Here is a 57671-nt window from a genome sequence, read left to right as displayed (position 1 = left end):
ATTGCGTTCAGGGTCGGCGGTGCCCAGATGCCATCCATCGAGGAACAGTTTTTGCTTGAGCATGGTCTCAAGAGACGTGTTGAGATCGTCGTACAGGCCTTTAGCATGATCCCGCCGATGGTCTCAGGCACAGCTCGGATAGCGACCATGCCCTTCCGGCTGGTTCAGCATTTCAAAAAAACCTTCCCCTTGCGGATCATCGAACTTCCGCGGCCACTACCCACGTTCACCGAGGCCGTCCAATGGCCCACCCTCCACAACAGTGATCCGGCAAGCATCTGGATGCGGCAGATAATGTTGCAGGAGGCATCCCGCATGTGAAGTCGCGGGCACTCCTGGTCTCAGTCTAGATTTACTCAGCGCCTCATACGGGTGCGAACCGGCGTGCAAAATTGGGTCTGACGCACATTCGATGATTTTGCATGACGGCGTGCCACGTGTTTCCCCACGCTGGCAGCCGGCAACACCAAAAACATGAAGTGGAAGAAGTACTTTTACCGCAAGCTATGCGAGGCTGAAGGTTTTCGCCATGCGCCGCACCGAATTGCGGGGATACTGAGCGTGAGATAACTCGTCTCGTCCTCCTGCCGAATTCCGGTAAGCCGCCTTACCAAGGGCAGGCGGCGCTTGAGATTCCGCCGCTGGAAATCCGTCCCGCGGGGCTGTCGACGTTCAATCGCGGCTGGATCACAGTTGGTGAATACAACTACGATATCGCCGAACGATCCTCTATTTCGGGCCGAATCAGAAGCTGCGGGGCATGTTCGGCCCCGAGCTTCATGTAAGAGATCAGGCGCGCGATCCGCCCGATGCTCGCCGCAAGACAGAGCCGCATAGACCGCGTCGCCATGCCAGAGCGGTCGACGGACGAGGCGGTCCGGTTCGGTCCCGCACTCTTAGGTTCTCTCGTCGGCACCATCATTCGAAACGCCCCCGCCGGTCGAAATCGACCGGACAACAGCGTCCGATCACCCGGAGACGAGGCCTGCAACCGCCAAAAATCGTGCGTAGGATCGCACCGCGCGGCTGATGATTGCATCTTTCCCGCGCTGCACTGATGGCCTCTCTGTCAGGTGGTCTGAGGTTCGCGCTTCGGGCCGAGCAAGAACACTGTCAGGGCGCCGAGGAACGAGGCAACGGCGCTGTAGGCAAGGGAACTGGCGACGCCGGCATTGTCCATCAGCAGTCCGCCGAAAATCGCGCCCGCTGCGATGGCCACCTGGAACGTTGCGGCCATCAGCCCACCGGCGCTTTCGGCCTGCTCGGGAGCGGCGTGCAGCACCATCCATGTCTGCAGTCCCACCGGCACCGCGCCGAAGGCAAAGCCCCATACGGTAACCGCAATCGCCGTGGCCCAAGCCGATGCTCCCAGCGTCAGCAGCGAGACAGTGGCCATCGCTATGAGCAGGGGCGGCAGGGCCGCGGCTGCCTTGAGGCTGTGCTCGGCCAGGAATCCGCCGGCCAAATTGCCGAAGAAGCCGCCGATGCCAAAGACGAGCAACACGAGCGAGATCGTCTCGATATCAAGCGCGGGAAACTTCTCAAGGAAGGCGCGGATATAGGTGAAGCCGGCGAAGTGCCCGGAAGCGACCAGCAGGACGACCAACATCGCGACTTTGATCATCGGATTCTTGGCCACATCCAGCAGACTGCGGAAGCTGGCCACTCCAATCGGAGGCAGCCTCGGAATGGTTATGAGTTGCACTACCAGCGTAACGGCGCCGACGACCGCAGCGATCATGAAGGCGGTTCGCCATCCCCAGATATCGCCGACATAGGCGCCGATTGGAGCCGCGCAAACGGTAGCGCAGGTAACGCCGGTGAGGATGATCGACATGGCGCGCCGCAGGAGGTGACTTGGAACGAGCCGCATCGCCAGCGCTGCCGAAATCGACCAGAACCCTCCGAGTGCTATGCCGAGCACGACGCGGGCGGCCAGGAGAACCGGCAGCGACCCCGCGACGGCCGATAGAACGTTCGACAGGATCAGCAGCAGCGTCATCGCCCATATGACGATCCTGCGGTCCAGGGGCCTTGTGATGACGGCCATCGTCGGCGCCGAGATCGCCCCCACGATGGCGGTCGTTGTCAGCGCCTGTCCAACTGCACCCTCGGTGATAGAGAGATCATGCGCGAGCGGCGTCAGCACGCTGGCAGGCAGAAACTCTGCCGTCACAAGCCCAAAGGTCCCTAAGGCAAGCGAAATGACTGCACCCCATGCGGGACCAGACCGTTGATCTGGCTGTTTTGGGTCATGCAGAACTCCGTCCATGAAGCCCGTAGCGGATTCGGTCATCAACAGGGTCTCCAGTTTGGATGTGCTGCAAACTCGGGTTGCTGCGTTGACCCGCATTAACGCCAGAAGCGCCATTCCCTGCGGCATTGCACGGACGAGGGGATGTTCATCGCTTCGCGATATTTTGTGACGGTGCGGCGCGCAAATCGATGGCCCTTTCCTTGGGCCGGACGACGATGTCGTCGTCGGAAAGCACGTCATCTTGCGATTCGTCGGCGATTGTCGCCTTGATCCGATGGCGGACAGCTTCGGGGGGGACCGCGCGTCGCCACCTTGGGAGGACGCGCTCGCGACGGTGAAAAAATACCTCAGTTCGAACACTTCGCGCGGGGTCAGCATGTATTTGTTCGACGTCACCTGGCTTACCGTCGCCTGATGCACGTTGATCGCGTCGGCGACAGTCCTGAGACCGAGAGGCCGCAATTGGTCGAGCCGTGTTCCAAAAGGCATCCTCCTGGCGGCGGAGGCGGGTAAGCGACAATTGGGGCGAGCGCCACGGCTCCGTCAGTCTCGAACCAGCCATTGCAAATCAGATACCGGAGCAGGGACGTCTGGAGGGGACGTTCGGCGCAAATGTGCACGGTCTCCTTGGGCGCTTGTATGGAACTTCGCGTTTTTGCCATGGTTCTGTTCATAGCTTTCTACGTGCTTTGATGGGCTCTAACGGATAACAGCAAGCGCTATGCCATTTCATTTGGGGGCACCGAATCGGACTATCTTTTGCCGAAGCCCTGTCGGCTTGAGCAGGGCGCCGTGCCTTGACCGAGACCGCGCGCGCCGCACAATCGCTTGGTCACCCGGACCGAGCAAAGGTGCTGTACTGTGGAGTAGTCAGAACTTCCGCACCGGCTAGGGAAGACGAAAACCGTTCCCGACGGGCCGAGCCGATGCATTGCCGCACGCTGGCGGGCACTGCATCGACCGCGTAGGGCTTTGTCTCTAGCGTGTAATTGCGTGCGCAGGCTGGGAACTTTCGAAGACGCGGCCGTCGCGCCTCTACCATCGCGCTGTTGCTGCTCCCTCTGTCTAGGAAGGCCTTTGACACCTTCGAGCTCTTCAGCACGGCGCGCGCCGGTCTCCACGGGGTGAGGATCGAGTTCGGCTGGGCGTCACGGTGTTTGCATGATTGAGATACCTTGATTTGCTCCCTCGTGCGCGCCTATCCGAAAACATTGTTGTGTTCCGAAGGCGGACAAGAATGTCGCAAGCGCGACCACAACATCGCGACGGCCGGTCTGCCGGTACGGGGGCAATTGCAACCCGTGGCCTTCTTCGGAAATCGGGGGAGCAACACCCTTTCCTCGTCACTTCGGACGCGGGCTCAGCTGTGCCCGCCGCGCCGCTAGGAACGACCTAACCTTAGCGGATGGCGGCTGGCCGATCACCCGGGCATGTCCGCGTCGATCAAAGGAAAGCGTCTGGTCTCAGCCAGGCGGACCTCGCGAAGGCAATCGGTATCAATGTGGTCGAATTCCTCGATCACGCCTAGACGATCGGTTTCGCTCCACGGGAACCTGCTGATGCGGATTTCGACCAAGGCCCAGTCGCTGTTTACCCTCGAATGAGTCCGCCATGCCGAGGCGGCTCGTCGATAGCCGAGGGTTGGCGCCTCTCCGGGGCGCGTTGGCTGCACGTTCCGTCCCTTGGACCCCGCCTCCGGCAACAACATCCGGCCGCCAAAGCTCGCCCTTGTCAGTGCTCGATTACCACGCCGAGATGCCTGCTGGAGCTTCCGGTGCACGGGCACATTTATCGATCCGGCACGGTGTTGAGCGTGCGGAACCCGCCGCACGCGTTCCGATCGTTTGTTGTGCTCACCCGATCACGCGACCTGTCCCCACACGTCTTGAGGGCCATTCCCCTGCGGCTGGCTCATTGACCTATGGGCGGTTCCAGCCCGCCCGAAACCCTCGCCACCAGCTTTTTTCCCCGCCGCATGACGCGGCTTCCTCGCGCCGCTTCGCTTCAAAAAAGCTGCCCGCTCGGGTCCTTCGCTGCCGCTGCGGCCCTGCCGGGTTCGGGCGGTCCGGACGCGCCCATCACGGTCCGCCATCGCAGGGGAATGGTCCCCGGCGACAGCAGAAGGAGACAGGAAAATGACCGCGATCGGTTACGTCAACAAGCAGGAAAACGGCAGCTACAAAGGCCAGCTCAGGACACTCAGCGTCCGCGCCGACATCGACATCGTGCCCAATCGGAGCAAGTCCGCCGACAACCATCCCGACTTCCGGGTGCTGACGCAGGGCGTGGAGGTCGGCGCCGGCTGGATCCGAACCGGGGAGACTTCCGGCAACGACTATGTGAGCTTGTCCATCGCCGCACCGGAGTTCGGTCCGCGTAAGCTCTACGCCAATCTCGGCCGCGCCGCCGGCCAAGACGATCAAGACACCTACGCCGTCATCTGGAACCCGGCCGACTGACCGGCCGGCTCAAGCCCTCGCGCCGCAACTCGGCGCGGGGGTTTCCCGCCGACGCTCGCCCGAAGGGGCGGCGAAAACTCCCACCCGACTCTTCGCCCGTCCCCACGACGACCTCGTTCGCCGATCCTCGCGGTCGCTTGTCCGAAGCGAAACGAGGGACCATCATGGACGACGAAAACGACCGCGCGGCCCGCGCCAAGAAGGGCAGTCCGTTTCTGAACACCGCGCAGGCTGCCTTCTATATCGGCCTGTCCCAGCGCACCCTGGAAAAGATGCGGCTGACCGGCGGCGGCCCGAAATACCGCAAGCACGGCCGCTATGTCCGCTACCACATCGACGAACTCGACGACTGGTCGAAAGGCCGCCCGCCAGAACCCGGCTCCGACGATGACAAGGGCGGGTCCGTCTCAGCCGACCAGGGAGCCCGCTCATGAGCCAGCGGCCTTCCATCCATCTGATCGGCAGCCGTTTGCGGCGCGTTCGGGCGCGCAAGGCAATCGCCATCGCCGCGATTGGCCTGAGCCTGACAGGCTTCACGGCGCTCCCAAAGCCGTCTCCCTTGCTGGTCTGGAACGCCTCGGCTAGCGCGCCGGTCGGTCTCTATCGCGTTGGGTCTGGCACGCCTGCGCGCGGCGATCTTGTGCTCGCCCGCCCGCCTGGCTTCGTTGCCTATCTCGCCGACCAACGCGGTTATCTGCCTCGCAATATACCGCTGGTGAAGCGTCTCGCCGCGCTGCCGGACGAGCATGTCTGCGCCTTTAGTAATGCCATCATCATAGGCGGCGAGATCGTCGCCCGTCGGCTCAAAATCGACACGCAAGGCCGTCCGCTGCCCTGGTGGAACGGCTGCCGAGCGCTCGCCCATGACGAGGTTTTCCTGCTCGGCAACGAAAAAAATCACTCCTTCGACAGTCGCTATTTCGGGCCGGTGCCGGCCGAAAACATCATCGGGAGGCTGGTGCCGCTATGGACCGAGTGACCCTCCTGATGCTCGGCATGATCGCCGTCGCGCCATGCGCCTGTTCCGCCTCGACCGGCGCTGAGCCAGCCGTCATCTCCCAAAGTCCGCAGCTGCAACGATGGCAGCACTTCGTATCGGAAGCAAGCGCACGCTTCCATATTCCCCAGGCCTGGATTTGCGCCGTCATCGATGCCGAAAGCCGCGGCAAGACCGTCCTCGATGGCCGTCCCATCACCTCCCGCGCCGGCGCCATGGGCCTTATGCAGGTGATGCCCGGCACCTATCAGGAGATGCGCGTCGAGCACGGTCTGGGAGCCGACCCGCACGATCCGCGCGACAACATCTTGGCCGGAACCGCCTATCTCAGCGCCATGTATAAGCGTTTCGGATTCCCCGGCCTGTTTGCCGCCTACAACGCTGGACCCGAGCGCTATGAAGGCCATTTGAAGCTTCGAAGGCCGCTGCCGAAAGAGACCGTTGCCTATCTGAAACAGCTTGAGGCGACGGGGATTTCGGCGGCCGACATGAACGAATTCAAAGGCCAATCCACAACTTCAAAGGGGCGGAACGCTCCCTCCGGACGCTCTTTGTTCTTCCTTCGCGGCGGTGTTCGCGCCGGTGAAACGAATGGCGGCCTTTTCGTGCCGCTCGGCAGGGATCGCCCGCGGCCAAAGAAGCACAATGGCTAGCGATGTTGAGGGCATCCGGGAGGGGCCAGGGACGCTTAAGGCGAGGGGCGCGTAAGGCAAGATAAAGGCACCGCCTCCATGAGGCGGCGAAGTCTTTGTCTGCACATCGTTTCTCCCGGAGGCTACTTGCGGCACCAGGAGGCTAGGGCGCGGAGTCTCATATTTTGCCTGAAGTTGCCAGGAGGCTGCCATGCGGGATGATGAATTCCGGCCGAAGCTCGGCAAAATCGGTTCGCGAGGTTCGAAGGCGGGCAAGCGCTATGCCGGCCAGATCCGGGCGGCGATCAACCGTGCCGGCGGCCGGTCGCAGCGCCGTGCTCGGTTCACCGGAAGCCGGGCGGGGCGTGGCGGGGCTGCGGCTGCGCTGCTCAAGTCACGCGATCGATATGCCGCTTTCCGGCAGCGACGGGTGATCGTTAAGGCAAGAATCGTCAAGCTCGCCGGCAAGGGCGCTGACGGAGCGCGTGCGCATCTTCGCTACATCCAACGCGACGGGGTCACCCGGGAGGGAGCGCCTGGCGAACTTTACGATGCCGACCAGAACCATGTCGACGGCAAGGACTTCCTTGATCGCGCCAATGGCGACCGGCATCAGTTCCGCTTCATCGTCGCACCCGAAGACGGCATCGAATATGATGACCTCAAGCCGCTGGCCCGGCGCCTCATGGCGCAGATGCAAGAGGACCTCGGCACCAGGCTCGACTGGGTCGCCGTCGATCATTTCAACACCGGCCATCCGCACAGTCACATTATTGTCCGCGGCAAGGATGATCGCGGCGAAAACCTCGTCATCGCGCGGGAGTATATTTCGAGCGGCATCCGCGAGCGGGCGGCCGAACTGGTAAGCCTCGACCTCGGTCCGCGCACCGACCGCGAGATCGAACAGCGCCTGCGCCAGGAAATGGAGCAGGAACGCTTCACCAGCATCGATCGGCAACTGCTGCGCATGCGCGATGATGAGGGACTTGTTTCGGCGGAGGGCCGCGACGCGTTTCGCCAGACGTTGCACCACGGACGCTTGCGCAAGCTCGAGCGCATGGGGCTCGCCGGAGAGACCGGCTCGGGCCGCTGGCGCCTGGATGATGAGCTTGAAGCGACGCTGCGCCGCATCGGCGAGCGCGGCGACATCATCAAGACAATGCATCGTGAGCTGACAGGCAAGCGGCTCGCCCGCAGTGCTGCTGACTGTGTGATTCACGATCGATCCGGGGAGCCGACCCAGCCTGTTGTTGGCCGCGTTGTCGCGCGCGGGTTGGGCGACGAAATCAACGACCGGCACTACCTCATCGTTGATGGCCTGGACGGCAGAAGCCACTACATCGACATCGGCAAAGGAGAGGTTATCGAGCCGACGCCCGACGGCTGCATGGTGCGTGTCACGCCGAGGAACACCGAGCCCAGGCACGTTGACCGCACGATCGCCGAGATCGCCGCTGCCCATAATGGTCGCTACAGCATCGATATTCATCTGAAGCACGACCCATCCGCCACCGAACGCTTTGCCGAAACGCATGCGCGGCGGCTGGAGGCGATCCGGCGTGCTACTGCAGGCGTGGAGCGCGAGCCGGACGGCACCTGGATCATCGCGCCGGATTATCTCGATCGCGTCTCCGGCTACGAGCACCAGCGAGCCAGGGCGAAGCCCGTGACAGTCGAGAAGCTCTCATCAATTGCTCTGGAACGCCAAGTCAGCTTCCAAGGCGCCACCTGGCTCGACCGGGAGCTGGGTGCGGAGAGACCGGAGGCGTTGCGCGACTCTGGGTTCGGGCGTGAGGTTCGCGAGGCGCAAGCCCATCGGCGGCAGTGGCTGATCGCCCAAGGCCTCGCGCATGAAAAGCAGGATCGGATCGTTTACCGAGCCAACGTGCTTTCGATCCTGCGCCAGCGTGAGCTGAACCGTGTTGCCGGTCAGCTGTCGGAGGAACTTGGGCTCGCGTATGCCGAAGCGCAGCCGGGAGAGCGAATAGAAGGCACGCTGCGGCGGTCCGTCGAGCTCGCCAGCGGCAAGTACGCCATCATCGAGAGGTCGCGCGAGTTCACATTGGTGCCATGGCGGCCGGTGCTCGAGCGGCATGTCGGCAAAGAGGTCTCCGGTGTCGTGCACGGAGAGGAGATTTCATGGACCATCGGCCGGCAGAAGAGTGGGCCGAGTGTTTCGTGACATGACTGCTCGAAATCTTCGTCCGGGCTGCGTGAAGGTGCCCTGTCGAGAACTTATTAGTTAGCCGACTATCTTATGAGGAGCGGAAGTCGATAAGAGTTAAACGACTGATAATGCAAGATTATCGTTCGTTTTGTCGCTCCGACAGGCTGTGCGTTTTGGCGCAAAAGTGTGGCGCAAAGCGCACGGGCGCTTTACGCTCCAAACCATGATTCGCCTCGATCCCGCGACCGCCAGCCCCGCCGCGCCGCCGACCGTGCCGGTCTGGGCGCTCGCCACCGGCGCCTCCAGCGACGCCGATCGGGCCGGCGCCGCCGTGAGCACGCTCGACACGCTCGCACGCGCGCAAGCCAGCTGGTCCGGCGCCTGGCGGCAGCGGCTGGCGCTTCGCTGTGCCGCCGCCAGCATGCGGCTCGCCGGCCGCTCAGAAGACGAGGCCGCCCTGCGCGACGCCTGGTACCTGCGCCCGGCCGGCGCCGATCACGGCCCCGCCGGCACCGTCTATAGCGCCTGGCGGCAGCTGGCCGTGCAGCCGCCCGCCACCGGCGCCGATCGGCTCGAAAGGATCGTCGAGCAGCTCGGGCTCCATTGCGACGGCGCGGCGCTCGCCGACCTTTGCACGGAGATCGAAAAACTGGCGGGGTTGCAGCGGCCGGCGCCCTTCGCCGCCGCGGCGATCGCCACTCACGTCGTCGCCATGCGACCGGATTGCGAGCTTTTCGCCTGGTGGCTGGCCGACCTGGTACTGGCGCAAAGCCTGCGCTGGCCGCGGCCGCTGCCGCTCCTGATGGCGCAAGCTTTTGGTCCAGCTTTTCGCCGCGAGCCCGGCGGCGAGCGCATCCGGCCCGGCGAAAAAAATTTTGAGCGCGCGGTCTGCGTCGCGCTGGTTCCAGTGGCAGCGGCGGCCTGCCGGCTGGCCGCCGATTTGTCGCGCCGCGCCGAAAGGCTCATCGCCATCGCACCAAAATTGCGCGCCAAGGGCGCCGGCGACGCGATCTTTTCGCTCCTCAATGAAGACGCCGTTTCGGGCTCGCTGACGACCAAAAACCTGTCGCGCTTTGCGGCGCGACGCCTGTTCGAGCGGCTGCAACAACTCGATGCCGTGCGCGAGCTTTCCGGCCGCACCACTTTTCGGCTGTTTGGGTTGTAGCGATGAGCGAAGCGTCTGCCCGCCGCAAGCCGACCGAACAGCCTGTGCTGCTCGACACAGAACTGGACCACCTGCCGCCGGAGCTGCGCTGGCGCGAATGGATGGTCCGCGTCGAAGCGGTAATCTTTGCCGCCAGCGAACCGGTGACACGTAGTGTCCTGGCGCAGGTGGTGGGAAGAAACTGCAATCTCGAGCTGATCATCGACGACCTCCGCGCCGAGCTTGCCGGCCGCCCCTATGAGCTGGTCGCGGTCGCCGGCGGCTGGCAACACCGGACCAAAAAAGCCTTTGCCGACGTCATCCGTTCCGCATTCGGCACGCCCGTGGGACTGGGGTCGAAAGAATTGTCACAATCCGAAGCGCTCGTCTTGACGTGCATTGCTTATTTCCAGCCGATCACGCGCGCGGAACTGTCGAGCTTTTTCGGCAAGGAGGTGTCGCGCGATCTGATCGGCGTGCTGCGCGCGCAGGACCTCATCGCGTCGGGGCCGCGCAGCCCGCAGCCGGGCGCGCCGTACACCTATGTGACGACCAAAAATTTCCTGTCGCAGTTCGGGCTCGACACGCTGCGCGAGCTGCCGGATTTCGAGGCGCTCGAGGACGCAGGGCTGCTGTCGAAGGAGAAACTGCTGGCCGGGGATATACCGACCGGTCTTGTCCGGGGGGAGGGCGACGGCGAAGAAGGCGAGCCAACGACTGGCGTCGTTGAGGATGAGGCGCTCTGAACTGATCGGAAATCGGGTTGCTTACGACGGCTAGCAACTCAGGGCCACGATGACTGATCGTTCGGCAGCCGGTGATCGGGATCATGGACCGCGACCTTGTCGCCTTCGACAAGGTTGGCTGAAAAGATCACCAGGTTGGTGCCGCCGGCGTGGCGCAGCGACGGAAACAGGGTACCGCGAAGCCCGGTCGTAATGACGAGGTCCGCAAGCTTCCACGATGAAGGTATCTTGCTGTCGATGCGAGCGATCTGGCGCCAGGCACAATCCCATTCCTTCCAGGCACTATCCCAAACATTCGGGTCGAACCCCCGAGAAAGATCGGCGATCTCGGAAAGCGTGATCTTGTAGGCGGCAAGGGTGGCGGGCGGGTGATGCTGGCACCCTGCTTGTATTCCTCCAACGCTGTCTGAGGCGCGCGGGACAGGTAAAGGGCTTCGACGCCGGGCCGATTGAAGCGCCCGCCATCGATCGCCGCGCCCCCACCACTGGTGGGCAGGAAAGCCCATTTGGGCGTCAGATAGCGATGGAAGATCTCGTCTGGACCGACTCGGGTGATCCTCACCCACGCGCCCCATTTTCGAGATCCCGGATAAAGGCCAGAACGGCCTCGACCTGGCCGTCCGCGACGAGTTCGGCAGCCGTGCGATAGCCATAGTCGGCAATCGGTTCATTGCGGTACCAAAAGATCGCCTTCTTGACGTCGCCGGTGAGTTCCGTTGCGGCCGAAATCACTTTCACCATCTCGCGCATGCGACCCTGCAGTCGCTCCGATGACGGGTTACGGAGCGTGTTGCGGTGGACGCCGGTCAACTGCGCCAGGTTGGCCACCTTCACGCCCAGCGCCTGCGACAGGCGCTTCGGCGAGATATAAGGCGTGCGCGGCTCCTGCAGGCTGTCGACAAAACCTGAGACCACTTTCGATTGGGCGAGCTGTGCGTGGGTCATGACAAATCTCCGACCTCTCTCTTACGCACAATATATGCACATTCTTAGGCATAGCAAGTGAACAGAGCCTGACGCCATTTCCAGCGCACTGCTTGTGCTTCCCATCCTCGTAGCGGATGCTAGCTAGCGGCAGCAATGCGCGTCATCTCGGCCATCGAAGTTAGCTCGGCCACCGCCGTAAGCGGACACAACCGGCGACCGCGCCGGAGACTGCGCCTCACGGCCATTCGGGTTTCCGCCACTGCCTACCAGAAGCGGCGCTGGAGCAGGTCGGATGCCGGGGCTGCTCTTTGTGGCATGCGATGTGATAGGCTGCTGCCTGAGGCTGATAGCAAGAGGTAGCCCGCGAACCGGACCTAGAGAGCAATTTCGCTTAGTGCTAATGTGGGCAGTTCAAATTCTTAGGTCAGATATAGGTAGCCGGGGGACTAATAATGTTCGGGATGTTCAAGAAGAAATTGCCGATTGACCGAAGCCTTTTGTTTGCCGCTGTCCTAGACGCGACCGCCGACAGGGTGGAGGGGTACTATCGCGATGGTGTCGCAGGGACGGCACCCGTCCAAAACTATCGAAAAACAGAAATTGTCATCTTCTCTATTATCCTCGTTAAGGCAGCGATAAGTTGTTTCTCGGGCGTGCAAAAAACCGCAGATGAAGATGCCGAGAATTTCATGATCACAGGAACGAAGTATATAGCTCCAAACGTCAGAGCCGATGAGCTCACCATCATGCGCATGATCTTGGGGCGCGAAGATGAATATTACCCCGTTATCGAAGCTGAAATGGTAAACAGACAATCTGGATCTTATAGCGTCCCACAGATAGGTGCCATGCTCGATAAGCACGCACTCAACATCGAAGCAGACGAAGACGTAGATTTCGTTGACGCATCAGTTCGATCAACCGCGCTTTACGCATCGTTCCTGGGTGCAATCGAGACTGTAAAGTCCATCTATGCCGGAACGATTCAATAAGGCCCAAATGCGTAACGAATTGGAGCTGGTGTTGGGTACAATCTCAACCAGAGGCTCACCGCAGAGTCGCCCGGGGTCCCATCCCCCTCCCACTGACGATGCTCCAGAAGGCCGGGCAGACCGGAAGCAATAAAGTCGACGTCGCGAAGATTCCTCGGCGTAGCACCTGGATCGGGGAAGCATTTCATACGGATCGTGGCCTTCAATGCCCGATAGAATGTGGGGAAAAGCAAATTCTCCGCAGTCGCTCGCAAGCTTCGGCTTCGGCGAGTTCCTCGTCCGTGGAGCACGTTCAACGAATGCTGCACCCACTTGCGACACCAAGAACGCGAAGGATTCCATGTGGCCATGTACTTCTTGGTCAAGGCGGGATCAGAGATTTACCTCGACGCCGGTGGCTGCCAGTTTTGACCATTTTTGGCAGCTCGACCGCTTCTGGTGTTCGACCCGCCACACGCTGAGAAATATCCCAACCAAAACGGCGCTGGAGCATAGCCAAGGCTTTACCCAGTCCGGCACTCCTGGCTCTCCCGGAGCCTCATCGCTTTGCTCGACGCCAACCTGCAGCCCGAGCTTCGGCCTCAGAGCAAAACCAGCGCTCGCCCTTTCCAGTCGATATGACTGTCTCGGCATAATGTTCTTGGCCAGGCAGGTGGTAGATGTGGTCACCAGAGTTCACGCTGATGTTGCCCTTGATGTTGCAGCCTGAGCCGAGAAGCCCGAAGCCAGGCGATTGCTCGCTGACAGTCTCGACCTTGTCGGCATTGACCGCACGCCAATCCCAAGGTTGATCGAACCTTCCCTGCCAAAGGCCGCGGTGAGCCGCTTTGGCAGTGCCTTGCTCGGCGGCGAATGTCCCATTCGAATAGCGCGGCCAGTCGAGGGCCAGACCCTGTTCGACAAGCCAGCGCTGAACGCTGCGACCGTCTGCGCGATCGCAATTCCCTACAAGCCGGCCATACCGATCGCGGCCAACAAAGCTGCAACGCAGCGGTCGCGAAGCTGCCAGGAACTCATCCAAGGCTTGGGCAGCGCGACGCCCGCAGGCGTATTCGAAGCCCTTGGCGTCGTCGCAATACTGCCGGCTCTCCGGTGCATCGATGCCGTTGAAGCGGATGCGCTGACCAGCAATCTCGACCGTATCGCCGTCGATCACCGACGCGCGGCCTTCCATTGAGCCAGGCAATGTTTTTGTCCAATTTGTTATGGTGCTCTGAAAGTCAGCGATGAGGCCAGAGGTGCTCTGTTGCCCGGCGGTGCTCTGGATAGCGAATTGGGTGACTACTGCGGCAAGCGTACCAACGCCCAGAAAGAGGAGGCCCACGAGCGTTCGCGGCAATCGACGTGACAGCATTCTCCTCCCGGCGTGCTTTCGCCACCGGTCAGCTTGATTGGCACCTCGATCGCGCTGGACTTTGCCCAAACCCTTCTCCCGCAGAAGAGAATGCGTCCGTTGCAGACGAGAGTCTAGCGCGGGAACATTAGCGCTTTCTAACGGTTCTATCTTGGTGGAATTTCTGAATCCATCATGGGTAGAGCGATGGCCGTCTTGGCGTTTGATTTCGTCTATTTTTCCGGACTGACCGGGGACGATCTGTTAGGCGGGGTCGTGTCGCTGGCGGCGTGCTTCCTGCTTTTCAACGTTATGGCGAAGGATCGGTCAAACCCTTAGGTGCGCGAATAGACCTTCTTCATACCGCTGGTTTGGTCTGCGCACCTGTTACCAAACTGCAGCTACATCTCATTGGATCCAATTACGCCGGCCTCACCTTCCGAGAGATTGGTTAGCGACGGCGCTCCAGAGGTAAAGACCACACCGGCTGCTTCCAATGCTTGTCGGATGCGCGTGAGGCTGCCCGGCCCCGGCATTCTGTGGCCGTTCTCAATCTCGCGGATCGTGTCTTCGCTCAGGTTGGACTTGGCGCCTAGCCGCACGCACGACCAGTTTACAAAGGCGCGCATGACAATGACAAAGTCGCTTTCTGCCATAGACGTTCAAAGCCGAAGATTCTCATCGCTCGACATCAACCTTAGCCTACGACGACAAGTCGCTATGACAGCTGCCTCGTCCGTGGTCCTTGCCTTCAAGACGCTCGCGATGACCTTTTTGGGTAGGCACAGGCCAAATTTCAGGGACGCTTCGAGATCGTCAGGCAGCTTTGGACTAACTGACGCCGGATAATTTTTCGGAATGCTTTCGCAACCTGTTCCAAGTCGCCAGTCCGAAGGGAAATCGAGAGATCGTTGAAGCCGATGACGACAGACCTTGTTCGGCAAGGCCAGCGGCGATTGAGGCTGTCGCGGCGCCCCCGGCAAACGCCCAGATGGTTGTACGACCTTCGCCATCGGACACCACCGGTAGCGAATATCCGCTCGAGCATTTCCGGGTCCTTGCGCGCTTCTTCGGACAGGCGGCAACCTTTTCCGGGACCAGTGGGTCTGGATGCTTGTCGTTGGCGAATATCAGGATGTCGTTCCCTGCCCGAACGGCTCGCAGCACCGAGTCCTCGAAGCTGATGTTGTCGGTGATGGCCTGCATCTGCATGTCGTCGCTGATGACCACGCCCTTGAAGGGCATGTTGTCCCGCAGCAGCCCCGTCAACGTCGCGCGGGAAAGCGAGGAGGGGATTTCGGTCGAAAACGAGAGCTTGTCATTTATCACGTGCGCGGACATGACCATGTCGACATCCCCCGACGCGATCAGGTTCTTGTAGGGGAGAAGTTCCTTATCGCTCCATGTCTTGGAAACGTCAGCCATGCCCTTGTGGCTGTCCTTGGTGCTGGAACCGTGTCCTGGGAAGTGTTTCAGGGCCGTTAGCACTCCCTTCGCCCGATGCGCTTCGACGAAAACTTTCGCGTATGCCTCGACCGTCTGCGGATCGGCGGAAAAGCTCCTGCCAAGCTTGCCGATGATGGGGTTCGCCGGGTTGACGTTGACATCGACGACCGGAGCCAGGTTGAGGTTGAACCCCACATCGGACAGGCCTGCGGCCAAGCGTGCTGACGAAACGGTTGATGTGGCTGGTCGCGAGAAAGCCTGCCTTCTCGAGCAGGATGTCGGACCTTTCGCATTTGGGGCTGGAAAGCAAATTCTAGAGGATTACGGTCGCGCCGGGCCGAATTTGCCGAGCGCAACAGGGGCATTGCCAACGGCAAAAGAAAAATGGGGCAATGGGAAAGATCGCGATCTGTCATGAGGTTTCTGGCTAGCCGTCTAACTCGCCTTCCTCCTCGCCAGTCATGACGTCAAGTCAGCGAACTTCGCTGACTTGTATCGGTCAAGTGCCGCTTGAAACAGAATAGCAGCGACACGGGAAACATGTTTGCGCATCTTTTTCACTGCGGATACCGAGAGCTCCTACTTAGAGCCGCCGGCTCGTCTCTGGCAGCTCTCGTCGTTCTGGTTGGCATTCAACCGATCGGCGCGCAGACCACAGCAGTGTTCTTCGACTATCCCGGGACCTCACTGAACGGGATTGTCAGCGCACAGGTCATTGCACCCTTGCAGGCATGTCGATCCCTTTGCACCTCGCGTTCGGGCTGCGTCGGTTTTGATCACTCGTCCGCCGACAACAGTTGTCGGCTTTTGGCAGGGCTCAGCTCCGCCGGCGAAAGCCGGGCGTCGACGGCAGCTACGCGGAATCTGATCATTGGGTATCGTCCTCCCTCAAACCCGCCCGCAACGCCTTCCGCCGCCCAGCCGAAACCCCCAGTTTCACGCGCGGCGCCGCCGAACATCAGCGGCCGCAAGGTGAGTTATCGATCGATTCCCGGCGACCCCAGGCCGATAGGCTGGGTGTATATCAATGTCTGCAGCGGAGCCCCGGTGGATGCGGACTCACTTCGCAATTCCATCAACGGATTTGTTTTTGAGTCATTGCGGCTCATTCCGGGCAGGATTGAACAGTTTGACAGGAGTACCACACCGCAATGTGCGCTCGTACCCAAGGTCGTCGGGTATGCCTCGCCGGGCGCCGAGGAGTGGAGAATCGGAGCGGCGCTAGAGGAGATGCGTCCGCTCCTTCGTCCTGCCGGAGTGGGAACACGGGCGGACGGTCTATTGCCCGTGCAAGGTTCCGACCGATACCGCATCGACATATGGCTTAGCCACGAGTGAATTTCCCGGCTACTCTATCGGATCGGGCGGAGCAGCTAGGCGTTGATATGCGAGCGTAGGTCTCCACACCTAGAAGCCAGATCAAAGGCTGCTATTTTTTGCGAGGGGCTTGTCAGGAATCACCATGCTTGGGGGATGTCACATCCAGGCTTGGGTTCGACGCCGTTCGCAATGACTAGCGTGGGAGATGAACGCACCGTCATTAAGGCGCTCTCTTGCCTGACTATTTGAAAGCTGCGTTCGACTCTGAACGTAAGTTCGTTTGCGCTCGACCGAATTCACGCCCATGATCCTTCCCGGACGTTGGGAAGGTCCTCCTTCAGACATGTCGAAGGCCGACCTCAAGATGACTTCGATAGGGTGGAGTGCATCGTCCCAACTTGGCGAGTCTGTTAGTTTCAAACTCACGCTAGAATCCTTGGAGGCATCTGCTCCTCGACCGACACGATAGTGCCGTGGTACGAATTGCGTCGCCACGCCTCAGCTAAAATCGCCATATGAAAGTTGGAGCAAAACGTGCCTAACGCATTCCCTGACCTCGTCGTTGTCGTGCCAGGACTTATAGGATCCGTTTTATCCAAGGATGGTAAGCCGATCTGGGGCGTTTCGGCCGGCGCGTTGTGGCGGGTCATCGCAGGAACTGCATTGGAGCAATTGGAGCTCAAGGGCGCGGACGACGAACGCGACGATCTCGATGACGGGGTCACGGCAACGGGGCTTTTGGAGAACATTCAGATCGTGCCGGGGCTCTGGAAGCAAGGCGGCTACTCCATTTTGGCGGAGAAACTCGTCAGCGGGCTACGTCTTACCCAAAACGAAAATTACCGAGAATTCCCGTACGATTGGCGGCGTAGCAACAGGGTGTCCGCGAGGAAGCTCGCGCGCGTCGTCCCGGAATGGTTGAAGGTATGGCGGGAGAAGAGCGGCAATCCTGACGCGAAGGTGGTCTTCATCGCCCACTCGATGGGCGGCTTGGTAGCGCGCTATTACATCGAGTGTTTAGAGGGATGGAAAACCACGCGGACACTGCTGAGTTTCGGGACGCCGTATCGCGGTTCCGGCAACGCGGTCGGATTCCTTTGCAACGGCTTCGCATGGGACGTTGGCCCCCTCAAGGCATTTGACGGTACGAAGGCCATCCGATCGTTCGACTCCGTGTACCAGCTGCTCCCGGTCTACCCGTTTGTGGACAACGGAGGCCAAAGCCTCGGCAGGTTGTCAGAAGTGACTTTGCCGAACCTCGACCGAGGACGCGCTTCCGCCGCCGCCGCGTTCCACGAGGAAATTCGTTTGGCGCAGCAGCAGAATGCCGAGACTGACGCCTACTCGTCATCGGGGCCGAAAGTCCGTCCGGTCGTCGGCATCGAGCAGCCGACGTTCCAATCGGCGAAGTTCGACGGGACCGTGGTTACGCTGTTGCAATCTCACGAGGGCAAGGACTTGAAAGGCGATGCGACGGTCCCGCGAGCATCGGCAATTCCATTGGAGGTCCCCCAGCAAAATGCCTCCTATGTCGCGACCACACATTCGGCATTGCAGAGTGACGAGGGCGCGATCGGTAACTTGCGGGGCATCCTCACCGAAGTGGATGTCGACTTGGACAAATATCGAGAAGTTGGCGTCGGCACGATCGGCCTCTCAGTCCAAGACGCGTATGTGTCCAACTCATCCGTTGAAATCAACGCAATCCCATCGGACTTTGTTCAGTCGATCTCGGCGACGATCTCGCGCGTTGACGCGCAAGCACCCGATGCAACGGCGGTTCTTCGGCCACATGGCGCGCGCTACGTGGCCCACGCGCGTCTCGCGGCTGGCCTCTACTGCGTTAAGATGGCACTCGATGGGTTCCACCCCGTGAGTGACGTATTTCTGGTGGCGGACGAATGATCAAGAGGCGGAATTGATTCCCGGTCGAATTAGATGGTCGTGGTCGTTTGAACGAGGCCATGACCCTGTCTTTGTTTGGCTTGCGGCGCCTGATTCGAGCGGGAGATGGCCCGAATGGGTAGAGGCCGAGCGAAAATTGCTTCAGCTTTCGAATCTAATCTTCAGTATCGAAATCCGTGTATCGACATCCGGATTGTCCGTTACTGGAACTGTTGTCAGTGAAAGCGGCAAGCGGGCGATTGAGCAGATCTTGCAAGACTTTCGGCCCGGTCGCCCCATCGACTCCCACCTTATAGTGACGGCCCCTTTCCGCTCCGCGGAGGATCCGGACATCGGTGATCCCCGCTTCGGCTCTCACCGGCTCGACGCGAAATTAGATAAGACTGACGGCCCGGCGAAGGCCTCGCTGGTCACTGTAAACCGCTTTCCGGTGATCAGATCGGCAGAAAAACTGTTGGAAGGAAAGAGGTTCAAATTCGAGGTGGACCTGTCGCTACAACCGGACGCCGGCACCTCCGGGGATGAGGTGAGCCTTTCGGATGTCGCCTCTGATTGGACAACGCTCACGATCGATGTTGAGGTTTTCTCAACCGGACTCTCCTTCGATCCAGGAACAAATAGGAAGCAGATCGCCATCACGAGGGGCGCAGGTTCCGTCCCTGCCACGTTCGATGCAGCGGTGACCATCGCGAGTCTAGATGGCGGCACTCCGATGGAGGTGGTCGCGATGTTCAACTATCGCGGCCGGTTCAGCGGGATCGCGCGAAAATCGTTCGAAGTGTCATCCGCTGACCCCGAGCCCGCGCATGCTACGGGACAGTCTGCACTTGATCCGCCGTTCGGGACAATAGCCTTCGTCCCCTCCGCTGAGGCGCCTGACTTAACGATCAAGATCTTGGAAGGCGGCGACCCCGGGGTTTATATTTGGAGTCTCGATGCACCCCGCGGCCAAGGGCTTGGACCATCCTCATGGTCGGCTTCCGTCAACCTGGGTCAGTCCACAGGTGTCTTCGCGCTCGGCTTGATGAAGGATTGTCCTAAGCTTCGTCCGGGAGCGCACACCAGCGTACTTCAAGGCATCGGCGAAAGTATCTGGGCCGTTAGTCCCAAAGCATTTCAGGAACTCTATCGCGATCTTCGAAAGAAATTCGGGCCGAGTTTCCCAATACAACTGGTTACGGATGAGCCTTACGTGCCGTGGGAGATGATGTTTCCTGACGATCAAGCGGGCATCGATCAGCCGGATCATCTTTTCATGACGCATCCGATGAGCCGTTGGTTCTTGCAGAGCGAGGGACGAATGCGCGACTCTTTCGCGGCAGGCTCGATAGCAAGCTTTGTTCCCACCTACGACGATGGGACCGAACTACCGGCCGCTCTCGCCGAAGGTGAGTGGCTTGTTTCACAGCTGGGCGCCACGGCGATGGAGGCAACCTATCAGTCGCTCACCGATTTCTGGGGTCCGAAGGCGCCCAGTGAAACCGTGACGGTGCTCCACTTCGCCGGCCACGGCGTTGCTGGAGATGGTGGCAATGCAAAGCTGAGGCTTTCCGACAAGAGTTGGTTGACTTGTCACGATATTAACAGCCGCGTGAAGCTTGGTCGATCGTTCGGTACGTTCATGGTCATCAACGCCTGTGAGGTCGCCACCTCCGACTATCAGCTCGGATTGGTTTCAGGCTGGGCCGCGCGCCTTGCAGAACGCGGGTTCGGGGGCGTACTGGCGCCCCTTTGGGCCGTGCAGGATGAAACCGCCTCGAACGTCGTTCGCGACTATCTCCAACTCTTCATCGACGGGAGTTCGATCGGAGACGCGATGTTGAAAGCTCGCGCCGGACACCGCGAGAAATCTTCAACGCCTTTTGCTTATGTTTGCCATGGCGACGTTATGGCGAAGGTCACGACAAAACCAACCGCTTGATCATGTTGGAATGGTGGCAACAGCACGTTCGACGAGGACGCCGGCCGGTATCTTATTGGAGATCTCGGCCACGAGGTCACCGCTTTGCTCCGGTGTTCTTACCGATACCACAAGCGAGAAGCGGACGGAGCGCTCGTAATTCTCCAAGTTAGACATGTCGCCCCACCATCCCCGCACCGGTGCGACGGAGATGCCGTCGCGATCGGCTAGCCTATAGGCTGGGCCTTGCCATATATCTTGAACGATCGTTCCGCGTTGCGACAATCCGGAAAGCAGCCATCCTTCGTCGCTGCCGGCGCTGATGCTACCATCCTCCGGCACAAGGAGATTGTATCGATGTTGCGCTTGTGCGTCGCTCTCCCCGAAACGCTTCACGTCGAACTTCAGTCGGTGTGACGGATAGCGCTCGACGACCCGATCGCGCGATGCCGCGTGGGGATCGGGCTCGATGAAATAAGACAGCGTGCTACGCATCTCGACCTGGGTATTGGACAGCGAGCGGAGTGTCTCCCGAGGCCACGGCAACTTGAAGTACTTCATTTGCCTCAAGCGAATGCCCGCCGGACGGCCGTCCTTCATTGCGCGCTCGTATGGAAGAAGCTCGTCTTCCGCAATGAGTGTCAAAGCGTTCGAGGCCGTGAAGAATAGGCGTTCTTGGTTAGGTACACCCCAACCGAAGCGATCAAGAATGATGCGCCATGCCTCGCCGGATGGCATGCCGGCAGTTATCAACCTCCGAGCTTGCGCCCGCATCGCGGGTGTCCATTCGGCCGAATGAACCATGAGCGCCCTGATCGTCTCCATGCGGTAGTCTGGGTACCGCGCGAGTAACCGCGTTGCCAGTCCTGCCGCCAACGCTGTCGCCGTACTCGTCTCCCCGGATAACGCGAGCGGCCGCTCCGGGGCGTCTCGCGACGTGGTCATCACGAAATGACTTGCCGATGGCTGGGCATACAGCCCGAGTGCGTCCATTTCGAGGTTGCCACCTTCCATGACGATGTCCGGTTTCGCGGCGTGCGGTTTCGCCCAACTCGTTGCCGTTCTCGACGTTGGCATTAAGTCACCGATAGGAGCCAACAGGTAGGTGACCTCCTGGTCGTCCCCCTTCAGACTCACGGCGCCGACCGATAGGGCGTTTAGCGCTTGTGCCGGGGATTGGATTCCGAAGCGTGCGTTGCGGTCCTCGTAGTCGGCGACTTGGTAGGGTTCAGTCGGCGTGCGCGGCGCATTGCCGACTGCCGCGCAAAAAAGCCTCGTCTCCGAGCCGTCTCCATATGCCAGCTGGTCGAGAACGGCTGAGGTGCTGGTCGGCCTGCCATCTTCAGCCTCGCCTTCAGCGGTCTGCGCCAAACAAAAAATGCGAAGGGCTCTATCCTTCTCCACCAGGTCGACGGCCCTCTTGATAGCGTCCCTGGCCGGAACGTCCCCGGGCGATTGCGGCGCGGCCACCACCACTGACTCCAGCTCCGTGCTAAGGATAATCGGTGCGGAAGAGGAACCGATTGCCGCAAGGTCACCGAACTGGGCAAGCCCGGCCATCTTCGTTCCATGCCCTTTCTGGTCCGCGGTCCCCCAATTCGGATCCACCGTGTAACAACGGGCGGATGGCAGTGAGCGCGAAAGCAATGGATGCGCACGGTTCACGCCCGTATCTAGGATTGTCGTGCGCGGGGAATTCGGGAGCGGGCCAGAGATACGGGCCGCGATCTGATCAATCACCCTCGCCCGCTGCTCGGGAATCATGTCGAAAAAATCCGAGACGAAGCTGGACGCGCTTCGAAGCTCGACCACTGCCGCGCTGGATTGGACGATCCGCTGAAGCTCCTCAGGGCTGGCGACCACATTACGGACGACAGTCTCAACGAACTCGGTCGGTCTGCCAACGCTGAGTATACCGAAACGCTCCACTGCCCGTGCAAAGGAGTCCTGGAAGCCTTTCCTGGTCCAAACCTCCCACTTCGTCTTGCCGACGGACCTGGGGAACCGTTCCACGGCATCCGTCCACAAATCCCTTAGAGTGGTCGGGCGAATGGCCGCGCTTGTCTCGAATAGCCAAAAATTCCGCGGCCGCCTTTCCTCACCCTCTACGTCGCCATCGTCCTCGTTGTATGCGACGGGTTCCTTGGCGTCCTGAAAGGTGTCCTCCCACTCCGCGTACCGATCGAGATTCTTCCTCAGCGAAGCCAGCATGTTCCGCGTGACGAAAAGCGTTGCTTGATCCGCATTGTCGTTTCCATCAGGCCGAACGGCGGATTGAGCTCTGCGAATATTCAGAAGTTTCAACCCGCGCGTGTTCGACCTCGCGGCACCGACATCCAAGGACACATTGGGTCTTGCCGTGACGGTAACCGGCATGCCCCTGCTCGCAAGTGGAACCTTCTCGATCGCCTGTTCGGCAAGGTAGGCGTCCATCTGCGAAACAGTCGTATCAAGCTGTTCGCGAAGAGTCGCCGCGTGCTCGAACCTATCGGCTATTGGTTCGGGCCGCTTCTTGGACCCGCCGCCCGGCGCGCGAAATCTTTCGGATGCCTTACCAAGGCCACGAAGGTGTATGTGCCGATAGAATTGAACATCTGCCATTGCTACAGGATCCGCCCCAGCGGAGCGACTCGATTCGGACGCTCACTCGCGGTGAATACTAATCCTATCTTGAAGCGACCGATATAAAACTTCGGAAGTCAGTACGCCGCTGTTATCCAACACGGCGTCGCGTGCGGCGTCCTCTGCAGCTGCAACTAGGTCTGCTTGGCTAAGACCACTGGTCAATCCGTCGATCGACGCCCAATCAAACGCGTCGACCTTGAAATTTAGCAGGTGGTTCCGCAGCACCTGTCTTGCTTCCTCAGCCGTGGGCCTCGCGTAGACGAAGGCCGAATGAAAACGACGAAATATCGCCGGATCGAGCAGCGCCCTGTGGTTTGTTGCGGCTATGATCACGCTTCTTGACTGGTCCTCCTCTAGGAATTGAAGGAACGAATTGAGCATCCGCCGTGCCTCGCCGATATCGTTGTCTGCGCCACGTCGCGAGGCAAGCGCGTCGACCTCGTCGAAGAAATAGACACCGCGAACGTTATGCATCGCGTCAAAAACTAGTCGAAGCTTTGCGGCGGTCTCACCCATGAACTTGGTTATCACACCATCCAACAAAATGGTGAAAAGCGGCAAACCTAGTTCGCCGGCTATGGCCGAGGCTGTCATGCTCTTTCCTGTCCCCGGAGGGCCGGAGAATAGGAACTTCCGCCTGGGCTCCAAACCGCGCTCCTCTAGGGCCGCACTTTCGCGATGCTCTCGAATTAGTCGAACTATCCGGCGTCTCAGATCCTGGCCGAGAACCAGATCTGCCAAGTGAATTTCAGGATATGTTGCCCGAACGAGACCCGCTAGCTCCCCTCGCGGCAATCCTATCGGAATCGGACGGTTCGGTCGTTTGTCGGCGGCGGCCTTCCGAATGGCCTCGACGATCTCCTTGATCTCGTCTGCGACCTTCGTCTTTCCGGAGCGAACGGCGTCCGCCGCGATGTGCTCGGCGATCGACAGGAATTGCTCGCTGTCGCCTGCGACATGGCTTCGGATCATCGCGATGACCTGTCTCGAATTAGTCATGCATCTCCTCCTGTCTTCTCGCTGTGGACGATTCAAAAATGGTCTTAAAGGCACTTTCGAGTTCAGGCACAATGTCAAAGAATTTTTGCAATATAAGCAATGCATCGCTTGTAACGCGGGGCGGGTTGCTCTTCTTGCGAGTTGGCCGCGATCGCCACTCAGGCTCGGGAATTCCGCGCTCCAACAGAGTTTTCACTCTGGCCGCAAGATCCTCTGAAAAGCCCCCGCAGCGAATGGATCTCGTCAATGTCGACGTGCTCACCCCAGCAAGTTCGGCTATACGTGCATAGCTCGCACCGGCCTGCCTGCGGGCGTTTTGCAGCGAGTCAATTAATGCACTGTTGTTTTGTCTCTTAGGTCGGCCGCGCATTTTGCATTTATTGCATAAAATAGCATGCCGTTCAAGGCGGTATTATGACCGCCAACCGATTCCGCCGGAGAGCAGCGCATACTCCGATCGTCAAGCGGCTCGCGAGCGCCCTAGTCGTAACCGAGACCACGCCAGGTCCGAGCTTTCATGCGATCCAAATACCGCATCGGAAAGTCGTCACCCGGATCAGTTACTTCAAATGTAAGTGGCAAACTGGCTGGAAAGACTTGGTTCAGGATCCCGGCTACGCCACAGCGACGGGGACGACAGTAGCCACGATGGGCTTATATGAATTGGCGATGCAGCATTACATCGCCGGGGTCTGCTCGCGCTATGGCCAGCATCGGAAGTGGATTGCAGACAACAGGCGTTTTCTGGAGGTGAGGCCGAATGGGAGAAACAGCCGGCCGACCGGCAATTCAGCGAGGACAACCCGGTCTTTAAGGAATATTGGCGGCTGCAAAATTTGGTCTTGAACAAGCCAGACATCTGGATCGGGGAGCCAACGAAACCTGTGTTGTCGCCTGGCAACGAGCAGGCGGTCGGGGGAGTTCCTGTTCACCTACCTAAACACGGAGGATTTTGAGAAGCTCAACAAATACCTGCTTGGCCGCCTCTTCGACCGAACCGTGGCGGGCGGGGGAGCAAAAGTGCTCACCGGACGCGAGCTTATTGAACGGATGAAGGGCTATGAGTTTCTGGATCAATTGCTGCCCGAGAAGCGCGCCGCTCTCAACAACATCCTCGATCGGTTCCTCGTGTTGAACCCATCACTGACCGACCTTCAGATCAACGTCGTATTCGCGATGGAGCCCAAGGGCGATGAAATCATCCGTGCTGGTCGTCGGGTGTTGCCGGACATAGAGCGCTTATAGGAGACCCTCAAAACATATCTTGCGCAGCAGGAAATACCGTTGCCGGTGCTGCAGATCGACGTCGGGACACCTTAGGATTAAGGCCCAGCCAAAGTGGACGCTGTTGCGGCGAAGCCCGGCAAGTGCGAACCGAACTTTCAAATCGATAGACTACTTGGCCTCGAGTTCTATGAAACGGAAGTTGCTTCGCAAGTGCCTCAACGCTAATGTTCGCTTTTAAGTACGGGCGGGGGCGCAGTGGGGTTTAGATACAGAAAGTCATTGAGACTTATTCCCGGCGTTCGCCTGAACGTCACCAGGAAGGGGCTCAGCAGTGCCTCCTTTGGCAAGCCCGGCTCCACATTGAACATGGGCCGTGGCGGCATTCAGAGCACGGTCGGTCTTCCCGGTTCGGGCATGTCCTATTCTTCCAAGCGCAGCGGCAAATCAGCTCTTTTTCTGGGTTTATTGATCGCAGCACTCGTGGCCCTGATCTACCACGCTGCCAGGGGGAGCCGCGCGGCCCAAGTCTCCTTGCTTGTTGTCGGCGTCGTCGGTGTGGGGGCGGCCTTGATGGCCCAGAATTCCGACACAAAATCTGGGGCGCCAAGCCCGACATTGACACCCCGAACCGACCGCCAGGAACCAGGGCAGACCCAACCGCTGCCGCCGGCAAGCCGCGACATCAGCCGTTCGAATCCGCCGCCATATGTGGAAGCAGCCAAAGGGCCGGTTCAGCAGGACGCTCCGGTTGCCGATAGCTGGCCCACCTCCGCTGGTGATCAGAAAACGCCAAGCGCGTCATCGGGGGCCGATCTGGGCTCCTCGGTAGCGGTCGAGCAGTCGCCAGGCCAGCAATTCCCAACGGCAGTCGTGACCAGGACCGCGAATATCCGTTCGGATCCTTCCATGGCCGGCGCCGTGATGAGGCAAGTGCCGGCCGGCACCGCTCTGACGGTGGTCGAAATCAACGGTCGCTGGGCACGGGTCAGCAAGGACGAAGTCACATTGGGGTGGATTAGCCGGTCGCTCCTGGCGGCGCAGCCTTCCTACCAATAACACACTGGACTCCTGCCGCCAGGCTTGCTGTAGGCGCTCCGGCCCCCGCATAAACGCCCGTTGCGCATCAGGTCGTATGGGCAATCGCATCTGCCGACCACGGCGTCTCTGACAGGATCGCCCGAGGCATGCTCCAAAACGCTGCCGTCATCTGATGCAGCCGCTGGCGCGACCGGTGTGGTCGAAGTCAGCTCGACCGGCTTCGCCTCACTGAGGTAGTTGCCATGGATCCATCCGATCCGTGCGGAGACCGTCACATTGTACCAGTCTCCTTGTTGACCGTTGGTCTGGACCAAGTCGCCTAGCGGAAGCGTGGTGATGATACGCGCCTCGGTGTCGGGCGCGACCCTGACACGGACTTTCTTGATGGTGTACGCCCAGCGAACCACCGTGGCGGGGTTGGGCCGCTGAGCAGGCACCGCGTCGGGCATTGCATAGGCAATCGAACTGTTGCTCGGCTGTACCTGAGGCGACGCGATGTTGGTTTCCGCGGGGACCGCGGGCGGGGCGGCGGGTGGCGATCGGGCGTCGATGCTCGACATGGCCCATCCGATAGCGCAGAAAACCGCGATGCCCCAGCCGATCCGTTGTTGGCTGACCATTTCACCCTCCCTGCACAATACAAAACAGAGCAGTCCACGAAAGTCGAATCGACTTTTGGGTGGCTAAATCTCAAGTCAATTGACAGCAGAAACCGAGCATCTGTAGATAGGGAAGGGGATTGAAAATTGGGGTGGGCAAGCGCATCGACGCGCTTTGCAATTCCGGTTTCAATAATTTTGGACGCTACCTGCCGAGTGCCGGGAGACCCGGGCTTGCGGGAAGCGATATTTCGGCGAAAAGGCGAGTAAAATGTCCAACCAATTTGATCAGATACCATTTGGGGCGGCAGAGTTCGCGGATAATCCCGAACCTCGCTGTCCATGCCTCCTTCTGCTCGACACGTCCTATTCCATGAACGGAGCACCGATCGACGCGCTGAACCAGGGCCTTGTCGCGTTCAAGGACGAGCTCGCGGCCGACAGCCTGGCAATGAAGCGCGTCGAGGTCGCCATCGTCACCTTCGGACCCGTCAACATCGTCGCGCCGTTCCAGACCGCTGACCTGTTTACGCCCAGCACGCTGGCGACCAGCGGCGACACCCCAATGGGTGCGGCTATAGAGCAAGGCCTCGAGATGTTGCGACGTCGCAAGGATGAGTACCGCGCAAACGGCATCTCCTATTACCGCCCCTGGGTCTTTCTGATGACGGACGGCGCGCCCACGGACAGCATCGTTGCGGCCGAACACGCGGTCAAATCCGGCGAGGCGGCAAAGGCGTTTTCGTTCTTCGCCGTCGGCGTCGAGGGTGCCAACATGGACATCCTCGCCAAGCTCTCCACACGCCAGCCGCTGAAGCTAACTGGCCTCAAATTCCGCGAGCTGTTCTCATGGCTCTCCGCATCGCTGTCGGGCGTCTCGCAGTCGCAGGTCGGACAGACCGTGGCGCTCCAATCTCCCGCGGGTTGGGCCGAGGTGTGATGTCTTGGCGCATAGCGTCGGCTAGCGCCATCGGCACTTCGCATGTCACGGCCGGCAAGCCCTGTCAGGATAATTCGGTCCATGCCCTGATCGAGGGCATTGAAGGTCCAATCCTCGCGGCTGCTGTCTGCGACGGCGCCGGCAGTGCGGCGCATTCGGAGGTCGGGTCTTGGCTGGCCGGGCAGAACCTGCTGGAGCTCATTTTCGTGCACTTCGCAGAGAACGGCGCGCTCGATCAGATCGACCGGCCAAAAGCGTTGGGCTGGGTGACCGAAATTGCCGAGCGCATCGCCGCTCATGCGCGCGCACTCGGGCACGAGGTGCGCGATTATGCATGCACGCTGCTGGTTGCCATCCTCGGCCCCACAAGCACCGTGTTCTTCCAGGTCGGTGACGGCGCAATGGTTGTTTCGCACGGCAGTGAAGACGGATGGTCCTACGTGTTCTGGCCACAGCACGGCGAGTTTGCCAACACGACCAACTTCGTCACGTCATCAAATGTCGCGGATGTCCTCGAATTCGAGTTCGCGCCGCGGCGCATTGACGAGGTCGCGCTGTTCTCGGACGGTATCGAGAACCTCGTCTTGCACCAGGCTTCGCGCAGCGTCCATCAGCCTTTCTTCGATACGATGTTCCCGGCCGTCAGACGATCGGCGGTGGCGGGCGAGGACTCTACGCTGTCGGATGGGCTGAAGGCTTATCTGCTTTCGCCGCAGATCTGCGAGAGGACCGATGATGACAAGTCGTTGATCCTGGCCACGAGATCGCCAGCTGAAGCGATGGTGGCCGCAAAATGAATGCCAAGGTCCGCGAGGTGTTCACCCTGCGAGGGGAAGCTCTCAAACTTGGCGAAATCGTCGGCCAGGGCGGCGAGGGCGCCGTCTACGACCTGGTTGCACACAAGAACCATGTCGCCAAGATCTACCACCGGCCGCTCGAGCAGCAGAGGATCGACAAGATCCGTGCGATGGGCAAGATCAAGACCGATTCACTCGAAAAGCTGACGGCCTGGCCGACGGGGCTGGTCTGCTCCAAGGACAGCAGGCCCATCGGGCTGATCATGCCGAAGATCAGCGGTCGCAAGAGCATCCATCAGCTCTACAGCCCAAAAAGCCGCAGAACCGACTTTCAGCGGGTTGATTGGCGATTTCTGACCCGTGTGGCGGCAAACACGGCGAGAGCATTTGCGGCCGTTCACGACAACGCCTGCGTCATCGGCGATGTGAACCACGGCGGTGTGCTCGTGGCACAGGACGCTACCGTGCGCCTGATCGACTGCGACAGCTTCCAGGTCTCCTATCTGGGCCAGCAATATCTTTGCGAGGTGGGCATCGAGACCTTCACACCGCCGGAGCTGCAGGGCAGATCGTTTTCGGGCATCGTGAGGACGCCCAATCACGACAATTTCGGTTTGGCCGTGATGGTGTTCCTGTTGCTGTTCATGGGAAAACACCCCTTTGCCGGCCGCTACGGGGGAACCGGCGACATGCCGATTTCGAAGGCGATCGAGGAGTACCGCTTTCCCTACGGGGCGAACGCCGCCGCGGTCGGAATGGCGAGGCCGCCAAGTTCCCCAGAACTCGCCATCGTCGGCCCACGACTTGCAAAAATGTTTGAGGATGCCTTCTCGCAAAGGGGAACGCCGGCTGGCAGGCCCGTGGCCCGGGACTGGGTGGCTGCCCTGGCGGAACTTGAAGCGAACCTCAAGCAGTGCTCCGCCAATTCCAGCCACTGGTCACTTGGCTCATCGCCGTGCCCTTGGTGCAAAATGGAAGGTGCCACCGGCGTCCCGCTGTTCTCAACCGCTGTTCCCTCCGGCGGGGCGACGCTTTTCGATATCGCCGGATTCCAGCGGCAGGTGGACGCCATCCCGCATCCCGGGCCGGTGCCGACCGTCCCCGAGAAGAATTTGACACCCGATCCCAACGCCTTGAAGATCAAGGGGCACGCGCGCCGCACCAACTTTCGGGCCGGAATAGCGGCCGCAGTTGTCGGCGTCGCCGGCTTGATGATGGCGCAGATATGGGTGCTGGGCATCGCCTTGGGGGTCTTTCTGGGACTGAGAGGTTTCCTGAACAGGGACAGTGAGGCTGCGGAATACCGGCGTGTTGCCGCCGAGGCCGCTACCCAATGGAAAAAGGCGGAATCCACATGGATGCAGAGGGCCGGGCCGGATGCTTTCGACAGGCAAAAAACGGTCCTCGCCGGGCTCAGGCGCGAATGGGACATCTTGCCTTCCAAACGGGTAGCCAGGATCTCGGAGCTCGAGCGCAACCGCCGTCAGGCGCAACTGGACCGGTTCCTGGACAACTTTGAAATCTCATCGGCAAAGATCGAGAGCATCGGACCGGGCAAGAAAAAGGTGCTAGAGTCGTATGGCATCGAAACAGCGCTCGATGTCGAGAGAAACAAGCTTTACAGCGTGCCCGGATTCGGCCCCAAAACGGCGCAGAAGTTGTTGAATTGGCGAAGGTCCGTCGAAGCCCCCTTTGTCTTCGATCCCTCAAGAGCGATCGATCCACGTGATATCGCGCAGATTGACCAGGACATTCTCGGCGACCGCAAGCGGCTGCAGGGCGCCTTGGTTCTCGGTCTTGAGCAGCTCAAGCAGACAAGAGCCCAGATCCTTGCCGCCCGAGAATACAGTCGTCCGGAAATGGAGCGATTGCGGCTGGCATGTGATCAATCCGCAGCCAACGTTGCCGCGATTTCAGGGTAGTCTTGGTAGCGCTGTGGGATCGTCAGTCACTCGAAGGGGCACGCCGGTCTGACGTTGAAGTGACCTGATGTGGTGGACGGCCTCCGCTCCCGGCATCGCAATGTGCCAAAGTGTGGCTGTCGAAGGTCACATGAGGGAGAGCCGTCCATGGAGAAGGTTAGCACAATCGGTCTGGATGTCGCCAAGCACGTCTTTCAGGTGCACGGCGTGGACGCGGAGGGCGCGGTGGTTGTGCGCCGAAAGTTGCGTCGCGACGGCGCCTGGGCGTTAGCGGGGTCCGAGCATGTTATATTCGACGACGACGAACTGGTGACGAACCGCGTTAGCGATGAGCCCGCCCGTTACACCTCCTGTGACGCCTGCCACCGTTGCACCAACGATCAAGGTGCCAAGACCCGCACCGGAGCCGGCCCCGTCCGCAACAAGAACCGCGCCTCCCGTTCGCCAATCCTGAATGTCTTGACGTGTTACAGGCGCCGTGCCGGTCTTGTCAGCGCCTATAGTCACAACGTCCTGAAGCCTTGTTCCGTCCGCCAGTCGGCAAGGCGCCAGTACTGTGCCCCCGATACTGTGCAACCTGTGAGCACAACGATGCTTGCCACCAATAGTGGCTTAATTCTTGGTCGACCGCCGATGAAAGACGAAAAATGAAAAATAAGCGCGTTGAAATAGACCCCCCATGCAACGCCATCTTTGTCGACGAAATCCCCCCGCGAACGACTAGCAGATGGAGGATCGTCCGCCTCCCCCAAACGGGGGATGTTGAGCCGTTAGAAGTGGTAAATGGTGCAGACTTCATGCAAAGGCTGGCAACCCATCAACGCTTGTGCCACGTTTGCCGCCGGGTTTGGGAGGGCGATGGTGTTAGCCATAGGGCGAAGGGAAATTCACACTTCGATTGTATCTCCTACCGTGGGGCGTCCATGAGTACTTCAGTTGGCCCCAATGCGAGCGATCATGGCGTCGAGTGAAAAGCAGTTGTCGTCTCAGATTGCAGACCTCACCACGGTCATCAACGCTGCAGCCTGTGATGCAAATCGCTGGACTGACGTTGCCGTGGCGATGCAGAGCTTTATCCCTGGATCAAAGATCTTGTTTCAGGTGGTGGAGAAAGAAAGCACCGTTGTGCATCAGGTTGTCTATTCAGGCTTCAACGACAAAACCATTCAGGCATACGGTGATCATTATTGGAAGCTTAATCCCTGGACTAGCGGTACGAACGAGATGCATATGTCGTCGTTCAAAAGCTCGTCAGAACTATATCCTGACAAATTGTTGAGGAAGACGGAATTCTTCACGGATCTTGTGGATCCGGAGCGTGAGTGCGATGGAGCCACGGCTCTGAAATTTGCAGCGCATAGCGATCGATATGCGATTCTGGCCGTGCACCATGATTTCCGGCATCATGAGCAGATCCATGCTCGAAGTCGAGCCTTGCTTCAGACCGTTGTTCCTGCCCTGCGAACAGCGCTCGAATTAAACCGTCTCACTAACCCAACGTTTCATCTCCCAGGAGGACGTGGGCTAATCGACCAACTCGTCGACGCGGCAATGGTCGTTGATCAAGATTGTCGACTTCTGGCGTCCAACGTGCCTGCAAACCGGGTTTTAACCGATGCCCGGGTTTTGTTGGTGAAGGCGAAGGACACAGTAGAGATCAAGGACTCGGAGGCGAATGCGGCCTTCGCCCGGCTTGTCAGAGATAGCTGTGCTGTTTTTCAGGACCGGGCCAGGCCGAACGATTTGATCGTGAACACCCGATCGGGAGGGTACATCATTACGTGCGTGCCGATGGCGATAGAGCAAACAAGTGCGCTGCCAGCAGGACTCTTGTCGATTTTCGCTCCAAGAACGGTATCCTTGGTCATAGTCCGCCCTCGCGCAAGTCAAGACGCCTCAATAGTAGTTGGCGATCTGCGTCGACATTTTGGCCTTACTACCGCGGAAGTCGGCCTCATTCTAGAATTTGGACGCGGCGGCACCCTGTCGGAAATCGCCGATCGGCTTAGGGTTTCGCGGTCGACCGTCCAATCGCACCTCAAGTCGATCTTTGCTAAGACTGGCACCTCCAAACAGAGAGATGTCGTCACGCTCGTCACAAGCCGTGCAGCTACCGGCAGGCAGTTTTCTGTCGATGATTGAATAGGATATTGGTCGACAATGGCCGCATTCTTGCTCGGTTAATCTTCAGAACTGCACTTGGGATCGCCGAAAGCGCATGTCTTGAATTTCGATCGTTCGTCCACGCACTTATCGATGACGGCCTGCACCTCGCGCCTGCAGGTTGAAATGTCCTCGTCGTTGTAGGACGAGGCGCAACCTCGAAGCTCCTCCGCGTACATCTCGTCGCAAATCTGCACCGGAGTGGCTCCGGCGGGATTTGATACAAGTAGGAGTAGAATGGCAGCGAATGAACGAAACATCTCGCGTATCTGCCGACTTATTCCAGTCTCTACTGAGAGCAAGCGCCTGCTTGTTCTTGCCGAGCTTCGTTGAGGTGTTCCCTGAACGAGGCTCGCATTTTCCTGAGGGCGGGGGTGTCTTTATCGCACCTCTCTAGCAGGCCAAGCGATGTCGAGAACAGCAGCACGCCATCATTGGCGCTACCGCAGACACCATTGTTCTCATGGGAGTTTATGGTGTCGACCGTGGGCTGGATGAGGCGCGTAAGTTCATCATCTGTGCATGCCGCATCGGCTCTTGCTGGCTGGGCAAAACTAAAGGCAAGAGGCAATACGCCCAATAAAAGCGCCGCATACGTCGAGACTTTTGACATCGTTCAATCTCCGTGCTGTTGTTGCCTGTGTTTCCAAGGATGTTCGGATGCCGTCTGCGTCAGTTAACCTTGTAGTTGTTTCGCATTTTCGTTATGAATGGATCCGGCTCGGAATTGTTTGTTTCGTTGTGCGCGCATTCGACGGCACGAGCTTGCTGCTCTTCAAGAGCCTGGGCAGCGTTCCGCTTTTCAGCCCGGTTCGAACTTGGAACTGAGTCGTAATATTGCTTGAGCTCGAAGACGCGGTTGACCTCGGCACCGCAGCTCCCCGCATAGGCTTGGATTGACATGGCTGCAACGATCGACACGGAAAGCAGCGTCGGGATGAGTAATCTAAGCATGGAATTGATCTCCTTCATGTTTCGATCGGGTGTCTGTCTCAGAACTTGTTTTCAGTCGCTTGGCAAACGCCCGTCACGATCTTACTCGGGTCGCCGTTGTCGATGATCTGTATGCGGCCCGTTCCGCGATCGATCGAAAACAGGCTGTTGGCCCTCGTGAACGTGATCGTCGATTTGGAGATCGCCACGCCTCGTTGCGGCTCTGCGCCCATCAACAGCACTGATCGCGCATCGACGTCGACGGTCATCGTCAGGTTTGGCGGATTCTTCAGGTCGTTGCCGTTGACGTCTTTCATAAGAAGGCAGGACAGCGTCATCTCGCCCGCGACGGCAGGAACATTCGGAGAGAAGGCTATCGCCAGCCCGGCGCAAACTATGTAAGCAACGGGCTGAGCGTGCCGCCTTGGCGTATGTCCTGAAGTTGCAACATTGCTCTTGGCCATTTTGCCCGCCCCCGATGTAACGAGTTGAGCAGTTCCATAGGGCCGAAACATCCCTCGTTCGGGGGAGAAAGCTTGATGAACTAGTTTATTTTCGGCTCATTCCGAGTAGAAAGTGGCTTCGAATTACTGTTTACTTGGTATTCGGGGATCGACTTGCGAACTGAACGTGAGGCTGGCGCGGGGCAGATTGAGGACGGTTGCGCCACAGACGCGGCGGCTTGTGATGGCGCCAAGTGGGTCGATGTGGCAGATGCGATCCCCAGTAGCAGCCGTGCGTTCAGAGCGTGGAGTCCTTTGCGGTAGCGCAAGTAGGACATCCCGGGCTCGCCTCCCGATCAATCTTGGCGTTTTGCGCCGCTGTCGGTCCCCCGGCTGCTTGAATATTCACCCGGTTGATCGAACAGGAGGCAGCGCTTCTGGGACTGGGTAAATCCGAAAGCGATGCATTGATTCTGTGACGAGCAATCCCGCTCGCACTCGTCGCGGCTGCGGGCAGTAAGCTCCCGGAACCCGTTCCCCGAAAAAGCCTTGCCGTTGAAATATTCGAAATAGGTAGCTGAGCCCGAAGCGGAGGGGGTTTCACTCCCCGACATGACACCGCTGGTGGCGCGGGCATTCATCGAGAGTTGGCCGGGTCGCTCCTTGAGGAAGCACTTCCGGTTCCATGCGTCGTAGGTGAAAGCCTTGCACCAGCCTTGTGAGGCCTGGCACATGGACTCGCACTGTTCCACGCTCTCCGCTTGACGGGTCTCGGCTGCTTCACTCTTGAGGTCCCTGTTGAGGAAACGCCTGAAAGTGACAGGAGGTGGCGTTACGGCCACTGCCTCCTGCTCCGGCGGGCTAGGCTGGGGCGGCGGTTCTGGAGCCTGTGGAAAGGCAGGTGGATTGGTTGGCGGACGGTAGCCAGTGACAAGGCCGCGGGTGGCGGCCGTATGTCCTTGGCTTTGCTCCGCGCCCTCTACGCTCGCGAAGAGCCTGCAGACGCTGCCATCCGACGAATGGTCAAAGCCTGCACATCCCGAGCGCGCGGAACAAAGGTCCCTGCAGGATTCCAGGGGCAAGCTGACTGTAGCACTTACGACCCCGTTCAGGAACGTCCGTGGGTATCGGAAGAGTTCCTCGGTCGACTGCGCGTTCGCTGGCCGAACTCCGGACGATAGAACCACAGCAGCCACAATTGCGCCAACCACTTCCAAAAGAAGTCCAGCGATTCTGGCGTAAGAGCGTTGGCGGCGAATGCGGTTCGCGAACGTCCTCGGACAAGGAGAATGCATGTCGGCTGGTGGCTCGGATACCTGGCACATCTGCCGATTGTTCATCTGTGACATTGGTTGCCTTTCTCCGCCGCTTTCTCGAACAGAATCTCAAAAGCTCCCGGGGCCGCTCACCGGACATTTCCGGGATGCGAGTACCGAGAAGGTCCCGAAATGGTTGTTGCAGATGCGGAACTTGGGCTGCCGTGCCGCCGGAGCTGGCGCCGACGGAGCTGGCGAGACTGGTGTTGGCTTTGCTGTCGGCCGCGGTTTTGTCGCCTCGCGTTTTTTCTGACGTCTCGGCTTCGCGCGGACGACCGGCGCAGGCTTGCGTGTCTTCTGCGATGTGGCGCTTTCCTGCTTCTTCGCTTCCGACGGCCCTTGGATAAAAGGCTCTGTCGTCTGAGCCGCGATCGGCGGATTGGCTGGCGGATGGTAACCCGTGACCAGACTGCGAGTGCCGGCGATGTAGTGCTGGTTTTGGCTCGCGCCGCCGACGCTCGCGAACAGCCGGCAGATTTGGTCCGACGACGAGTAGTCGAAGCCGAGGCAGCCTGACCGTGCCGAGCAGAATTCCTTGCAGGACTCCAGCTGCACGCCGACCGTGGCGCTGACGGTCCCTTGCAGGAGAGTCTGCGGGTAACGGAACAGATCCTCGGACGATTGGGCGTTTGCAGGCCGTACTCCGCCCGACGGAACAACTGCAGCCGCAATTACGGCAACCATTCCCAAGACCAGTCCGGCGGCTCTGTCGCGAGGACGGTCTCTGCGGAGCGGACGAACGGCAACGAGTCTGGCGAGCCATTCGAATTGTCGCAACTTCACTTCGTGGTCCTCCTGAATAAATCGCGCGCCCGCTCGAATTCACATGCCGGGCGAGCAAACCGCGTTCGCGGGCACTTGGAAAACGCCTCTTACAGTCGTGCACATCTTGAATCGACCCTGCTTCGCGGCAGGCTTTCTACGCTGCGGCGAAGACGGCGCGGCGGCAGGCGGCTTGGGCGCGACGGAAGGCGGCGCGGATTTGCGAACGCTGTTCTTTCGCGAGCTTTTCGCGGCTTCGGTCGGCTTCGGAGAGGGCGCTTCACGCGGCGCCGGCGCTACCGCCTCTGCTGGCTTGGGCGATGGAGCCCCCATCGGGGGGTTGGCAGGCGGACGGTAGCCCGTGACGAGACTCCGGGTGCCGGCGATGTGCGGCTGGCTCCCGTCCGCGCCGCCCACGCTCGCGAACAGCCTGCAAAGTCCGTCGGACGACGAGTGGTCGAAGCCGACGCATCCTGAACGCGCTGAGCAGAGTTTCCTGCAGGTATCGAGCGGAAGGCTGACCGTGGCGCTGACGGTCCCCTTCAGGAGGGTCCGCGGATAATCGAAGAACTCCCCTACCGACTGCGCGTTCGCTGGCCGAACTCCGCCCGACGGAACGACTGCAGCGACGATAGCGACTGCCAAACCCAAAAGAAGCCCCGCTATTCCGTGGCGAAGACCACGCGCCAGCATGTTTCCTCCTTCCTGGGCAGCCTCGCGCTTACCGTTTCCGTACAATGGTCGTTTCCTCGGAAACGGCCGGGGCCAACTTTCTTTTCAGGCGCATGACGTTTTCATAGGATTTCTGTATCCGCTCGAGCATTTCCGGGTCCTTGCGCGCTGCTTCAGACAGGAGGGCGGCAACCTTTTCCGGGACCAGTGGGTCTGGATGTTTGTCGTTGGCGAATATCAGGATGTCGTTCCCTGCCCGAACGGCTCGCAGCACCGAGTCCTCGAAGCTGATGTTGTCGGTGATGGCCTGCATCTGCATGTCGTCGCTGATGACCACGCCCTTGAAGTGCATGTTGTCCCGCAGCAGCCCCGTCAACGTCGCGCGGGAAAGCGAGGAGGGGATTTCGGTCGAAAACGAGAGCTTGTCATTTATCACGTGCGCGGACATGACCATGTCGACATCCCCCGACGCGATCAGGTTCTTGTAGGGGAGAAGTTCCTTATCGCTCCATGTCTTGGAAACGTCAGCCATGCCCTTGTGGCTGTCCTTGGTGCTGGAACCGTGTCCTGGGAAGTGTTTCAGGGCCGTTAGCACTCCCTTCGCCCGATGCGCTTCGACGAAAACTTTCGCGTATGCCTCGACCGTCTGCGGATCGGCGGAAAAGCTCCTGCCAAGCTTGCCGATGATGGGGTTCGCCGGGTTGACGTTGACATCGACGACCGGAGCCAGGTTGAGGTTGAACCCCAGGCCCGAGAGGGCGGAAGCGAGGTTCTGGTAAACCGCGCCGGCCTTGGCGGGACTCATTGACTTAGCCACAGTCGCCTCGCTCGGCGTATCCTTGAACCCCATGGCGCCCGTGAGCCTCTGGATGCGGCCGCCCTCCTGGTCGACCGCGATCAGCAGCGGGGTTGCCGCGAAGCGCTGCAGGCCTTCGTTCAGTTGCCGCACTTGCTTCAGGCTGTCGATATTGCGCCCAAGATAGATGACGCCCGTTATCTTTCCTTCTTCCGCCTGCCCGACGACCCTCGCGTAGCCCTCTGCATCCGGCTCGCTGCCGACGAAGCCAACCAGCACCATCTGCCCGATCATCTGTCGCAGCCTGGCGTCGTCGATTATGCTGTGCAGCTTGGCGGTTTGAATGTGAGCTCCCGGTACCGGGTCAGCCTTCAGCGACGAGGAAAGGCCAAAGAGGGCGCATGCGAAGGCGATGTAAGATGTGATCCGCTGCGGCATGTCTCAGTCCCTCGGAGCGACAGCACGCACGAAGTCGGGAGTGACCGTCCGGCTGTTTTTTCGCGCCGACGTCATGCCTTTTCTCCGCACTGGATAGAGGTTTGTTCCGTTGACCAGGAAACATCGGTTGGGCCGCACGGTCACCCAGGTGAATCCGCCGCAACCACCGTCAGAATTACATTGCTGCATGCATTCCTGGTACGAGATGGCAGCTGACTCCATGCTATTTCCAATGAGGCCGCTCGTAGTGAAAAGCTCCCAATCGGCATTCAAGGTCGGAGGAGGGGCCGATGGCTTGGCCTTGAAATAGAGGCCGGACCGTCCCAACGGGTAGGACTGCACGAAGTCGAAGCCGGATTTCAGGAAGCATCGGTTCACTTCCTGGTTATAGGTGAACGCCCGGCAGGAGGTTCGGCTGTCACACAGGGCCGAACAGCTTTCAGCATTGGGCGCATCCAGGCCTTTCGTAACGATGTCCCCGCCCCAGAGGTCAACGCCGTTGAAGGACGCGTAGTACCAGGACTCGGCGTTGGCGGGATCGCGGTAGCCCGGAATCTTCTGGCGCGCGCCGCCCGTCGAGAGCGGATCGGACTGCGCTGACGCGACTGCTGGAAACAAGCGGCAGAGATTGGTCACGGAGGAATGGTCGAAGCCGGCGCAGCCGGAACGCTCCTGGCAGATTTTGCGGCAGTCATCCAAAGGCCGCCGGAACTCGGCGCTGGCGCTTCCCCTCAGCGCCGTCCCTGGATAATCGAGGAATTCGCCGCCGGACTCCTGTGCTGACGCCATCGGAGCAATTCCGGGCATCGCAAGCAAAAGCGACAGCAGAAGCAAGGACGATGCTATCCCCGCCGCGGCCATGCGCAACCGACGACCCTCCTGCCGCATTCCCGCTTCCCCCCTTGCCCAACCCGTGAAACCGATACGAAAGCGCGGCCGGGTCAAGGACTGATCGATCCTTCGCAGTAGGTAGTGCGAAGGAAATTCTCGTATGCGTTGGCGTGGTTCGAACCCGTGTCGCTGGCGTCGAGGCAAAGCGAGCTCAGCAGGTTGTTGGCTTGCGCATTGCCCTCCAGCGCGAGCTCGAAATACGAACGCGCCGCCTTGTTGGAGTCGATCGCGTCGACGCGGTCCGGCGCGAAAGTCCTTGGGTCGTACCATTTCGCCATTTCGAGTTTCGCGTCCTGATTGCCTCGCTGCATTGCGAGATTGATCGCCTGCAGCCCGACGCTCCGGTCTCCGCGCTTGAAGGCCTCCTTGCTCAGGGCGAAGAGCTCATGGCCGTCGGTGTCGGTCTCCTTGAGCTTCGCCAGCCTGGCTGCAAGCGGAGGATTTGTCGGATCAGTGTAGTTCGAAAGCAGGCTTCGCGTTTCCGCGGTCGAACCCACGCTCACGCGTCCGGCTCCTACGCTCGCGAACAGCCGGCACTCGTCCTTTTGGGAGTGGTCAAACCCCTGACATCCGGAACGCGCCTCGCAGAGCTTCCGGCATTCTTCCATCGGCTTGGAAAACTGGGCGCTGACGATCCCGTTCAGCAGAGTGTCCGGGTAGTTGAAAAGCTCGTTGGCCGTGGAATTATCCTGTGCTCCCGCCGACAGGGTCAGGCTCAGCAGCATTGTGGCGGCCACAGCGGCCATGTGCCCCCTGAAGGAGAGAAAATATTTGTCTAAGCTGCTCTTCAGCATGCTTTTGTCCCTCTGACGGTTCCATAGGCGGCGCATTTGCCGGACCTTGTGATTTTCGATCATTATTCCAGCGTCCCCTCGCAGTAAGTGTCCCTCAGGAATCCGCTGAACGCGGGATCCTGGGGCGAACTCGCGCTCTTCGCGCAGAGGGAACGGAGCAGTTCCTTGGCCGCTGTCTGGCCTTCTATCGAAAGCTCGAAATAGGCCCTGGCCGCCCTGTTGGCGTCAGCCCGATCGGCTTTTGCGGGGTCAAAGGAACCTGGATCGTACCACCGCGCGATTTCGAGTTTCGCCTCCGTGTTGCCCCGCTCCATCGCAAGATTGATCGCCTGCAAGCCAATTCCGCCGTCGCCTTCCCGGTATGCCTCGCCGCTCAGGGCGAACAGACCAGCGCCGTTGGCGTCCGTCAGTTTCAGCCTCTCGAAACGCGCGAGCAAAGGCTCGGGCTTGTTGAACCAGCCCCTGCTGTCGGCGATGTAGTACCCTCCGCCTGCCACGAGCAGCGCCAGCGGGATCAGAAGGGACAGGAACCGCCACTTCGACTTGGGCGGCTGGGCCACAGGCTGGAGTTTCGGCGGCTCCGCCGCCCGAGGCAGCTCCACGGCCTGTTCGAGAGCCTCTTCCAGCTCCCGCTCGATGGCATGGGGAACGGGCGGCTTGAAAGGGGTCAGTTCCTGTGACCATGCTCCGGGGCTGGGCGGGATCGGCGGCCAGAAAGCGCTCCCCTCTATGTCATGGCCTTCGACTTCGATCTTCACCTGCAGGTCGACCGGGATCTGGTCGCAGACCTCGGGTCCGACAACCACCGTGGCTGAATTCGCGCCGCGGCTGACGACCGCCGCGTCTACGGTTGCCGGACGCGCCTGCCAACCGGCGCCGCCAAGATAGGGAGCGTCCTTGGACTTTCGCATGATCGACAGCCGCACCCTTGGGGAGCTGCCCAATTCCTGCGGGAACGTGATCAGGGCATGCCCGAACAGGCGTGTCTCGTCCTCGCTGACTTTGACGGCAACCTTGTTCATCGGACCGTCCCAGCGGGCGTGGCAAGCAGCGGCGCCGCGTCATCGAGCGCGTCCAAAATGGCCCTCAGGCGCTCGTTCTCCTCGACGTTGATGGTGATCCCTTCGCCCGAGAGGACGTTGTCGGTAACCGCCTGGTGGAAGGCGTACATCCATTCCGAGAGCGCGAGATAGGAGAAGTTCCGCCGCTCCACGCCAAGCCCGTCGCAGTCGGAGACGCTCGGGCGGCGGGCGAACACCCTGACTTCGCCGTTCTCAGTGCCGTCAGGAGCCAGTGGCCGCTTGTTCTCGGGCATCGCGTCGAAGCCAAGCGTGCTGACGAAACGGTTGATGTGGCTGGTCGCGAGAAAGCCTGCCTTCTCGAGCAGGATGTCGGACCTTTCGACGGAGCTTCCCGAGAGCCTGGCGAGATCCCCGGCTATGCGTTCTTCGAGTCCCGACCGACGGGCCGCGGCAGTCAGCTCGGCTACCAGCTCGCTTGCGGACTCCTGCCCGAGGCCAATGCCCTGCAGCGCATTGTCGTTTCTCGCGAGGGCGAAGAGGCTATCCGTCCAATGCCTGATGGCTGAGCGGGCGAGATAGGTTTCGCGCGGCAGGGCTTTCTGCGAAACCGATTCCCCGGAGGAAACCGCGGCGGCGGCCACCTTCTTCTTGCCGGGCAAAGGAGGAGCCCCGGGTCGCGGAGGCGTCGGGCGCTTTTTCGCCGCGGCTTCGGCCCGCCCTTCGGAACCTTCCTCCGGCGCGTTCTGACGCTTGAGGCGATTCCCATATTCGATGTGAAGATGTTCGGAGATTCCGTTCTGCGATATCTGCAGCATCTTCATGGCGGTCCCGAACTGGTCCCGCTCCCAGACCTCGGTGAGGTTTGCGAGGATCTGGTCGGAAACTTCCCGGCGTTCGGCAATGCGCTTGTTGATGTCGCTTTCGATGAAATACGGAGCGAGCACGCGCCGGATATCGTGGGCGATGTTGCCGACGCGGCCTCGTATCTGTCCATATTTGATCTCTGGACGGCAGATGGCCGCGAGGTTTTCCGCCAGATAGCTGACGCCGCCATCGTTCAGCCTAAGGGCCTCGTCGAAGGCCTTGGCCGGCTCCCGGAAATGCTGCTGGACTTCACTGACCTCGAGATACGCCTCCCGCAGGGCGGCGACCTTCGCGACCTTGTCGGGCAAGATCTCGATCTCGGTGCCGCCCTTGTACTTGATCAGGGACTCTGCCTTGAAGTTCGGATTGCGCAGCCAGTAGGAGTTGTTGAAAGGCTTGTCCGGCATCCATTCGAACGGCCACTTGTGGGCCTTGCCGAAAAAGCGCGTCAGCGAGGCGCCCAGGCGCGCGCTGAAACGATCCGCCAGGCTTTGCCCCTCCTCGCCCGCCTTTTCGCTGAAGTGCATGTCGAACATCGTCAGCACCAGGAACAACGCGGTCTCGGTCCGGGCGCGGTCGAACGGGCTTTCCCCGTGCGAGGTCCGGATCCAGTCGTCGATCATGTCGGGGAGGGTCGCCACGTCCTGGTTCGAGGGCTTGATGCAGAGCAGCATGCTCGAGAGTTCCTGCTCCGCAACGTAGCGGTCGAAGAGGTAGGCGACTTTGCCTCGGACGAAGAGTTCCTTGAGCGCGTCGGGGTTGCCCTCGATGAAAGCCTGAAGGTCGACCTTCTGCCTGCTGCGGGCACCCGGGAAATCCAAGAGGTCAGTATGCTCGAAGAAGGGCCATGGCTGTTCCGATATCGCTATCCGCAGTTCAGCCACCAATGCGGCGATCACGGGTCTCGGCAATGAAACCGCCGATCCCTTCATTGGCCTTATCAGCAGCTCGTCCTGGCCGGATTTTCCGAGCCCCCGCAGCGTCTCTACGTCTATGATGCTGCTTTCCCGGGGAACCAGCGCCTCGACGGGGCAGTAGGCGTCCTTGGCGAACCCGAGGCTCTCGAGGGCGGTGACGAGTTCAACGTAGAGATCGGTGAATTCCGGCAGTCCGCCCCATAGCACGGAGAATAGGTCGGCGCGGTCGGCAATGGAAAGCCGGGAGGCAAGGAAGGCCGCTTCCTCCCAGTAGGCCCCCAGCGTTTCGATGTTGGGCAGGCCTGCGAACTGCTTCTCGAAATACTCCTGAAGGTCCCAAACGTCCTCCTCTGTCAGGCCATCCGAAGCTGCCTGCGGCCGCGCCCGGCTTTTTGCTTGTTCAAGAGCGGACAGGACGGCGTCGGAAGTCAGCGGCGTGCGTTTCTTCGCGTCCCCGTCAAGAAAGAAGCTGTTGCCCAGTACCTTGGCCACGTCCGTTTCGCTCAGCATCCTCAGCACGACGGGCGCTCCGGCCGGACTTGGCTCTTCCCGGACTGAAAAGCGGGTGACAAGCCCGGTCGACTCCCGGTCGCCGCCCGGGTTGATCTCCCGGATGAAGTCGACCTCCCGCCCGAGATCGCCGAAACGGGCCATCAGGGGCGCGCTTCCGTTGCGGGCAAGCACCGACACCAGATAGGACTTGCCAGCCTGGCTGGGTCCGAACACCCCGACGCACATGGGGCGGTCGATGGCCAGCATCGCCTTTCGGGTGGCGACTATGGACTTCCTGAGCTGCTGCTCGGCGATCGGGCGCGTGCTGCCCACCCGCTCCGCGTTCGCGGAGGCGCCTATCCAGACAAGTCCCTCCTGCGCCGACTTCAGCGCGGTGTCGCAGGTCTTTTTCAACTCTTTACGCATGCCTTCAGCTTTCACTGGATGGAGATGATTCCGGTATCGAGCCAGTAGCCGTCGCCCGCCTCGACCGCGAGCGTGTCCAGCTTCAGCTCCATGATGCGCTTGACCGGAGAGCCGTCGGCGTCCTCGGCGTCCTGGATCACGAATTCCTCGCGGGTCGCCTCGCTCGTGAGAAGCGCGATCTCGTTCGCCTCGTCGTCTTCCGGCGCCTGCACGTTGCGCGCGATCGTGACGCGGACCGGCTTTCGCACGCTCCGCGCCGACCGGGTCTGCGCGGTCGTCAGCTTGTAGAGCGGAGTCGCGACCCAGCGCTCCAGCGGAAGCTGCCTGAAGCCGATGCGCAGCGGGCTGTGGTAGTCGAACTCCGCCTCGGCTTCCGCAGTCGCGGCGTCGAGGTCGATGTCCGAGAAAAGCAGGGTTTCGTCCGGGAGCGCCGAGCTGCCCTGAAGCCGCCCGATGTACCGGGCCGTCGACTTCATCCGCAGGTACTGGGAGTAGAGGGTGAAGTTGGTGATCTGCCGCTCGGAGAGCGCGCACAGCATGGCTCCCACGACCGCGGTCGTCTTCGGGTCGTCGATGTGCGTGTTGCTGACGCCCCGGAACGGATACCAAGTGCCGACCCGGTAGTCCTTGATAGGGATGACGCGGTCAGGCAGGACCGACATCTTGTTCATGAACAGGCTTATCATCTGCGGCAGGCGCATCGGCCGCCCTGTCAGGAGCACCACGTCCGCGTCCAGATGGTTGATCGCTTCCGCGATGTTGTCGAAGACGCCGTCGAAGATCGACAGGACGCACTCTTCGACGGCAAGCGGGTCGACCGCGATGTCGCAGTCGGCGATCGTGAACTCTCCGGCCCCGAGCGCGCCTATGCTGTCCTTGAGATATCCCAGGATGCGCGCGTCCACCGGAATGTCGCCTCCGGCCGTCGTTCTCCCCCCGGTCTCGAAGAAGCTGCCCGCCTTCCGGATTTCCGTCTTGCGGCTGGTCGCCGGCATGGCCTCGCATTCGGAAAGGACCGCGATGGCGATCGGCTGCAGGACCTGCAGCACGAACTGGCGGCGCAGGTGCTTCTCCTGCTCGGACATGTTCGGATTGTCGCCGGCGAAGCGGTCCTTGAGATAGTTCCGCGCGTTCGGAAGGCCCGCTTGGGCGAGCCCTTCCTCCAGCCTCGGTATGACAAGCCGCTCGATGACCACCTTGAGGAGGTCGTCGCCCGCGATGCGGAACCCCTCCCGGAAATTCTGGTCTGGGAACAGGGCGACGTTGTCCGTCTGGAAGTAGGTCGTGACCATGAGGTCGGTGGTGCCGCCGCCCACGTCGACGCTGGCGACGCGCAGGGACCGTTCCAGCTTCTCCTTGCCCTTGGAGGGCGGGAGCGTTTTCGGCCTCTCCCTGTCCTTGCCGAGCATGTCGAACAGCGTCCTGATCGACCCGCCCAGCTTGTGCACGGCCTCGCCGTAGAGATAGACGAGATGAACCGAACTTGCTTCGTCCCAGGAGCAGTGGATTTCCGGGCGCTGGCTGTTTATGCCGCTGTCGCTGTCGCCCCATCCCGACAGGGACCAGAGGAGCTTTACCGCGGCTTCGGCGCGCGACCGGAGGATGCGCTGTTCCTGGATCGGGGTCGCCGAGGGGATCGTCAGGATGATCCTCCGCAGTCGGCGCGGAGAGTCTTTGAGCCTCCTCTCCCGGCGGGTGCCGGGGTTGTTCATCATCGACATCGCCTGCGCGATGATTTCGACGAGCATGAACGTGAAGAAGGACGACCTCGAGAAACAGAAGCGGCTCGCCGTCTGCAGTTCGCTCTCTTTGACCTTCAGCTTGAACTGGCGCCTGTCGCTCTCGAGCTGCTCGAGGACGTCGCCGCGGTCGTTTATGAAGCGGTACATGGAGCGCTCGATCAGCGGCTCCGTCCCCGCATGGCCCGCCGAGGCCGAACGGAACTTCCACTCTTGGAGCACCGGATCGGAACTCCACAGGTACCGCTTCGGAGATGAAAGCCCCGTCGCTGCCTCGGTTCCTTCCGACTCCCCGCGAAGGCGCGAGGCTTCCGGCCCGATGCGGAGCAGGCTTGGCCAGAAGAACGCCCGGGGGCGGCCGGACCGCCTTGCGATGTCTTCCGGGCCGAATTCCCCTGCCACCAGCTCGCACTGGCTTTCGAAGGGATCGCGATAGACGAGTTCAGGCTTGGAGAGGTCGCGCAGCTCAAGGACGACGGAGTTGTTGAGGTCGACGTTCACGTCGTCCGGGAACGACTGGATCAGAAGTCCGCACGACCGTGAGTTCCCGATGTCGAGCACCAGGTCGACGTCGACCGGATGGACGTTCCTGTTGTCGCTGACCGTATCGATGAGGGTGACGCGAACTGGCTTGATCACGCTGGCGAGAAACTGGACGAAGGTCATGTACCGGGCGAGGTGCTCGAATTGGAAAGGAAAGTCCTCGGGCCTCAGCTCCTTGCCCTTCCTCTGGAGCTTCTTGAATGAGTGGAGGATGTCCCTCAGCCAGTCGTCCAGCCACTTCTGCGCGTCCACTGGCCCTTGGCCGGGCACGTCCACCTTGTGGGACAGGAACGAGATGACGTCAGGCAGCTGGCTGACGAACCGGAACGATTCGGTCCGCATCGCGTCTTCCGGACAGGGCGCGAGGTAGGGGCGGTTTGTCTTCCGGGGCGCGAGCGAGCTGTCGAATGCGAAGATTGCCCTGTGCGTTCCCTTCCGGTCGCCGTGGGCGTTCCGCGTCTCCGTGACCCTCACCCGGACCCAGTCGGTCGGGCCCTGCGCGTATATTTCGTTGCCAAGCGAGTCTTTTCCGGGTTCGATCTTGAAGAACGGCACCGGAACCCAGCGGTCCAGGAAGGTCTCGAGCGCCCTCGATTTCGCGATGTCGTACACCACGTCGTCGCCTTTCGGGGGGTAGGGCGGCTGGTCCGAGTCGGGATCGTCATCGTTCCAGTTCGGAAGCAGGCGGATCAGCGTCTTTCCATCCGAACCCGTTTCGCCCGGCGACAGCCGCTCGATGAACGACCTCGACAGGCGCGGAGAAGCGTCGAAGTCGAACCCGAACTCGACAAACTGGATGCCACTGTCAGGCACCAGCGTGAAGCCATCGCTGAAATCGGCGAGGTTGGTCAGCATTGAGTCGTCCTGTCAGGCTTGATTCGGCTTGCCGTAGTCATGGGACATCGAACTCCATGACCTTCAGTTGCGTAGCATCGTTGGCTTTCACTTCGCTCAGGGAACCGGACTGGGGGGTAGTGGAATCACCCCTCTTCAGGAGGACGGTGAAGTCGGTTTGCACTGACGGGTCATCCCGGCGGTCGAAGAGGTTTACGAAAACTTCGTAGTGGCCCGGCGGGGGCTCGTCCGCCCACCTTATGTGTTCGATAGGCTCATTGCTCATTCGGTTAGGGACATTCATATCGATATCAAGAGTGCCGCCGCATGCGGGTTGTCGCCGATACACCATTTCGCCGCTGGGGCATTTCACGGCAAGATCCAAATCCGTGCGGTTGTTCCAAGTGAGAGCTACCTCCATCTTGCCGTGCAGTCCCTGCTCGCGGTCGACGCGCTTCTTGGCTACCGCCGCCTGATCTAGCGAGGCCTGCTGGCACGAGTTCATATGCTGGCGCAGCCGCCCCTCGATCACAGTGGCCTCAGAAATCAGCTCCTGCGTTCGCAGGCTGGCTTGATCGACGGCTGGCGCCGGCGCGACAAGTGCGCAATAGGCGCCCCCGCCCTTTCCGAATGCCGTTACGCCGAAAGGAAGGATCAAGCCACAGGCGGGCAGCAGCAGCCAAGCTGTCGCCCCCGCGAGCGCTATAGGAACAAGCCAAAGCAGCCAGCGGGCGATCGGCCGCCACCAGGAAGGCCCGGCTGGCAGCACGGGCCGCTCCACCACTGTATCCGGAACAGGCGTCGGCGGCCGGTCCCGGGCGACTGCAGCGATCTGCCCCCTGCCGCTGGTCTCCGCGTCATGTTTTTCATAACCCCATGCAGTGAGGACGAGCACTCCGTCGCTCCCGTCGGAATCGCCGGAGACCCAGACGTTCTCGTCGTCGGGGAATGTCACCGCGTTGCGCAGCGCTGTAGCCGTCGACCGGGCCGCTGGGTCGGTGCGAGCCTCGTGCGCGGCGGCCGCACGGAGAACTGAGCGGACGGATTGGTCCAGCCGCGTCTTGTAGACGGACGCCGTTTCGGGCGGGAGGTCCGTCAGGCGGACAAGAGGCTCGTCCCGCTCGGTGTACCAGTCGATCCCCGAGCCGTCCTTGCGCGGCACTGGTTCGGCCAGCTCGAGCCCGATGCCTCCGGGGAATTCCCGCCCGAGCACGGCTTGAAGCCTATGAACCGAGCGCTCCGCGGTCGATCCGAGGGATCGCATCAGGCTGAGGGTCGTGGTGGCGACGAACTGGCTCATTGGGTTGGGCCTTCGGCTGGCGCCGGGGCGGCGGGTCCACCGCTTCCGTCGTCGAGGAGTGGACCAAGAATAGAAGAATCTGTCTCGCATCCAGTCTTCGTGAGCTCGGTATTCATTTTGGCGATCCGCTCTTCAATGATGCGGTTGACCTCATCGCTGTTCACGGGAGGAGCTGCCGTCCGCGGCGGAAGCGCCACCGGATAAACGAGGTTGCCAGGCCAGGCCGCGTAGATCAGGCTGGCGGCGAAAACTAGCGAAAGGGCAGCTATGGGCCAAAGCCAAGCCTGCCTGTGTCTTGCTGAGGCCGCTGGCTGAGCCTCTTGGGCGGATGCTGCGGTGGGTTCGGGAACAATCACGCGCCGCGGGGGAGACAGTCCGGCGGTGGCGAAACCTCCGACGGCGGCCCAGGGCTGCCCCGGCACCCGGGGAGACATGCCGGTTGGAAGGTAGGGGCCAATCGTCTTCTCGGTGTGCCGGACGAATGCGGCGCGGGAGGAGCGAGCTTCCTCTGGCAGGATCCCCCAATTCGTGAGCACGGCGTTCTCGCCGACGGCAACGATCGAGGCTTCGTCCGCGACGTTGAGCATCGCCGCAACGGTCTCGCCTATTCCCTGGTCTGCCAGGGCCGGACGAAGCGCTTCGATCCGCGCGGCCAAGTTCGACTCGATCCGCGCCCGCTTTCCTCGGTCGAGTTCGCCCAGCCGCTTCGGCTCGTCGTCGAAACTGCTAAACCACGCCACTGCCAGGCGCCCGCCCTCCTGCTCCTTGGCGTTCGGTTCGGCGAACAGCCGTGACGCATTGTCACCGCACAGTTCGTCGATCCGGGCGAACGTCGTTTCGCAGTCCCGCCACAGCGGCTTTCCGGCGACGGCCAACACGTCGCCGGAAAGCGCCGACGTTGAACGAACGAAGTGGACGTTGCCCCCTCGAGCCATTTAAGCACCTTCCCCTTGCCGCAAGAAATCGTTAACTATGCGGCGTCCCCTCCGGCATACTTCGACGGAAAAAAACGCAGTGTCAACGAGCGCTCAAGTAGATTCGACTCAGATGCTTAACCTGTAGCGGACCGCAGCCTACTTCCCATCTTAGCGCCAATTCTAGTTGAAATGCATTTTGGCGTTGCACATCCCCCATTTGGGGCTGGAAATGCAAAATCTGGAGGATTACGGTCGCGCCGGGCCGAATTTGCCGAGCGCAACAGGGGCATTGCCAACGGCAAAAGAAAAATGGGGCAATGGGAAAGATCGCGATCTGTCATGAGGTTTCTGGCTAGCCGTCTAACTCGCCTTCCTCCTCGCCAGTCATGACGTCAAGTCAGCGAACTTCGCTGACTTGTATCGGTCAAGTGCCGCTTGAAACAGAATAGCAGCGACACGGGAAACATGTTTGCGCATCTTTTTCACTGCGGATACCGAGAGCTCCTACTTAGAGCCGCCGGCTCGTCTCTGGCAGCTCTCGTCGTTCTGGTTGGCATTCAACCGATCGGCGCGCAGACCACAGCAGTGTTCTTCGACTATCCCGGGACCTCACTGAACGGGATTGTCAGCGCACAGGTCATTGCACCCTTGCAGGCATGTCGATCCCTTTGCACCTCGCGTTCGGGCTGCGTCGGTTTTGATCACTCGTCCGCCGACAACAGTTGTCGGCTTTTGGCAGGGCTCAGCTCCGCCGGCGAAAGCCGGGCGTCGACGGCAGCTACGCGGAATCTGATCATTGGGTATCGTCCTCCCTCAAACCCGCCCGCAACGCCTTCCGCCGCCCAGCCGAAACCCCCAGTTTCACGCGCGGCGCCGCCGAACATCAGCGGCCGCAAGGTGAGTTATCGATCGATTCCCGGCGACCCCAGGCCGATAGGCTGGGTGTATATCAATGTCTGCAGCGGAGCCCCGGTGGATGCGGACTCACTTCGCAATTCCATCAACGGATTTGTTTTTGAGTCATTGCGGCTCATTCCGGGCAGGATTGAACAGTTTGACAGGAGTACCACACCGCAATGTGCGCTCGTACCCAAGGTCGTCGGGTATGCCTCGCCGGGCGCCGAGCAGTGGAGAATCGGAGCGGCGCTAGAGGAGATGCGTCCGCTCCTTCGTCCTGCCGGAGTGGGAACACGGGCGGACGGTCTATTGCCCGTGCAAGGTTCCGACCGATACCGCATCGACATATGGCTTAGCCACGAGTGAATTTCCCGGCTACTCTATCGGATCGGGCGGAGCAGCTAGGCGTTGATATGCGCGTAAGCCTGTCAATTGCCCAGTTCTTGCCGTGCGATCGTATCAGCAGCCGTCGAGCGCCTTAATGCCTTTGATGTAGTCCTTGCCGCCCTCGTTCACAGTCGTCACTTCCGCGCGGCCAGAACATGCTGTGGCACCCTTCCTGAACGCATAGCTGACGAAGAACAAGTCATCTGCCTTCGCTTCGATGCCGAGAAGCTTAAGCGGCGCCTGCATCCCTCCGTAGAAACCACTCAGGGCCGCGGCGGAGAGAGGACCCTTGGCGCTCTTTTCAGGGACTACAAACCGCGCCGCGTCCTTGCCGTCCCCAGTGCCGAGGGCCAGGTAAAACGCCCGCACGACAGTCGCTGCGGTGCCGGGCTGTTCAGTGATGTCCTCTTCAGGCGCAATGCTCCCGACAATGGCCATCAGCGGGGCTCGGCGATTTGCGTCTTTTGGAGCCCATCGATCAACGATGCCGACAGTCACGCGGCGTCCGATCAATGATGCCATGGCGCCGTCCATGCCGCCGACCGGCACGACGTGAACCTCGCGGAAGCTGGATGCGGAATCAGCAAAGCCCTCGCCCTTAAGGCAAATGTCGGCATCCAGCTCCAGTAAGTAAGTCGGCTCGGGCTGGTCTCCTGTCTGCACGTCTTTATAGTTCGGCGGCCCGGGAAGTATTCGTCGATGGAGATCGCCGCTCAGCTGCGACGGCTGCCCTTTCGAGATCTCGTAACAGGCGGCCTGGCCCCCGCTGGCCGCAGCTATGGAAATCAATGCGCATGCCGCAAGTCGTCTCATAGGTCGCTCCCCAAAAAGCCCACTGATGGCATTCATTCATTGAGGCTTCAACCGGTACTTGACCGAATGTATAAACCCTCCGTCGTCTCCGAGAACGATCGTCACTAAAATGTTCAAATGAACATTATACTTCTCTGCCCACAGCCAGGTTTGATTGCTGCGGCGTCTTTGGGGCAGCGCGATCCTAATCGTTTGTTCTGCGAGGGTTGCTGGACGCAATGAAGGCGTGCTCAGAGGCTCACCGGCAAAATCGTCGAAACAAAGCCAGCAGACACACTGGTGCAGCTTTGCCAGAACCATGACGCGCCATTGGCTTTCCATCATCTCTTTTTGTTCCCAGAAAGTCGCATAAATGGCAGTGTGGAACTTCAGTGCTGCCTCGGCTGCCCTGCGCGCTCGACGATTTGGTCGATCTGTCATCGCCGAACTACAGCGGGGGGCCCCGTCCATAGCGTGCTGTCTTGCGATTGGTCGAGCTCGCCAAGAACATGCGAAGGGAGTACAAGACCGGGATGCGCGAGGGGAGCGTGCTTCACGAGCCATGCTCGCCTGGCTGACGCGCGATCGCTTGCCGGAGAAAGCGTCGCAGGAGCGACGCGTCAGGGAGCATTCCCGGCGCTGACCATGCCGCGGATCGCCTTCACGCTAGAAACCGCGTTTCAGGGGCACATTGGCACCATAGGGTCAGACCCCAAGCCTGGTTACGCGTCAGGACCTCGTATCTATTTCACCCACTTGCGTACGCGGCGCACGATCTCTGATGTTGAGATCCCGTAGCGGTCGTGAAGTGTCGGTAGCGCGCCGGCGTCGAGAAATTCGTCGGGCAGTGCGATCTGGCGGAAGACAGGGGTCACGCCCTCGCGCATCAGCAGGCCAGCGACACCTTCGCCCAACCCGCCGATCATCGTGTGGTTCTCCGCAACGACCACCATCCGTCCAGCCCGGCGCGCGGCGGCAAGGATTGCGTCCGTATCGAGCGGCTTGATGGTCGGCACGTGCAGCACCGCGCAGTCGATGCGGTCCGCTTCAAGCGCCTTCGCGGCCTCCAGCACGCGCATGGTCATCAGCCCGCTGGAAATGAACAGCACATCCGCACCGTCGCGCAGCAGCCGCGCCTTGCCGATCTGGAATGTGTAATCATATTCGTCGAGCACGACGGGGACCTTGCCCCGCAACAGCCGCATGTAGACCGGCCCCTTGTAGTCCGCGATCGCCTCCGTGGCCTGTTCGATGTCGAGCGCGTCGCATGGATCGATGATCGTCAGGTTCGGCATGCCGCGGAAAATCGCGATGTCTTCCGTCGCCTGGTGGCTGGGGCCGTAGCCGGTGGTCAATCCCGGCAGAGCGCAGACAATTTTGACGTCGAGGTTCTCCTCGGCAATCGCCATGCATATGAAATCGTAGGCACGTCGCGAGGCAAAGACAGCGTAGGTCGTGGCGAAGGGCGTGAAACCCTCCCGCGCCAGGCCAGCGGCAGCGCTCATCAGCACCTGCTCCGCCATGCCCATTTGGTAGAAGCGATCCGGATGCTCCTGCGCGAAGACATGTAGGTCGGTGTATTTCGCAAGATCAGCCGTCAAACCCACGATCCCGAGCCGCTCGTGTGCCAATCTGGCAAGTGTGTGCCCAAACGGCGCGTTGCGGGTCGCAATGCCATCGGGCGCAATCGAGGCGATCATTGCCGACGTGGTTTTGCGCTCACCCGCGTTGACGGCGTGGCGCGGCGCGAACTTTGACAGCCTCAATGCGAACGTCCCCTTTCCAAAGCTTCGAGGGCCAACGTCCATTCATGCGGCTCGACCCGAATGAAGTGTGCAATGTCGCGGGATTCAAGGAACGGCACGCCCTTGGCCATGCGAGTGTCGCAGACGATGACACGCGGGCGAGGTTCCTTAAGCCCGCGCGCCAGATCGAAGGCCATGCGGACTGCCTCAATGTCGTTGCCGTCGACACGCTGTGCGTGCCAGCCGAACGCCTCGAACTTGTCGGTCACCGGCTCGGAGGAAAGCATCGCGGTCGATGGGCCGTCGGCTTGCTGATTGTTGAAGTCGACGATGGCGATGAGATTGTCGAGCCTGTGGTGTGCGGCCGACATCGCTGCTTCCCAGGTCGAGCCCTCGCCGAGCTCACCATCGGACATCAGATTGTAGACGAAACTGCCGCTCCGCTTGCGTTTCAGCCCCAGGCACATGCCGACGGCGATGCCAAGGCCGTGGCCGAGCGACCCGCCGGTGATCTCCATGCCGGGCGTATACGCCGCCATGCCGGACATCGGCATCCGGCTGTCGTCGGTGCCATAGGTTTCGAGCTCTTCCTCCGGGAGCACGCCCGCTTCGATCAGCGCGGCGTACAGCGCGATCGCGTAGTGTCCGATCGACAGCAGGAAGCGGTCGCGTCCCTCCCAGCGCGTATCGGTAGGCCGGTAACGGAGCGCATGGAAATAGGCGACGGCGAGCACGTCGGCGACACCCAGAGCCTGTCCGACATAGCCCTGGCCCTGGACTTGACCCATGCGCACCGCATGCCGACGGATACGATAGGCTCGTTCGGCAAGGCCGACATTGCTGCCGGCCCGTGGCATGTCGATCTCCGTTGTCCCTTCAGCCATGGATCAGCATCCCGCCATTGACGTCGATGACGGCGCCGGTGATGTAGCTGGCCAGATCGGACGCGAGGAAGAGATAGGCGCCCGCCACGTCGCGGGCATCGCCCAGCCGACTGAGCGGGATACCCTTGATGATATCGGCGCGCATGGCGTCGGTCAGTTTGTCACCGGTAATGTCAGTCTGGATGAGGCCCGGCGTAACACAGTTGATGCGGATACCGTCGGGTCCGAATTCGCGCGCCATGGCCTTGGCAAGCCCGAGCACGCCCGCCTTGGCGGCCGAATAGTGCGGGCCGCCGAAGATGCCGCCGCCGCGCTGTGCGGAAACCGACGACATGCAGATGATCGATCCACCGCCATTTTCGCGCATATGCGGGATGAAGGCCTGGCTGAGATAGAGGACGCCGCGCAGATTGACATCGAGGATGCGGTCCCAATCAGCGGGGCCGATATCCAGTGTCTTTACTGGTTGAGTGATCCCGGCAATGTTGCACAGCACGTCGACCTTGCCGAAAACTTCAGTCACTTCCGCAGCAGCCTTCTTGCAGGCATCGAGATCGGCGACATTGCAGGCGAGACCAATGTGCTCGGGCCCAAGCGACGCGGCTGCGTCACGGGCTTGTCCCTCATCAAGGTCAAGAATGGCAATACGCGCGCCTTGCTCCGCCATCAGCGTTGCCGTGGAGCGGCCAATTCCTCTAGGGCTCGCGGCACCCGAAATCACCGCGGCCTTGCCCTTCAGCAACATGTCAAAGTCTCCTGCTGTTTACGCGACGAATGGTCTAAAGGCGGTAGTACCGGGCGGCGTTGTCGTGGAACAACGCAAGCCGCTGCTCATGGGGGTAAGCCTTCGTGATCTCCTTGAAGGCATTAACGATGGCGTCGAAGCTCGAGAACAGCTTGTCGACGGGGAAGTTCGTGGCGAACATGCTGCGGTCGACGCCGAAGGCCGCGATCGCTTCCTCGACATAGGGACGGATCGATGCAATGGTCCAGGACCAGTCACCCATGCCAAGACCCGAGATCTTGCAGGCGACGTTCGGCGCCTGCGCCAACTGGCGCATGGCTTTTCTCCAGGCCCCGAAATGTTCAGGGCCATCAACTTGCATTCCTGTGTGGTTAAGAATGATCTGCACGTCGGGAAAATCGCGCGCGAGCTCAAGGAACTCATCAATCTGCGGATAATAGAGCTGCAGGTCGAAACTCAGCCGGCGTTTCGCCAGTTCGCCAAATCCTAGGCGCCATTGTGGCGTCCGGCTCACTTCCGGCCGGGCCTGATAGGTCTTGGCGGGGTCGGGATGGTAATTCATCGACTGCCGGATACCCCTGAAGTTCGCATACTCCATGTGCCGGTCGAGAAGGTCGGCCACATCGGGTCTGGACAGGTCGGCATAGCCGACAATGCCGTGAGGGAAGCCTCGCTTGTTCGCGATCTCCTGCAGCCAACGGGTTTCCCCGACCGGATCGCCGGGATCGAACCCCACATCAAGATGCACTGATTTCACCAGGTTCTGATTCCTGGCGTCTTCCAGATAGTCGTCGAGAAGGTAGCTTTTGCGGATCGCCTCGTAGTCGCCGAAGGCCGACGGCTTAACCCCGTCGGTCAGCCACGGATAGTAATTGGTCTCCAAATCCCACAAATGATGGTGCGGATCGATGAAGGGCAGCTCGGCCACGGTCGGGATTCCTCGCTCGGGGTCTGGACCCGCCAGCTAGCCGGCGGGTCCGCTGGGTGGCGGTCAGTTGCTCGGGGGAAAAACGCGGGCGATGACCTTCTTGGCCTCGGGACTGTCGACCTTGTCGGCGGTCACCAGAGGCATGACCAACGCCAGGTCCTGGGTCACCGGTGCGCCCGTGAGGGCGTTGTAGACCTGTTGGGTACCGTCGATGCCCTGGCCCACCGCCTCCTGGAAGAAGATGCCCTGGATCGCTCCCTTTTTGAGAAGCGCGATCGTTGTTGGCGAGCCGTCGGCGACGGTAATGCCGATCTTGCCGGACAGGCCCCTGGTTTCGACCACCTTGGCGGCGCCGGTGCCAGCTTCGTCATACATGCCGTAAATGGCCTTGATGTCGGGATTGGCCGTCAACAGGTCGTTTGCCTGGGTTACGGCTTCGCTGATGGTGAGGCCACGTGTCTCCAGCATCTGGACGAGGTCGCAGCCCGAGGCAGCGAACGCCTCCTTGGCGCCTTTGAGATACTTCTGCGCATTCTCCCGATCCTGTGGCAAGGACAGCATGCCGACCTTGTTGCCGCCACGCTCCTTTGCGAGCTCGCAGGTGAACTTTCCCTGCGCCTTGCCGGTCTCGTAGTTGTTCGCGGTCACCGAGGACGTGTAGTTCGTGAGGCCCGGCTGTGGCCCGATGCCGGCAAAGGCGATCGGCACCTTCTGCTTCGCCAGATAGTCGAGCAGTGGCGGTGTCGACGTTGAGCTGACAGGCCCGATCACGATGGCCGAGACACCTTTGGTGACAGCTGTCCTGGCATTGTCCATCTGCTTGGCGGGCGAATTCTCCGACGTGTACTCGACATAATCCATGCCGAGCTCCTTGGCCTTCTCCTTCACGCCGTAGCCGACCCACTGCCAATAGGAGATGTCCAGCGACGGGGCGATATAGGCGACGGTTTTCTTGTCCTCGGCGTATGATGCGCTGGACAGCGCGGTTGCCGCCAATGCTGCAAGTAGAATGGTCTTCAACTTCATCTTGGTTCCTCCCGTTGATGATCTAGATGCGGTTCTTGTTGCTGAAGCGGTCGATCAAAACGGCGAGCAGGATTGCGGCGCCTGTCACGGACCCCTGCCAGAAGCTGTTCACGCCAATGAGGTTCACGCCGTTCTGGATGCAGGTGATCATCAGCGCGCCCAGCACGGCACCAATGGCGCTGCCCGTTCCGCCAAAGAGGCTGGCCCCGCCGATGACGACGGCGGCAATCGCCTGCAGCATAAGGCTGGCACCGGCCGTGGCTTCGGCGTTGAGGATGTAGCTGACGGTCAAAAGTCCGGCGAAAGAAGCAAGCAGGCTCGATACGACATAGGCCGCGAACTTGATACGCAGAACCGGGATGCCGAGCAGCCGAGCGGCAACCGCCGATGAGCCGACAGCATAGAACCAGCGTCCGACCACGACCTTGCGCAGGACGTATTCCAGCACGACCATCAGTATGATGCAGAACAGCAGATGGTTGGGTATTGCGGGAATAATCTCGCCCGAATTCAGGAGCCAGAAATCCGGCGCTCCGATCGGCATCGAACGACCGTTTGTGACGATGAAGGCAAGGCTGCCCGCCACCGCGTAGGTGATGAGCGTGACGACGAACGGCGCGAGCCCGACGACCGTGACCAGAAGGCCATTGATCGAACCGAACACAAGGCCGACCGCCAGGCCGGCAGCGCTCGCGGTTAGTCCATCAGCGCCACTGGCCATCGCCAGCGCGGTTACCATTCCGGTGAGGGAGAAAACGGAGCCGACCGAAAGATCGATACCGCCGGTGACAACGACCAGCAAAACACCAAGCGACATGATGATGAGAGGCGCGGCGGCTTGAATAATGTTTTGCAAATTGCCCATGCTGAGTGCGGCGGGCACGAACATTCCGACGGCCACCAGCAGAACTACGATTGCCGCGGCAATCGCGGCTTCCGTGCGGTAGGACAAAAGAACTGCTGGGACGCGCGACCTGGTGGTCCGGAGTTTGTTGGTTGTCGTGGCGCGGTTCGCTGTGTCGCTCATGCCGCCATCCCCGTCAGTTCGGCGAGCCCGCCCTCTGTGTAGCGTTCTGCTGGCAGGAATCCCTTTGGCCGCCCATCGGTGTCAAAGGCGAAAATGGCGTCGCAAAGCTCAAGCAGTTCGACGTTCTCGGTCGACCACCAGATGATGATCGCGCCAGCGTCTGCCATCTCCCGGATCAAGCCATAGATGTCATGCTTTGTGCCGATGTCGACGCCACTCGTCGGCTCTTCCAGCACTACTATTTTGAGCGGCAGCCCAAGCCAGCGTGCGACGAGAAGCTTCTGCTGGTTGCCGCCGGAAAGCGAGGCCGGCAGGTCCCAGATCGAGGAGGCCTTTAGTTTTAGCGCTGAAACGAGATCCAGACATTCCTGCCTCTCGGCCGCGGCAACGATCCGCCGCTTCTCGCGAACCCTGCGCGCTGCAAGCACGTTGTCGACGATCGGAAGCTGCGAAAGGATGCCCTTGGTTGCCCGGTCACCCGAGACAAAACCGATGCCGGCGCGCGCCGCTGCCGCTGGGGACGAGAAGCGGTCCCCAAAACCCTCGCCGGAAAGGCGCCAGCCCGCTCCGGGTCCCGCGCCCACAAGGGGAGCAATGAGACCGGTC

At 60.7% G+C, this 57671-nt stretch carries 51 protein-coding genes and 5 pseudogenes (2 of these 56 cut by a window edge); 21 read left to right on the top strand and 35 right to left on the bottom strand.

Going from position 1 to position 57671, the window contains the following annotated elements; translation table 11 throughout:
- Nucleotides 1-321 carry the 3' end of a LysR family transcriptional regulator gene (locus EB231_RS32125; RefSeq protein WP_172352351.1) on the top strand. It extends 585 nt beyond the left edge of the window, so only the last 321 of its 906 coding nucleotides appear in the window; its start codon lies beyond the left edge, outside the window; its stop codon occupies nucleotides 319-321.
- 111 nt (nucleotides 322-432) lie between these two features.
- A pseudogene (locus EB231_RS32120) lies at nucleotides 433-548 on the top strand (nitrogen fixation protein NifQ); the annotation flags it as partial.
- A 521-nt stretch (nucleotides 549-1069) separates the two neighbouring features.
- On the opposite strand, the gene EB231_RS32115 reads toward EB231_RS32120, so the two are convergent.
- A complete protein-coding gene (locus EB231_RS32115) occupies nucleotides 1070-2296 on the bottom strand; it encodes an MFS transporter (protein WP_069091172.1) in 1227 nt (408 codons plus the stop codon).
- Between the two features lie 56 nt (nucleotides 2297-2352).
- Nucleotides 2353-2756: pseudogene (locus EB231_RS32110) on the bottom strand (RNA polymerase factor sigma-54); the annotation flags it as partial.
- Nucleotides 2757-4392: 1636 nt separating this feature from the next.
- Between EB231_RS32110 and EB231_RS32105 the strand changes: the two are divergent.
- From EB231_RS32105 to scpB, 7 genes are all read left to right on the top strand, one after another.
- Nucleotides 4393-4716 (top strand): DUF736 domain-containing protein, encoded by a 324-nt coding sequence (locus tag EB231_RS32105; protein WP_006328923.1) that lies wholly within the window; start codon nucleotides 4393-4395, stop codon nucleotides 4714-4716.
- A 164-nt stretch (nucleotides 4717-4880) separates the two neighbouring features.
- Complete coding sequence (locus tag EB231_RS32100) at nucleotides 4881-5150, top strand: helix-turn-helix transcriptional regulator (RefSeq protein WP_172352350.1); 270 nt, start codon at nucleotides 4881-4883, stop codon at nucleotides 5148-5150.
- Nucleotides 5147-5695 carry a S26 family signal peptidase gene (locus tag EB231_RS32095; protein ID WP_006328934.1) on the top strand — a complete coding sequence of 183 codons (549 nt, stop codon included), beginning with the start codon at nucleotides 5147-5149 and terminating at the stop codon, nucleotides 5693-5695. Before EB231_RS32100 ends, EB231_RS32095 begins: the two co-directional genes overlap by 4 nt.
- A complete protein-coding gene (locus EB231_RS32090) occupies nucleotides 5683-6366 on the top strand; it encodes a lytic transglycosylase domain-containing protein (protein WP_097577016.1) in 684 nt (227 codons plus the stop codon). The genes EB231_RS32095 and EB231_RS32090 overlap by 13 nt, the downstream gene beginning before the upstream one ends.
- Nucleotides 6367-6556: 190 nt before the next feature.
- Nucleotides 6557-8527, top strand: a complete 1971-nt coding sequence (gene rlxS / locus EB231_RS32085) for a relaxase/mobilization nuclease RlxS (protein WP_172352349.1) — start codon at nucleotides 6557-6559, stop codon at nucleotides 8525-8527.
- A 208-nt stretch (nucleotides 8528-8735) separates the two neighbouring features.
- A complete protein-coding gene (locus EB231_RS32080; protein WP_172352348.1) occupies nucleotides 8736-9677 on the top strand; it encodes a DUF1403 family protein in 942 nt (313 codons plus the stop codon).
- 2 nt (nucleotides 9678-9679) lie between these two features.
- Nucleotides 9680-10402 (top strand): SMC-Scp complex subunit ScpB, encoded by a 723-nt coding sequence (scpB, locus tag EB231_RS32075; RefSeq protein ID WP_172352347.1) that lies wholly within the window; start codon nucleotides 9680-9682, stop codon nucleotides 10400-10402.
- Nucleotides 10403-10440: 38 nt separating this feature from the next.
- On the opposite strand, the gene EB231_RS35640 is transcribed toward scpB, so the two are convergent.
- From EB231_RS35640 to EB231_RS32065, 3 genes and pseudogenes are all read right to left on the bottom strand, one after another.
- Entirely contained in the window at nucleotides 10441-10728 is a 288-nt protein-coding gene (locus tag EB231_RS35640; protein WP_340163218.1) for an RES domain-containing protein, read from the bottom strand.
- A 116-nt stretch (nucleotides 10729-10844) separates the two neighbouring features.
- Nucleotides 10845-10964 (bottom strand): annotated as a pseudogene (locus EB231_RS35635) (RES family NAD+ phosphorylase); the annotation flags it as partial.
- A complete protein-coding gene (locus EB231_RS32065; RefSeq protein ID WP_172352346.1) occupies nucleotides 10961-11347 on the bottom strand; it encodes a hypothetical protein in 387 nt (128 codons plus the stop codon). The pseudogene EB231_RS35635 and the gene EB231_RS32065, both read right to left, overlap by 4 nt.
- Before the next feature lie 434 nt (nucleotides 11348-11781).
- On the opposite strand from EB231_RS32065, the gene EB231_RS32060 reads away from it, so the two are divergent.
- The gene (locus tag EB231_RS32060) at nucleotides 11782-12321 is read left to right on the top strand and encodes a hypothetical protein (protein ID WP_172352345.1); all 540 of its coding nucleotides are present in this window, start codon (nucleotides 11782-11784) and stop codon (nucleotides 12319-12321) included.
- 538 nt (nucleotides 12322-12859) lie between these two features.
- Here the strand turns inward: EB231_RS32060 and EB231_RS32055 are convergent.
- The 3 genes from EB231_RS32055 to EB231_RS32045 form a co-directional block, all read right to left on the bottom strand.
- Nucleotides 12860-13744 carry a thermonuclease family protein gene (locus EB231_RS32055; RefSeq protein ID WP_246740805.1) on the bottom strand — a complete coding sequence of 295 codons (885 nt, stop codon included), beginning with the start codon at nucleotides 13742-13744 and terminating at the stop codon, nucleotides 12860-12862.
- Between the two features lie 311 nt (nucleotides 13745-14055).
- Nucleotides 14056-14310 (bottom strand): helix-turn-helix domain-containing protein, encoded by a 255-nt coding sequence (locus EB231_RS32050; protein ID WP_172347047.1) that lies wholly within the window; start codon nucleotides 14308-14310, stop codon nucleotides 14056-14058.
- A gap of 175 nt (nucleotides 14311-14485) precedes the next feature.
- Nucleotides 14486-15316, bottom strand: a complete 831-nt coding sequence (locus tag EB231_RS32045; protein WP_172352344.1) for a glycoside hydrolase family 3 protein — start codon at nucleotides 15314-15316, stop codon at nucleotides 14486-14488.
- A gap of 324 nt (nucleotides 15317-15640) precedes the next feature.
- Here EB231_RS32045 and EB231_RS35630 point away from each other — a divergent pair, with 324 nt between their 5' ends.
- From EB231_RS35630 to EB231_RS32035, 3 genes are all read left to right on the top strand, one after another.
- On the top strand, nucleotides 15641-16438 hold the full coding sequence (locus tag EB231_RS35630; RefSeq protein WP_340163217.1) for a PAN domain-containing protein: 798 nt from the start codon (nucleotides 15641-15643) through the stop codon (nucleotides 16436-16438).
- Between the two features lie 516 nt (nucleotides 16439-16954).
- Nucleotides 16955-18325, top strand: coding sequence for an esterase/lipase family protein (locus EB231_RS32040; RefSeq protein ID WP_172352343.1), 1371 nt, complete (start codon nucleotides 16955-16957; stop codon nucleotides 18323-18325).
- A 136-nt stretch (nucleotides 18326-18461) separates the two neighbouring features.
- Nucleotides 18462-20246 (top strand): CHAT domain-containing protein, encoded by a 1785-nt coding sequence (locus tag EB231_RS32035; protein ID WP_172352342.1) that lies wholly within the window; start codon nucleotides 18462-18464, stop codon nucleotides 20244-20246.
- On the opposite strand, the gene EB231_RS32030 is transcribed toward EB231_RS32035, so the two are convergent.
- Nucleotides 20247-22658, bottom strand: coding sequence for a S8 family peptidase (locus tag EB231_RS32030; RefSeq protein WP_172352341.1), 2412 nt, complete (start codon nucleotides 22656-22658; stop codon nucleotides 20247-20249). It lies immediately after the preceding gene.
- A gap of 210 nt (nucleotides 22659-22868) precedes the next feature.
- Nucleotides 22869-23849, bottom strand: coding sequence for an AAA family ATPase (locus tag EB231_RS32025; RefSeq protein ID WP_172352340.1), 981 nt, complete (start codon nucleotides 23847-23849; stop codon nucleotides 22869-22871).
- Between the two features lie 1020 nt (nucleotides 23850-24869).
- Here EB231_RS32025 and EB231_RS32020 point away from each other — a divergent pair.
- Nucleotides 24870-25094 (top strand): hypothetical protein, encoded by a 225-nt coding sequence (locus tag EB231_RS32020; RefSeq protein ID WP_172352339.1) that lies wholly within the window; start codon nucleotides 24870-24872, stop codon nucleotides 25092-25094.
- A 261-nt stretch (nucleotides 25095-25355) separates the two neighbouring features.
- Nucleotides 25356-26132, top strand: coding sequence for a DUF4236 domain-containing protein (locus tag EB231_RS32015; protein ID WP_206681877.1), 777 nt, complete (start codon nucleotides 25356-25358; stop codon nucleotides 26130-26132).
- Here the strand turns inward: EB231_RS32015 and EB231_RS32010 are convergent.
- Entirely contained in the window at nucleotides 26123-26734 is a 612-nt protein-coding gene (locus EB231_RS32010; RefSeq protein ID WP_172352337.1) for an SH3 domain-containing protein, read from the bottom strand. The two genes, EB231_RS32015 and EB231_RS32010, sit on opposite strands and share 10 nt — an antisense overlap.
- A gap of 352 nt (nucleotides 26735-27086) precedes the next feature.
- Between EB231_RS32010 and EB231_RS32005 the strand changes: the two genes are divergently transcribed.
- The 5 genes and pseudogenes from EB231_RS32005 to EB231_RS31985 all read left to right on the top strand — a co-directional run bounded on the left by EB231_RS32005 (nucleotide 27087) and on the right by EB231_RS31985 (nucleotide 32514).
- Nucleotides 27087-27653: a vWA domain-containing protein gene (locus tag EB231_RS32005; protein WP_246740804.1), complete on the top strand. Its 567-nt coding sequence runs from the start codon at nucleotides 27087-27089 to the stop codon at nucleotides 27651-27653.
- A complete protein-coding gene (locus EB231_RS32000; RefSeq protein WP_172352335.1) occupies nucleotides 27638-28450 on the top strand; it encodes a PP2C family serine/threonine-protein phosphatase in 813 nt (270 codons plus the stop codon). The genes EB231_RS32005 and EB231_RS32000 overlap by 16 nt, the downstream gene beginning before the upstream one ends.
- A complete protein-coding gene (locus EB231_RS31995; RefSeq protein ID WP_172352334.1) occupies nucleotides 28447-30372 on the top strand; it encodes a helix-hairpin-helix domain-containing protein in 1926 nt (641 codons plus the stop codon). Before EB231_RS32000 ends, EB231_RS31995 begins: the two co-directional genes overlap by 4 nt.
- Before the next feature lie 147 nt (nucleotides 30373-30519).
- Nucleotides 30520-30624, top strand: a pseudogene (locus tag EB231_RS31990) (IS110 family transposase); the annotation flags it as partial.
- A 705-nt stretch (nucleotides 30625-31329) separates the two neighbouring features.
- Nucleotides 31330-32514: a helix-turn-helix transcriptional regulator gene (locus EB231_RS31985; protein WP_172352333.1), complete on the top strand. Its 1185-nt coding sequence runs from the start codon at nucleotides 31330-31332 to the stop codon at nucleotides 32512-32514.
- Between the two features lie 310 nt (nucleotides 32515-32824).
- Here the strand turns inward: EB231_RS31985 and EB231_RS31980 are convergent, their stop codons facing one another.
- From EB231_RS31980 to EB231_RS31915, 15 genes and pseudogenes are all read right to left on the bottom strand, one after another.
- Nucleotides 32825-33148, bottom strand: a complete 324-nt coding sequence (locus EB231_RS31980) for a hypothetical protein (protein WP_172352332.1) — start codon at nucleotides 33146-33148, stop codon at nucleotides 32825-32827.
- 59 nt (nucleotides 33149-33207) lie between these two features.
- Entirely contained in the window at nucleotides 33208-33507 is a 300-nt protein-coding gene (locus EB231_RS31975; protein ID WP_172352331.1) for a hypothetical protein, read from the bottom strand.
- A gap of 20 nt (nucleotides 33508-33527) precedes the next feature.
- On the bottom strand, nucleotides 33528-33932 hold the full coding sequence (locus EB231_RS31970) for a hypothetical protein (protein WP_172352330.1): 405 nt from the start codon (nucleotides 33930-33932) through the stop codon (nucleotides 33528-33530).
- Between the two features lie 335 nt (nucleotides 33933-34267).
- Entirely contained in the window at nucleotides 34268-34753 is a 486-nt protein-coding gene (locus tag EB231_RS35330) for a PAN domain-containing protein (protein ID WP_246740803.1), read from the bottom strand.
- Nucleotides 34754-34942: 189 nt separating this feature from the next.
- Nucleotides 34943-35206: pseudogene (locus EB231_RS35625) on the bottom strand (hypothetical protein); the annotation flags it as partial.
- A gap of 90 nt (nucleotides 35207-35296) precedes the next feature.
- Nucleotides 35297-35911, bottom strand: a complete 615-nt coding sequence (locus EB231_RS31960) for a PAN domain-containing protein (protein WP_172352329.1) — start codon at nucleotides 35909-35911, stop codon at nucleotides 35297-35299.
- Nucleotides 35912-36049: 138 nt separating this feature from the next.
- On the bottom strand, nucleotides 36050-36682 hold the full coding sequence (locus EB231_RS31955; protein ID WP_172352328.1) for a PAN domain-containing protein: 633 nt from the start codon (nucleotides 36680-36682) through the stop codon (nucleotides 36050-36052).
- 28 nt (nucleotides 36683-36710) lie between these two features.
- Nucleotides 36711-37895, bottom strand: a complete 1185-nt coding sequence (locus EB231_RS31950) for a glycoside hydrolase family 3 protein (protein ID WP_172352327.1) — start codon at nucleotides 37893-37895, stop codon at nucleotides 36711-36713.
- 3 nt (nucleotides 37896-37898) lie between these two features.
- On the bottom strand, nucleotides 37899-38783 hold the full coding sequence (locus tag EB231_RS31945; protein ID WP_246740802.1) for a PAN domain-containing protein: 885 nt from the start codon (nucleotides 38781-38783) through the stop codon (nucleotides 37899-37901).
- Nucleotides 38784-38836: 53 nt separating this feature from the next.
- On the bottom strand, nucleotides 38837-39580 hold the full coding sequence (locus EB231_RS31940; protein WP_206681876.1) for a PAN domain-containing protein: 744 nt from the start codon (nucleotides 39578-39580) through the stop codon (nucleotides 38837-38839).
- A gap of 62 nt (nucleotides 39581-39642) precedes the next feature.
- Entirely contained in the window at nucleotides 39643-40602 is a 960-nt protein-coding gene (locus EB231_RS31935) for a hypothetical protein (RefSeq protein WP_172352326.1), read from the bottom strand.
- Nucleotides 40599-43301, bottom strand: coding sequence for a virulence factor SrfC family protein (locus EB231_RS31930; RefSeq protein WP_172352325.1), 2703 nt, complete (start codon nucleotides 43299-43301; stop codon nucleotides 40599-40601). Before EB231_RS31930 ends, EB231_RS31935 begins: the two co-directional genes overlap by 4 nt.
- 11 nt (nucleotides 43302-43312) lie before the next feature.
- Nucleotides 43313-46438: a virulence factor SrfB gene (locus EB231_RS31925; protein ID WP_172352324.1), complete on the bottom strand. Its 3126-nt coding sequence runs from the start codon at nucleotides 46436-46438 to the stop codon at nucleotides 43313-43315.
- A gap of 37 nt (nucleotides 46439-46475) precedes the next feature.
- A complete protein-coding gene (locus EB231_RS31920; protein WP_172352323.1) occupies nucleotides 46476-47717 on the bottom strand; it encodes a hypothetical protein in 1242 nt (413 codons plus the stop codon).
- Nucleotides 47714-48652, bottom strand: coding sequence for a hypothetical protein (locus tag EB231_RS31915; protein ID WP_172352322.1), 939 nt, complete (start codon nucleotides 48650-48652; stop codon nucleotides 47714-47716). Before EB231_RS31915 ends, EB231_RS31920 begins: the two co-directional genes overlap by 4 nt.
- 447 nt (nucleotides 48653-49099) lie before the next feature.
- Between EB231_RS31915 and EB231_RS35620 the strand changes: the two genes are divergently transcribed.
- On the top strand, nucleotides 49100-49897 hold the full coding sequence (locus EB231_RS35620; protein ID WP_340163216.1) for a PAN domain-containing protein: 798 nt from the start codon (nucleotides 49100-49102) through the stop codon (nucleotides 49895-49897).
- Nucleotides 49898-49990: 93 nt separating this feature from the next.
- Here the strand turns inward: EB231_RS35620 and EB231_RS31910 are convergent, their stop codons facing one another.
- The 9 genes from EB231_RS31910 to EB231_RS31870 form a co-directional block, all read right to left on the bottom strand.
- The gene (locus EB231_RS31910; RefSeq protein ID WP_172352321.1) at nucleotides 49991-50731 is read right to left on the bottom strand and encodes a hypothetical protein; all 741 of its coding nucleotides are present in this window, start codon (nucleotides 50729-50731) and stop codon (nucleotides 49991-49993) included.
- A gap of 36 nt (nucleotides 50732-50767) precedes the next feature.
- Nucleotides 50768-51151 carry a hypothetical protein gene (locus EB231_RS31905; protein WP_172352320.1) on the bottom strand — a complete coding sequence of 128 codons (384 nt, stop codon included), beginning with the start codon at nucleotides 51149-51151 and terminating at the stop codon, nucleotides 50768-50770.
- A gap of 302 nt (nucleotides 51152-51453) precedes the next feature.
- On the bottom strand, nucleotides 51454-52476 hold the full coding sequence (locus tag EB231_RS31900) for a transketolase family protein (protein ID WP_027033403.1): 1023 nt from the start codon (nucleotides 52474-52476) through the stop codon (nucleotides 51454-51456).
- Nucleotides 52473-53312: a transketolase gene (locus EB231_RS31895; RefSeq protein WP_106406568.1), complete on the bottom strand. Its 840-nt coding sequence runs from the start codon at nucleotides 53310-53312 to the stop codon at nucleotides 52473-52475. The genes EB231_RS31900 and EB231_RS31895 overlap by 4 nt, the downstream gene beginning before the upstream one ends.
- A 19-nt stretch (nucleotides 53313-53331) precedes the next feature.
- A complete protein-coding gene (locus EB231_RS31890; protein ID WP_027033405.1) occupies nucleotides 53332-54084 on the bottom strand; it encodes an SDR family NAD(P)-dependent oxidoreductase in 753 nt (250 codons plus the stop codon).
- Nucleotides 54085-54118: 34 nt separating this feature from the next.
- Nucleotides 54119-55012: an amidohydrolase family protein gene (locus EB231_RS31885; protein WP_172352319.1), complete on the bottom strand. Its 894-nt coding sequence runs from the start codon at nucleotides 55010-55012 to the stop codon at nucleotides 54119-54121.
- Between the two features lie 63 nt (nucleotides 55013-55075).
- Nucleotides 55076-56038: a substrate-binding domain-containing protein gene (locus tag EB231_RS31880; protein ID WP_069091227.1), complete on the bottom strand. Its 963-nt coding sequence runs from the start codon at nucleotides 56036-56038 to the stop codon at nucleotides 55076-55078.
- A 22-nt stretch (nucleotides 56039-56060) separates the two neighbouring features.
- A complete protein-coding gene (locus EB231_RS31875) occupies nucleotides 56061-57065 on the bottom strand; it encodes an ABC transporter permease (RefSeq protein WP_069091228.1) in 1005 nt (334 codons plus the stop codon).
- A protein-coding gene (locus tag EB231_RS31870; RefSeq protein WP_246740801.1) for a sugar ABC transporter ATP-binding protein crosses the window boundary here: on the bottom strand, nucleotides 57062-57671 show its end. Its footprint extends 923 nt past the window's final position; only the last 610 of its 1533 coding nucleotides appear in the window; its start codon lies beyond the right edge, outside the window — the gene reads right to left on this strand; the stop codon is at nucleotides 57062-57064. Before EB231_RS31870 ends, EB231_RS31875 begins: the two co-directional genes overlap by 4 nt.

The organism is Mesorhizobium sp. NZP2298 (assembly GCF_013170825.1).
In the GTDB taxonomy this organism is placed as follows: domain Bacteria; phylum Pseudomonadota; class Alphaproteobacteria; order Rhizobiales; family Rhizobiaceae; genus Mesorhizobium.
The sequence above is the reverse complement of the archived record's forward strand: the minus strand, read 5'-3'. Positions and strand labels throughout refer to the sequence as shown.

Excerpts from the sequence above, each read along its gene's own strand:
- EB231_RS32065 (WP_172352346.1), bottom strand. The coding sequence starts at position 11,347 with ATGACCCACGCACAGCTCGCCCAATCGAAAGTGGTCTCAGGTTTTGTC.
- EB231_RS32105 (WP_006328923.1), top strand. The coding sequence starts at position 4,393 with ATGACCGCGATCGGTTACGTCAACAAGCAGGAAAACGGCAGCTACAAA.
- EB231_RS32030 (WP_172352341.1), bottom strand. The coding sequence starts at position 22,658 with ATGGACGCCTACCTTGCCGAACAGGCGATCGAGAAGGTTCCACTTGCG.
- EB231_RS31935 (WP_172352326.1), bottom strand. The coding sequence starts at position 40,602 with ATGAACAAGGTTGCCGTCAAAGTCAGCGAGGACGAGACACGCCTGTTC.
- EB231_RS31875 (WP_069091228.1), bottom strand. The coding sequence starts at position 57,065 with ATGAGCGACACAGCGAACCGCGCCACGACAACCAACAAACTCCGGACC.
- EB231_RS35630 (WP_340163217.1), top strand. The coding sequence starts at position 15,641 with ATGTTTGCGCATCTTTTTCACTGCGGATACCGAGAGCTCCTACTTAGA.
- scpB (WP_172352347.1), top strand. The coding sequence starts at position 9,680 with ATGAGCGAAGCGTCTGCCCGCCGCAAGCCGACCGAACAGCCTGTGCTG.
- EB231_RS32115 (WP_069091172.1), bottom strand. The coding sequence starts at position 2,296 with ATGACCGAATCCGCTACGGGCTTCATGGACGGAGTTCTGCATGACCCA.
- EB231_RS31895 (WP_106406568.1), bottom strand. The coding sequence starts at position 53,312 with ATGCCACGGGCCGGCAGCAATGTCGGCCTTGCCGAACGAGCCTATCGT.
- EB231_RS31960 (WP_172352329.1), bottom strand. The coding sequence starts at position 35,911 with ATGGTTGCCGTAATTGCGGCTGCAGTTGTTCCGTCGGGCGGAGTACGG.
- EB231_RS35620 (WP_340163216.1), top strand. The coding sequence starts at position 49,100 with ATGTTTGCGCATCTTTTTCACTGCGGATACCGAGAGCTCCTACTTAGA.
- EB231_RS31980 (WP_172352332.1), bottom strand. The coding sequence starts at position 33,148 with ATGTCAAAAGTCTCGACGTATGCGGCGCTTTTATTGGGCGTATTGCCT.
- EB231_RS32050 (WP_172347047.1), bottom strand. The coding sequence starts at position 14,310 with ATGGCAGAAAGCGACTTTGTCATTGTCATGCGCGCCTTTGTAAACTGG.
- EB231_RS31915 (WP_172352322.1), bottom strand. The coding sequence starts at position 48,652 with ATGGCTCGAGGGGGCAACGTCCACTTCGTTCGTTCAACGTCGGCGCTT.
- EB231_RS32005 (WP_246740804.1), top strand. The coding sequence starts at position 27,087 with ATGAACGGAGCACCGATCGACGCGCTGAACCAGGGCCTTGTCGCGTTC.
- EB231_RS32080 (WP_172352348.1), top strand. The coding sequence starts at position 8,736 with ATGATTCGCCTCGATCCCGCGACCGCCAGCCCCGCCGCGCCGCCGACC.
- EB231_RS31880 (WP_069091227.1), bottom strand. The coding sequence starts at position 56,038 with ATGAAGTTGAAGACCATTCTACTTGCAGCATTGGCGGCAACCGCGCTG.
- EB231_RS31975 (WP_172352331.1), bottom strand. The coding sequence starts at position 33,507 with ATGAAGGAGATCAATTCCATGCTTAGATTACTCATCCCGACGCTGCTT.
- EB231_RS31925 (WP_172352324.1), bottom strand. The coding sequence starts at position 46,438 with ATGCTGACCAACCTCGCCGATTTCAGCGATGGCTTCACGCTGGTGCCT.
- EB231_RS32010 (WP_172352337.1), bottom strand. The coding sequence starts at position 26,734 with ATGGTCAGCCAACAACGGATCGGCTGGGGCATCGCGGTTTTCTGCGCT.
- EB231_RS31950 (WP_172352327.1), bottom strand. The coding sequence starts at position 37,895 with ATGCCGCAGCGGATCACATCTTACATCGCCTTCGCATGCGCCCTCTTT.
- EB231_RS32100 (WP_172352350.1), top strand. The coding sequence starts at position 4,881 with ATGGACGACGAAAACGACCGCGCGGCCCGCGCCAAGAAGGGCAGTCCG.
- EB231_RS31945 (WP_246740802.1), bottom strand. The coding sequence starts at position 38,783 with ATGCGGCAGGAGGGTCGTCGGTTGCGCATGGCCGCGGCGGGGATAGCA.
- EB231_RS31940 (WP_206681876.1), bottom strand. The coding sequence starts at position 39,580 with ATGCTGAAGAGCAGCTTAGACAAATATTTTCTCTCCTTCAGGGGGCAC.
- EB231_RS31920 (WP_172352323.1), bottom strand. The coding sequence starts at position 47,717 with ATGAGCCAGTTCGTCGCCACCACGACCCTCAGCCTGATGCGATCCCTC.
- EB231_RS32090 (WP_097577016.1), top strand. The coding sequence starts at position 5,683 with ATGGACCGAGTGACCCTCCTGATGCTCGGCATGATCGCCGTCGCGCCA.
- EB231_RS32095 (WP_006328934.1), top strand. The coding sequence starts at position 5,147 with ATGAGCCAGCGGCCTTCCATCCATCTGATCGGCAGCCGTTTGCGGCGC.
- EB231_RS31890 (WP_027033405.1), bottom strand. The coding sequence starts at position 54,084 with ATGTTGCTGAAGGGCAAGGCCGCGGTGATTTCGGGTGCCGCGAGCCCT.
- EB231_RS31910 (WP_172352321.1), bottom strand. The coding sequence starts at position 50,731 with ATGAGACGACTTGCGGCATGCGCATTGATTTCCATAGCTGCGGCCAGC.
- EB231_RS31905 (WP_172352320.1), bottom strand. The coding sequence starts at position 51,151 with ATGACAGATCGACCAAATCGTCGAGCGCGCAGGGCAGCCGAGGCAGCA.
- EB231_RS31970 (WP_172352330.1), bottom strand. The coding sequence starts at position 33,932 with ATGGCCAAGAGCAATGTTGCAACTTCAGGACATACGCCAAGGCGGCAC.
- EB231_RS32060 (WP_172352345.1), top strand. The coding sequence starts at position 11,782 with ATGTTCGGGATGTTCAAGAAGAAATTGCCGATTGACCGAAGCCTTTTG.
- EB231_RS31995 (WP_172352334.1), top strand. The coding sequence starts at position 28,447 with ATGAATGCCAAGGTCCGCGAGGTGTTCACCCTGCGAGGGGAAGCTCTC.
- rlxS (WP_172352349.1), top strand. The coding sequence starts at position 6,557 with ATGCGGGATGATGAATTCCGGCCGAAGCTCGGCAAAATCGGTTCGCGA.
- EB231_RS31955 (WP_172352328.1), bottom strand. The coding sequence starts at position 36,682 with ATGCTGGCGCGTGGTCTTCGCCACGGAATAGCGGGGCTTCTTTTGGGT.
- EB231_RS31930 (WP_172352325.1), bottom strand. The coding sequence starts at position 43,301 with ATGCGTAAAGAGTTGAAAAAGACCTGCGACACCGCGCTGAAGTCGGCG.
- EB231_RS31985 (WP_172352333.1), top strand. The coding sequence starts at position 31,330 with ATGGCGTCGAGTGAAAAGCAGTTGTCGTCTCAGATTGCAGACCTCACC.
- EB231_RS32025 (WP_172352340.1), bottom strand. The coding sequence starts at position 23,849 with ATGACTAATTCGAGACAGGTCATCGCGATGATCCGAAGCCATGTCGCA.